This window comes from Spirosoma panaciterrae DSM 21099, from assembly GCF_000374025.1.
Lineage (GTDB): Bacteria > Bacteroidota > Bacteroidia > Cytophagales > Spirosomataceae > Spirosoma > Spirosoma panaciterrae.
This window is the reverse complement of record NZ_KB893184.1, coordinates 1-57,671: the sequence shown is the minus strand read 5'-3', so window position 1 is coordinate 57,671 and position 57,671 is coordinate 1. Positions and strand designations below refer to the sequence as shown.

Annotated in this window: 51 protein-coding genes (1 of these 51 running past the window's edge); 18 read left to right on the top strand and 33 right to left on the bottom strand. The window is 47.6% G+C overall.

All coding sequences use genetic code 11. The features are described from left to right. From B153_RS0114410 to B153_RS0114390, 4 genes are all read left to right on the top strand, one after another. Nucleotides 1-909: the 3' portion of a KpsF/GutQ family sugar-phosphate isomerase gene (locus B153_RS0114410; RefSeq protein WP_026262157.1), read on the top strand. 60 nt of this gene lie to the left of the window's left edge; 909 of the gene's 969 nt are visible here — the last part of the coding sequence; the start codon falls outside the window, past its left edge; it ends in the stop codon at nucleotides 907-909. 276 nt (nucleotides 910-1,185) lie between these two features. Then, nucleotides 1,186-1,701: an RNA polymerase sigma factor gene (locus B153_RS0114405; RefSeq protein WP_020597432.1), complete on the top strand. Its 516-nt coding sequence runs from the start codon at nucleotides 1,186-1,188 to the stop codon at nucleotides 1,699-1,701. 329 nt (nucleotides 1,702-2,030) lie between these two features. Then, a complete protein-coding gene (locus B153_RS0114395; protein WP_020597430.1) occupies nucleotides 2,031-3,503 on the top strand; it encodes a phytoene desaturase family protein in 1,473 nt (490 codons plus the stop codon). A 127-nt stretch (nucleotides 3,504-3,630) separates the two neighbouring features. Further along, the gene (locus B153_RS0114390) at nucleotides 3,631-4,467 is read left to right on the top strand and encodes a phytoene/squalene synthase family protein (RefSeq protein WP_020597429.1); all 837 of its coding nucleotides are present in this window, start codon (nucleotides 3,631-3,633) and stop codon (nucleotides 4,465-4,467) included. An 11-nt stretch (nucleotides 4,468-4,478) separates the two neighbouring features. Here B153_RS0114390 and B153_RS0114385 read toward each other — a convergent pair whose 3' ends face one another. Further along, nucleotides 4,479-5,366, bottom strand: a complete 888-nt coding sequence (locus B153_RS0114385; protein ID WP_020597428.1) for a cupin-like domain-containing protein — start codon at nucleotides 5,364-5,366, stop codon at nucleotides 4,479-4,481. Between the two features lie 184 nt (nucleotides 5,367-5,550). On the opposite strand from B153_RS0114385, the gene gatB reads away from it, so the two are divergent. The 3 genes from gatB (at nucleotide 5,551) to proC (ending at nucleotide 9,064) form a co-directional block, all read left to right on the top strand. Next, nucleotides 5,551-7,041, top strand: a complete 1,491-nt coding sequence (gene gatB, locus B153_RS0114380) for an Asp-tRNA(Asn)/Glu-tRNA(Gln) amidotransferase subunit GatB (protein WP_020597427.1) — start codon at nucleotides 5,551-5,553, stop codon at nucleotides 7,039-7,041. Next, nucleotides 7,038-8,171 carry a TlpA disulfide reductase family protein gene (locus tag B153_RS0114375; protein ID WP_020597426.1) on the top strand — a complete coding sequence of 378 codons (1,134 nt, stop codon included), beginning with the start codon at nucleotides 7,038-7,040 and terminating at the stop codon, nucleotides 8,169-8,171. The genes gatB and B153_RS0114375 overlap by 4 nt, the downstream gene beginning before the upstream one ends. 89 nt (nucleotides 8,172-8,260) lie before the next feature. After that, on the top strand, nucleotides 8,261-9,064 hold the full coding sequence (gene proC / locus B153_RS0114370) for a pyrroline-5-carboxylate reductase (protein ID WP_026262156.1): 804 nt from the start codon (nucleotides 8,261-8,263) through the stop codon (nucleotides 9,062-9,064). A gap of 77 nt (nucleotides 9,065-9,141) precedes the next feature. On the opposite strand, the gene purB is transcribed toward proC, so the two are convergent. The 19 genes from purB to B153_RS0114275 form a co-directional block, all read right to left on the bottom strand. Then, nucleotides 9,142-10,482: an adenylosuccinate lyase gene (gene purB, locus B153_RS0114365; protein ID WP_020597424.1), complete on the bottom strand. Its 1,341-nt coding sequence runs from the start codon at nucleotides 10,480-10,482 to the stop codon at nucleotides 9,142-9,144. A gap of 98 nt (nucleotides 10,483-10,580) precedes the next feature. Then, a complete protein-coding gene (locus tag B153_RS0114360; RefSeq protein WP_020597423.1) occupies nucleotides 10,581-12,062 on the bottom strand; it encodes a DUF1207 domain-containing protein in 1,482 nt (493 codons plus the stop codon). A gap of 49 nt (nucleotides 12,063-12,111) precedes the next feature. Then, the gene (locus tag B153_RS0114355; RefSeq protein WP_020597422.1) at nucleotides 12,112-13,473 is read right to left on the bottom strand and encodes a dipeptidase; all 1,362 of its coding nucleotides are present in this window, start codon (nucleotides 13,471-13,473) and stop codon (nucleotides 12,112-12,114) included. 145 nt (nucleotides 13,474-13,618) lie between these two features. Further along, entirely contained in the window at nucleotides 13,619-14,269 is a 651-nt protein-coding gene (gene plsY / locus B153_RS0114350; protein ID WP_020597421.1) for a glycerol-3-phosphate 1-O-acyltransferase PlsY, read from the bottom strand. 162 nt (nucleotides 14,270-14,431) lie between these two features. Then, nucleotides 14,432-15,712: a M16 family metallopeptidase gene (locus B153_RS0114345; protein WP_020597420.1), complete on the bottom strand. Its 1,281-nt coding sequence runs from the start codon at nucleotides 15,710-15,712 to the stop codon at nucleotides 14,432-14,434. A gap of 94 nt (nucleotides 15,713-15,806) precedes the next feature. Next, nucleotides 15,807-17,000: a type IX secretion system outer membrane channel protein PorV gene (gene porV, locus B153_RS0114340; protein ID WP_020597419.1), complete on the bottom strand. Its 1,194-nt coding sequence runs from the start codon at nucleotides 16,998-17,000 to the stop codon at nucleotides 15,807-15,809. Between the two features lie 115 nt (nucleotides 17,001-17,115). Next, complete coding sequence (gene porU / locus B153_RS0114335) at nucleotides 17,116-20,496, bottom strand: type IX secretion system sortase PorU (protein ID WP_020597418.1); 3,381 nt, start codon at nucleotides 20,494-20,496, stop codon at nucleotides 17,116-17,118. A gap of 77 nt (nucleotides 20,497-20,573) precedes the next feature. Further along, nucleotides 20,574-21,200, bottom strand: coding sequence for a SprT family zinc-dependent metalloprotease (locus B153_RS0114330; protein WP_026262154.1), 627 nt, complete (start codon nucleotides 21,198-21,200; stop codon nucleotides 20,574-20,576). A 62-nt stretch (nucleotides 21,201-21,262) separates the two neighbouring features. After that, a complete protein-coding gene (locus tag B153_RS0114325; protein WP_020597416.1) occupies nucleotides 21,263-21,454 on the bottom strand; it encodes a hypothetical protein in 192 nt (63 codons plus the stop codon). A gap of 144 nt (nucleotides 21,455-21,598) precedes the next feature. Beyond that, a complete protein-coding gene (locus B153_RS0114320; protein ID WP_020597415.1) occupies nucleotides 21,599-22,111 on the bottom strand; it encodes a GtrA family protein in 513 nt (170 codons plus the stop codon). A gap of 222 nt (nucleotides 22,112-22,333) precedes the next feature. Next, nucleotides 22,334-23,740 (bottom strand): NADH-quinone oxidoreductase subunit N, encoded by a 1,407-nt coding sequence (locus B153_RS0114315; protein ID WP_020597414.1) that lies wholly within the window; start codon nucleotides 23,738-23,740, stop codon nucleotides 22,334-22,336. A gap of 82 nt (nucleotides 23,741-23,822) precedes the next feature. After that, a complete protein-coding gene (locus B153_RS0114310; RefSeq protein WP_020597413.1) occupies nucleotides 23,823-25,301 on the bottom strand; it encodes a complex I subunit 4 family protein in 1,479 nt (492 codons plus the stop codon). Between the two features lie 53 nt (nucleotides 25,302-25,354). Beyond that, nucleotides 25,355-27,265: an NADH-quinone oxidoreductase subunit L gene (gene nuoL, locus B153_RS0114305; protein WP_020597412.1), complete on the bottom strand. Its 1,911-nt coding sequence runs from the start codon at nucleotides 27,263-27,265 to the stop codon at nucleotides 25,355-25,357. Nucleotides 27,266-27,373: 108 nt separating this feature from the next. Beyond that, a complete protein-coding gene (nuoK, locus tag B153_RS0114300; RefSeq protein WP_020597411.1) occupies nucleotides 27,374-27,718 on the bottom strand; it encodes an NADH-quinone oxidoreductase subunit NuoK in 345 nt (114 codons plus the stop codon). A gap of 143 nt (nucleotides 27,719-27,861) precedes the next feature. Then, nucleotides 27,862-28,683 (bottom strand): 3'-5' exonuclease, encoded by an 822-nt coding sequence (locus B153_RS0114295; RefSeq protein ID WP_020597410.1) that lies wholly within the window; start codon nucleotides 28,681-28,683, stop codon nucleotides 27,862-27,864. Nucleotides 28,684-28,739: 56 nt separating this feature from the next. Further along, a complete protein-coding gene (locus B153_RS0114290; RefSeq protein ID WP_020597409.1) occupies nucleotides 28,740-30,320 on the bottom strand; it encodes an FAD-dependent oxidoreductase in 1,581 nt (526 codons plus the stop codon). A gap of 124 nt (nucleotides 30,321-30,444) precedes the next feature. Next, nucleotides 30,445-30,837 carry an ExbD/TolR family protein gene (locus tag B153_RS0114285; protein WP_020597408.1) on the bottom strand — a complete coding sequence of 131 codons (393 nt, stop codon included), beginning with the start codon at nucleotides 30,835-30,837 and terminating at the stop codon, nucleotides 30,445-30,447. 67 nt (nucleotides 30,838-30,904) lie between these two features. Beyond that, nucleotides 30,905-31,615 (bottom strand): MotA/TolQ/ExbB proton channel family protein, encoded by a 711-nt coding sequence (locus B153_RS0114280; protein ID WP_020597407.1) that lies wholly within the window; start codon nucleotides 31,613-31,615, stop codon nucleotides 30,905-30,907. Between the two features lie 225 nt (nucleotides 31,616-31,840). Further along, nucleotides 31,841-32,812, bottom strand: a complete 972-nt coding sequence (locus B153_RS0114275; protein WP_020597406.1) for a zinc-dependent alcohol dehydrogenase family protein — start codon at nucleotides 32,810-32,812, stop codon at nucleotides 31,841-31,843. 236 nt (nucleotides 32,813-33,048) lie between these two features. Between B153_RS0114275 and B153_RS0114270 the strand changes: the two genes are divergently transcribed. Continuing rightward, complete coding sequence (locus tag B153_RS0114270) at nucleotides 33,049-33,774, top strand: MIP/aquaporin family protein (protein ID WP_026262153.1); 726 nt, start codon at nucleotides 33,049-33,051, stop codon at nucleotides 33,772-33,774. A gap of 106 nt (nucleotides 33,775-33,880) precedes the next feature. Here the strand turns inward: B153_RS0114270 and B153_RS0114265 are convergent, their stop codons facing one another. Beyond that, nucleotides 33,881-35,227, bottom strand: a complete 1,347-nt coding sequence (locus tag B153_RS0114265; protein WP_040761461.1) for an FAD-binding protein — start codon at nucleotides 35,225-35,227, stop codon at nucleotides 33,881-33,883. A 77-nt stretch (nucleotides 35,228-35,304) separates the two neighbouring features. Between B153_RS0114265 and glpK the strand changes: the two genes are divergently transcribed. Continuing rightward, nucleotides 35,305-36,804, top strand: a complete 1,500-nt coding sequence (gene glpK / locus B153_RS0114260; protein WP_020597403.1) for a glycerol kinase GlpK — start codon at nucleotides 35,305-35,307, stop codon at nucleotides 36,802-36,804. Nucleotides 36,805-36,913: 109 nt separating this feature from the next. Here the strand turns inward: glpK and B153_RS0114255 are convergent, their stop codons facing one another. From B153_RS0114255 to B153_RS0114200, 12 genes are all read right to left on the bottom strand, one after another. Beyond that, nucleotides 36,914-37,321, bottom strand: a complete 408-nt coding sequence (locus B153_RS0114255; protein ID WP_020597402.1) for a Dabb family protein — start codon at nucleotides 37,319-37,321, stop codon at nucleotides 36,914-36,916. A 157-nt stretch (nucleotides 37,322-37,478) separates the two neighbouring features. Beyond that, nucleotides 37,479-38,705, bottom strand: coding sequence for an NADP-dependent isocitrate dehydrogenase (locus B153_RS0114250; RefSeq protein ID WP_020597401.1), 1,227 nt, complete (start codon nucleotides 38,703-38,705; stop codon nucleotides 37,479-37,481). Nucleotides 38,706-38,799: 94 nt separating this feature from the next. Beyond that, nucleotides 38,800-40,047, bottom strand: coding sequence for an AGE family epimerase/isomerase (locus B153_RS0114245; RefSeq protein WP_026262151.1), 1,248 nt, complete (start codon nucleotides 40,045-40,047; stop codon nucleotides 38,800-38,802). 105 nt (nucleotides 40,048-40,152) lie between these two features. Further along, a complete protein-coding gene (gene lon, locus B153_RS0114240; RefSeq protein WP_020597399.1) occupies nucleotides 40,153-42,642 on the bottom strand; it encodes an endopeptidase La in 2,490 nt (829 codons plus the stop codon). Between the two features lie 165 nt (nucleotides 42,643-42,807). Then, on the bottom strand, nucleotides 42,808-43,275 hold the full coding sequence (locus tag B153_RS35215) for a DUF6702 family protein (protein ID WP_245564887.1): 468 nt from the start codon (nucleotides 43,273-43,275) through the stop codon (nucleotides 42,808-42,810). Between the two features lie 88 nt (nucleotides 43,276-43,363). After that, nucleotides 43,364-44,683, bottom strand: coding sequence for an RIP metalloprotease RseP (gene rseP, locus B153_RS0114230; RefSeq protein WP_020597397.1), 1,320 nt, complete (start codon nucleotides 44,681-44,683; stop codon nucleotides 43,364-43,366). 162 nt (nucleotides 44,684-44,845) lie between these two features. Beyond that, nucleotides 44,846-46,018, bottom strand: coding sequence for a 1-deoxy-D-xylulose-5-phosphate reductoisomerase (locus B153_RS0114225; RefSeq protein WP_020597396.1), 1,173 nt, complete (start codon nucleotides 46,016-46,018; stop codon nucleotides 44,846-44,848). Continuing rightward, a complete protein-coding gene (locus B153_RS0114220; protein WP_020597395.1) occupies nucleotides 46,011-46,445 on the bottom strand; it encodes a HepT-like ribonuclease domain-containing protein in 435 nt (144 codons plus the stop codon). The genes B153_RS0114225 and B153_RS0114220 overlap by 8 nt, the downstream gene beginning before the upstream one ends. Then, nucleotides 46,438-46,749, bottom strand: a complete 312-nt coding sequence (locus tag B153_RS35210) for a nucleotidyltransferase family protein (protein ID WP_020597394.1) — start codon at nucleotides 46,747-46,749, stop codon at nucleotides 46,438-46,440. The genes B153_RS0114220 and B153_RS35210 overlap by 8 nt, the downstream gene beginning before the upstream one ends. Nucleotides 46,750-46,774: 25 nt before the next feature. Further along, complete coding sequence (locus B153_RS0114210) at nucleotides 46,775-47,356, bottom strand: HNH endonuclease family protein (protein ID WP_020597393.1); 582 nt, start codon at nucleotides 47,354-47,356, stop codon at nucleotides 46,775-46,777. Between the two features lie 5 nt (nucleotides 47,357-47,361). Further along, the gene (locus tag B153_RS0114205) at nucleotides 47,362-48,717 is read right to left on the bottom strand and encodes an ATP-binding protein (RefSeq protein ID WP_020597392.1); all 1,356 of its coding nucleotides are present in this window, start codon (nucleotides 48,715-48,717) and stop codon (nucleotides 47,362-47,364) included. A 13-nt stretch (nucleotides 48,718-48,730) separates the two neighbouring features. After that, nucleotides 48,731-50,233: a GH3 auxin-responsive promoter family protein gene (locus tag B153_RS0114200; protein ID WP_020597391.1), complete on the bottom strand. Its 1,503-nt coding sequence runs from the start codon at nucleotides 50,231-50,233 to the stop codon at nucleotides 48,731-48,733. Nucleotides 50,234-50,433: 200 nt separating this feature from the next. Between B153_RS0114200 and B153_RS0114190 the strand changes: the two genes are divergently transcribed. From B153_RS0114190 to B153_RS0114150, 9 genes are all read left to right on the top strand, one after another. Then, complete coding sequence (locus B153_RS0114190; RefSeq protein WP_020597390.1) at nucleotides 50,434-50,835, top strand: hypothetical protein; 402 nt, start codon at nucleotides 50,434-50,436, stop codon at nucleotides 50,833-50,835. Between the two features lie 176 nt (nucleotides 50,836-51,011). Continuing rightward, nucleotides 51,012-52,037, top strand: a complete 1,026-nt coding sequence (locus B153_RS0114185; protein ID WP_020597389.1) for a rod shape-determining protein — start codon at nucleotides 51,012-51,014, stop codon at nucleotides 52,035-52,037. Nucleotides 52,038-52,148: 111 nt separating this feature from the next. Then, nucleotides 52,149-52,985, top strand: a complete 837-nt coding sequence (mreC, locus tag B153_RS0114180) for a rod shape-determining protein MreC (RefSeq protein ID WP_020597388.1) — start codon at nucleotides 52,149-52,151, stop codon at nucleotides 52,983-52,985. A gap of 74 nt (nucleotides 52,986-53,059) precedes the next feature. Then, nucleotides 53,060-53,566: a hypothetical protein gene (locus B153_RS0114175; protein ID WP_020597387.1), complete on the top strand. Its 507-nt coding sequence runs from the start codon at nucleotides 53,060-53,062 to the stop codon at nucleotides 53,564-53,566. 17 nt (nucleotides 53,567-53,583) lie between these two features. Next, entirely contained in the window at nucleotides 53,584-54,075 is a 492-nt protein-coding gene (locus B153_RS0114170; protein WP_020597386.1) for a GAF domain-containing protein, read from the top strand. Nucleotides 54,076-54,203: 128 nt separating this feature from the next. Then, nucleotides 54,204-54,659, top strand: coding sequence for a hypothetical protein (locus tag B153_RS35205; RefSeq protein ID WP_040761456.1), 456 nt, complete (start codon nucleotides 54,204-54,206; stop codon nucleotides 54,657-54,659). Between the two features lie 128 nt (nucleotides 54,660-54,787). Next, the gene (locus B153_RS0114160; protein WP_020597384.1) at nucleotides 54,788-55,858 is read left to right on the top strand and encodes a 6-bladed beta-propeller; all 1,071 of its coding nucleotides are present in this window, start codon (nucleotides 54,788-54,790) and stop codon (nucleotides 55,856-55,858) included. Nucleotides 55,859-55,870: 12 nt separating this feature from the next. Then, the gene (locus B153_RS0114155; protein WP_020597383.1) at nucleotides 55,871-57,379 is read left to right on the top strand and encodes a leucine-rich repeat domain-containing protein; all 1,509 of its coding nucleotides are present in this window, start codon (nucleotides 55,871-55,873) and stop codon (nucleotides 57,377-57,379) included. 55 nt (nucleotides 57,380-57,434) lie between these two features. Continuing rightward, on the top strand, nucleotides 57,435-57,671 hold a 237-nt coding region (locus B153_RS0114150), incomplete at its 3' end, for a transposase (RefSeq protein ID WP_020597382.1).

Sequence of the window (57,671 nt, the reverse complement as noted above, 5' to 3'; positions counted from 1 at the left end):
GCTATTCGTAACGTCGTTGATTTACTTGACGATCAATTCGATGCTACTGTCGATATGTTGCTCAACACGACTGGCCGACTGGTCGTAACGGGCGTAGGGAAAAGTGCTCTGATCGGGCAGAAAATTGTAGCGACTCTGAATTCCACGGGTACACCTGCTCTGTTTATGCACGCGGCCGATGCCATTCATGGCGACCTGGGTATGATTCAGGATACTGACGCTGTCCTGATAATTTCCAAAAGTGGCAATACGGCTGAGATTAAAGTATTGATGCCGTTATTGAAGCGAACCAACGTCCGGCTGATTGCACTGGTTAGCGATCGGGACTCCTATCTGGCTCGCCATGCGCATTACGTGCTTCATGCTTATGCCGAAACTGAGGCCGACCCGCTGAATCTGGCTCCAACAACGAGCACTACGGTAGCCCTGGCCTTAGGCGATGCCCTGGCTGTGAGTTTATTAGAACTACGTGGATTTACCCGGCAGGACTTTGCCCGGTATCATCCAGGTGGTTCACTGGGTAAAAAGTTGTATTTAAAAGTAGCGGATATTTTTCCACACAATCAGTGTCCGAAAGTTCAATCCCATACGCCCGTACGCGAAGTTATCTTTACGATTTCGGCCAATCGGCTGGGGGCTACTGCTGTTGTTGATGAGGCAGGGGCATTAACTGGGATTGTAACGGATGGCGATATTCGCCGGATGGCTTACGATCATGTTTCGTTCTGGAACCTTTGCGCCCAGGACGTAATGACCCAAAACCCCGTTTGCGTTGCTCCTGATGAATATGCTGTGGCAGCTTTGCAACTAATGCAGGAGCGAGATATTACACAGCTAATTGTTGCCGAAGCGGGTCAGGTATACGGGTTTATTCACTTACATGATCTTCTAAAAGAAGGTTTGGTCTAGTTGGCCAGCCTTCTTTTCAAAACTTGTTCAAACATTTTCCACAAAGTCTAAACAAAATCCACACTTCAGATTCCCCATAATGGGGGAATTATTCCACACTTACTGCCACAACTTGTTTGCTGTTCTTTTGTTGGCAATAATTTTACAAATTTACAATACGCTGATATACAGATATTTACACTCAATAAATACGCTATCTAATTAATTTCTGACGAGACTGGTTGTTTTTTTGTCTTAAACAGGGCAGATGTGATTCAACAGAAAAACTAAACAGCCATGACAGCTCTCGAATTTACTAACCATATTGGCAAAGTGTCTAAATCCCTACGCCCATTTGCGCTGCGTTTAACAAAAGATGTTGAAGATGCCAACGACCTGTTGCAAGACACCCTGCTGAAAGCGTTTACCAATCGTGATAAATACACGGACGGGACAAATCTGAAAGCCTGGTTGTACACGATCATGAAAAACACATTCATTACGAACTATCAGCGTATGGTGCGTAAAAACACATTCATAGATACTACCGACAACCTGCATTATATCAATTCCATAGAGAGCAGCACCGATAACCTGGCGTACTCATCGTTTGCACAGGACGACATCAATCGGGCTGTAAATGGACTTGACGATACCTATAAAACCCCATTTATGATGCATTTCCGTGGCTTCAAGTACCACGAGATTGCAGCCAAACTCAATATTCCTATCGGCACGGTAAAGAACCGGATACACATTGCCCGGAAAGAGTTGAAGGATCAGCTAAAAGTTTACGCATATTTTAATTCCTAATGCGATACTTTTTTGCAGACCCTCCGTCTAAGAGATATTGATTGAGTAGTTTTTGGTTAAAAAAGAGGAAGGTTCGAAAAAGTTGGGTGGCGTCCGCCCAACTTTTTTTGTTTTTATCCATTGTAAATCAATCGTTTGAACTGATTTTCAAAGCGATTAGATACTTTCCAGAAGGTTTAGGAAAACCTACCTGCCGCTTATTCTTTTCGACATAGTCCTACATTTATTGCTACGCCTGACTACTTTTTCGTCATTTTTCGAGTAGGTTCACAAAAAAAAATAGCTTCCTCAGCTAGCTAGTATCACCTCAATCAACAATTTTCTGTCTAATGCCCCAACGCGTACTTGTCATTGGAGCCGGATTCGCGGGTCTGGCTGCCGCAACCAGCCTTGCCGACAAAGGCTATGATGTTACAATTCTTGAGAAAAATGATAGGCCAGGTGGCCGGGCACGGGTGTTTCAGGCAAATGGGTTCACATTCGATATGGGCCCAAGCTGGTACTGGATGCCCGATGTTTTTGACACCTATTTTGAACGATTCGGCAAGAAAACCTCCGATTACTACGATCTTGTTCGGCTCGACCCATCGTATTCCGTAATTTTTAACCCTACTGAAGTTATTGATCTGCCCGCTGGTATTCAAAATCTGGAAACACTTTTCAACCAGATCGAGCCAGGAAGTGGGGCGAAACTTCAGCAGTTTCTTAAGCAGGCGTCCTACAAATACGATGTCGGTATGAATAAATTTGTCTGGAAGCCCAGTCGGTCTATCAGCGAATTTTTGAGCCTGAAACTGCTGTACGATGTAACGCGTCTGGATGTCTTTCAATCATTTGCCACCCACGCCCGTAAATTCTTCAAGAACCCACGCTTACTTGAGATTATTGAATTTCCGATACTTTTTTTGGGAGCTACCCCCGAAAATACCCCCGCCATGTATAGTCTTATGAACTATGCCGAAATGGCATTGGGTACCTGGTATCCAATGGGTGGTATGTACGAAATTGTAAAAGCCATGGTTAGCCTGGCCGAAGAAAAAGGGGTCAAACTACTGCTGAATCAGTCCGTAAAGTCAATTGAAATCACGAATAATAATGCCAAGCGGGTACTAACCGAAAATGGGATTTTCGAAACGGATGTCGTTGTAGCCGGAGCCGATTATCACCATGTCGATACGCAGCTCATTGCGCCATCCTACCGCAATTATGACGACGCTTATTGGCAAAAACGTATAATGGCCCCGTCGTCTTTACTCTTCTATCTGGGTGTGAACAAGCGAATTCCCCGTTTGCAACACCACAATCTTTTTTTCGACGAGGATTTCAAGTTGCATGCAAAGGAGATTTATGAAACCCCGCGCTGGCCGAGCAAACCATTATTTTACGCATCGGCCCCCTCAAAAACAGATCCGGGCGTAGCGCCTGAAGGGTGTGAAAATTTATTTTTGCTCATCCCTGTCGCTCCCGATCTTACTGACGATTCGGAAACGCGTGAACATTACTTCTCTATGATTATGGATCGGTTGGAAGCGTATGTAGGGGAAGACATTCGTAATCATATTGTTTTTAAACGTAGCTATGCCCACAGCGACTTTAAGGCTGATTACCATGCGTTTAGAGGTAATGCATACGGCCTGGCCAATACACTGCGGCAAACGGCCATTTTGAAACCCTCCTTAAAGAACAAACGGGTAAATAACCTCTTCTACACGGGTCAGCTTACCGTACCCGGACCGGGCGTTCCCCCTTCGCTGATATCGGGTTTAGTAGTTGCGGATGAAGTTGCTAAAGAATTTGTTTAACTTTATCGGGCAAATAACTAAACAAAATGACATAAAATCGAATTTACTAAGAAAGTATCACCCTTTACACGTAGGATTCGTATCTTTTTGCGCGTTTACTCAATAAACCCTTCCTGCTCTAAACTCTATGATGGCGTTGTTCAATAAAACCGCACTGGAATGTAGTAAGCTGATTACGGAACGTTACAGTACGTCATTTACGCTTGGTATTAAAACCCTTGATCGTAAATTTCATTTCCCGATCTACGCTATCTATGGGTTCGTTCGATATGCCGACGAAATTGTGGATACGTTTCACGAATACGACAAAAAGACGCTGCTGGATCGCTTCAAATTTGATACCTATCAGGCCATTGAAGAAGGCATCAGCCTGAATCCAGTACTTCAATCGTTCCAATTAGTAGTCAGGCAATATCAAATTGAGCAGGAGTTGATCGAGTCATTCCTGAAGAGTATGGAAATGGATCTGTATCACCAGAACTATACGTCTGAAGGCTATCAGCAATACATTTATGGCTCAGCAGAAGTAGTTGGTCTGATGTGTCTTCGGGTCTTTTGTGAGGGCAATCCAGCAGAATTTAACCGCCTGCGCGAACCGGCCTGCAAACTGGGAGCCGCCTTTCAGAAAGTGAATTTTCTGCGGGATATGAAAAGCGATTATGTAGAGCGAGGGCGAACGTACTTTCCGGGCATTGATTTCAGCAATTTTGACCTGGATGTCAAACAATGCATCGAATCCGACATTCAGCGTGATTTCGACGAAGCCTACATCGGGATCATGAACCTACCCCGTGGTGCACGAATGGGTGTTTATCTGGCTTATATGTATTACCAGACGCTGTTCAATAAAATTAAACAGCTTCCGGCTTCCCGGATTCAGAATGAGCGAATCCGGGTGCCTAATCCACAAAAAATCGCCTTGCTGGCCCAGACTTATCTTAAGTATCGACTCAATGTAATCTGATACCGCAAGTCTTACGCCATTTTTTCCACTGTACCCAGCACCGAACCAACTACAGAAAGATAGGTCTGAACAGCCCCGGCTAGTTTAGGCCGACGTTGCTGCATATTCACATCGACCTCGCTCATAAAATTTTTCCAGTTGGAATCATTCAGGCAATCGAGCGCAACCGAAATTGTAGGCGTCAATGAACGGGCTGTGTGCCACCAGCCACAGGGAATAAACAGGGTTTCGCCAGGGCCAACCACAAATTTTATAGGTGTAGTTTTGGCAAATAAGGGGTATTTTTCCAGATCTGGATTCCACACATCATCTACCTGCGATACCCAAAGATTATCGGGCCGTGGGTATACATAGGGGGTTTGATCTGGCGGAATCACGGTAAACTCTTTCTCTCCATACAGCTGCGTTATGTAGGCATGCAGACTCATGTAATCGTAATGCACATAGGGAAACTGAGCACCTGGACTACCAAAAAATATTTCCAGTGTATTCGCTCCCGACAAAAACCGCTTGGGCAATAATTTACTCTGGATTCGATCGGGAAGCGCGTATTTGAACCGGGGCAAAACATCATTGAGCAGCTCGGGGTAATCGCGCTCAATCTGAAGTGTACAGGGGTAAGGAGCAGGATTCTCCTCAGTGCCGGTCAGCATCCAGTCGATGTATTCGCCTAGTGTATATTTCTTTCCCGCAATTTCGACTTCCCGGTCACTATAATGTTCTTTAAAAAACTCAGGGGTAAACTTATTCTTCGCCGACCAGGCAGCGCAGGCATCACCAATAACCACCGGATAATTGCCGAAAAGATGCTTTTCGGCAAACTCTTCGTAACTTAAATTGTATTTTTTCTCAACAACCAGGGCTCCTTTACGAACCAGTTCAACTGTTTGGGTATCCATCTTATGGGTTGGTCAGTAGACAAAAAAGTCATTTACTATTTAGACTTTAAGTTTACCGACATGGACAACTCTCATCCAGCGTATTTATTGTTCGGTGGTTTCGTTTAGCAATTGATACTCTGCCAACCATTACTCCCACTGTTTGATTTCTAGCTATCTTTGCGTAAAATCATTATATCTACCTATGGTAGCCGAAGCAGCCCTCTCGCCAGATATTCTTTCCCGATACGAAGCGGTCGTCGGACTGGAAGTGCACTGTCAGTTACTTACAGAAAGCAAAATTTTTGCAGCCGATGCCAATTCATTTGGGGCAGAACCCAATACCAACATTAGTGTCATTACGCTGGCGCATCCGGGCACGTTACCTAAACTGAACCGGAAAGCCGTTGAGTATGCTGTTCGGATAGGCATAGCCTGTGGAAGCGAGATCACACGCCGAAACATCTTTGCCCGTAAAAATTATTTTTATCCCGATCTGCCTAAAGGCTATCAGCTTTCCCAGGATAAAGGCCCTATCTGTGTAGGCGGAGGGGTTTTAGTGAAAGCCAAAGACCCTGCAACGGGAGAAACCTACCAAACGACCATTCAGCTTCATCATATTCACCTCGAAGAAGATGCGGGAAAAAGCATCCACGATGGCGACGAGTGGGCCACTCAACTGGACTACAACCGGGCTGGTACTCCCCTGATCGAGATGGTCACTGAACCCTGCATCCGCACGGCCGATGAAGCCGGCCAGTACCTGACTGAAGTACGACGGCTGGTGCGGTATCTGGACATTTGCGATGGGAATATGGAAGAGGGGTCACTCCGTTGCGATGTAAATGTTTCGATCCGTCCTAAAGGGTCCACAAAACTCGGCACGAAGGTTGAAGTAAAAAATCTGAACTCCATACGGAACGTCATGCGGGCTGTTGATGGTGAGTTTCGACGGCAGGTCGAATTAGTAGAAACGGGCGGAAAAATTACCCAGGAAACCCGCACCTTCGATGCAGCCACGGGACTCAGCTACGCCATGCGGGAGAAAGAAACGATGAATGATTATCGCTACTTTCCTGACCCCGACCTCACCCCCGTAGTTATTTCGGACGAGTGGCTGGCCGACATCCAGACCCGGATGCCCATGTTGCCAGCGGCTTTTTTCCAAAAATTGACCACTACGTACGGATTGCCTGAGTACGATGCCGCTATATTGACCGATGCCAAAGAACTGGCTGATTACTTCGAAGCCGTTTGTCAGCATACGACCCAGTACAAAGCGGTATCGAACTGGATTATGGGGCCTGTAAAAGGTCAGCTTACTGAAAAAACGTTACGCGAACGCCAATTTCCCGTTACGGTTAGCCAGTTAGCCGCCTTAATTGAGCTGGTAGCCAGCGGAACGGTTAGTCAGACGGCAGCGCAACAGGTCTTTGGTTTGCTCGTTGATCAGCCCGAGGCATCGCCGGAAGAGCTGGCTCGAGCCAACGGACTGATTCAGAATCGCAATACCGATGCATTACAAACGTTGGTAGAAGAAGTACTGGCGGCCTGGCCCGATAAAGTAGACCAGTTTCACAAAGGCAAAAAGAATTTAATGGGCTTGTTTGTCGGCGAGGTCATGAAAAAATCGAAAGGCTCGGCCGACCCCAAACTGGTAAATGAGTTGTTAGCGAAGACCCTACAAAAAAAATGAAACAGTTAGTATGCTGCCTGGCAAGCCTTCTGGCCTTAAGCCTGACAACCAATGCGCAAACCACAAAGCCTTTTACCGTAACCGGTAAAATAGCTAAAGCAACCCCGGGCAGTTACGTCTACCTGGAAGCGAACTCCCAGCCAACACGTAAAATCGACTCTACAAAAGTGGGAGCGGATAATACGTTTACACTTAATGAAAAAGTTGCTGATGGTGGAGAAGTGTTCATTCTCAACGTGGGTGGCGGCCAGAAAATGGCCCTCCTGGTTGAAGGGGGCGAAACCCTGAAAGTAACTGCCGACGGCTTCCGGATGGACCCCAAAACCGGCCAGATGGGAAAGGCTACGGTTACAGGCTCCAAAAACATGGAGTATTACGAGAAGCTGAATACGCTCCGTACCGATATGGAAGCCAAAGTGCAGACGTGGAACAAACAGGTCGCGGCTGCTACGGAAAAGAAAGACAATAAACGGATTGCTCAGATTGAACAGGAATACCAGACCGCCGAGCAGGATGTTGTAAATAAAGTAAAAGCCATGCTACCCGAAATGGGCACCTCGCTGGTATCGTTGTTTGCTCTGAACTTCATCAATATCGATACTGATTTCGCTATTTATGACCAACTCGCTCAAAAATTCGAGAAAGAGAACCCTAATAGTCCGCACGCGAAATCCTTAATTGGTCGGGTATCCCGCATTAAAGGTGTAGCGATCGGTGCTCCTGCGCCCGAGATTGCCCTAAGCGACACCACCGGAAACCCTGTTCCTCTCTCGTCTTTGCGCGGCAAATATGTTCTGATCGACTTTTGGGCATCGTGGTGCGGGCCCTGCCGCGCCGAAAACCCAAACGTAGTCCGAATGTATAATAAGTTCAAGGATCGCGGTTTTGCCATCTACAGCGTATCGCTCGACCAGACAAAAGACAAGTGGGTAAAAGCCATTCGCAACGACAACCTGACCTGGACGCACGTTTCGGACCTGAAATTCTGGCAATCGGCAGCCGCCCAGCAATACGGTGTGCAAGCCATTCCGGCTACTTTCCTGCTCGATAAAGATGGTAAGATCATTGCCAAAAACCTGCGCGGTGAGGCTCTCGAACAAAAACTGGAAGAAGTGTTACAAGTAAAATAAACGAAAGAAGAACGTAGAAAAGGGACGAAGGGGAGAAAGAGTGTCTCACCTGTTCGTCCCTTTTCTACGTTCTCCATTTTCCCTTCACTATGAAAATTGCTATTGTTGGTTGCGGTAACATGGGTATGGCATTTGCCAAATCGTTTTTACAGTACGATCTGGTAAAAAAAGAGAACCTGCTCTTAATCGAAAAAAGTGCAGACCGGTCGGAAGCGCTGAAAGCCGAAAAGGCGGGTGTTGTTGTAGAAACCATCGGGCCGCACGTTGGCGAAACGGATCTGATTATTCTATCCGTCAAACCGCAGGATTTCAACAGCGTACATGAATCGCTCCGGGCCATTATCCAGCCCAATCAGATGATTTTATCGATTATGGCAGGGATTCCAATCGCGCAGATTCAGGAAAAACTCGGCCACCCGCTAGTGGTGCGGGCTATGCCTAATACACCCGCCATGCTGGGTATGGGCATTACGGGCTTTACAGCCGCCAAAGAGGTCGATCTGGCCAACCTCCGTCGCGTCGAAAACCTGATCAATGCCACCGGCCGATCTATTTTTCTGGAAGACGAAGCTATGCTCGACGCCGTTACTGCCTTAAGCGGTAGCGGCCCGGCCTACTTTTACTACGTAGTAAAGGCAATGGTCGACGCAGGAAAGCAAATGGGTTTCGATGATGCCGTTTCCGCCTTACTGGTCAAACAAACCATGCTTGGTGCCTATCACCTGATCAACAATGCCGACAAGTCGCTGGACGACCTCATCAAAGCCGTAGCGTCAAAAGGGGGCACAACCGAAGCAGCCCTCCGAACCTTTGAAGCAGGTGCTTTGGCTGATACATTAGTTGCGGGCATTAAAGCGGCCCAGCTACGAGCCACCGAACTTTCGAAAGGCTAGGAACAGGCTGGAAGCCCGCTTTGACTAACTTGTACTAAAGCAAAGTATAAGGCTAGGCAAGCGGGCTTCCAACAACATTACATGCCTGTGTAACTGAAGGGCGTAATAGCTCTAAGTTCCGTTTTCACGGCATCCGATACGTCCAGCCCGCCAATAAATTGCTGAATCGCCTGCTCCGTAATTTTCTCGTTCGTGCGCGTAAGGGCCTTCAACGCTTCATAAGGTTGTGGATACCCTTCCCGCCGGAGTACGGTTTGGATGCCTTCGGCTACAACGGCCCAATTCTCTTCCAGATCGGCATGAATCGCGGCCTGGTTCAGCTCCAGTTTGTTTAGCCCCTTCAGAAGCGATTTCAGCGCAATGGCTGAATGGGCGAAAGGGACGCCAATGCTCCGCAAAACAGTCGAATCGGTCAAGTCACGCTGTAGCCGGGAAATAGGTAGTTTGGCCGACAGATGCTCAAACAACGCATTAGCAATACCTAAATTTCCTTCTGAGTTTTCGAAATCAATCGGATTCACCTTATGCGGCATAGCAGATGAGCCTACTTCACCTGCTTTCAGCTTCTGTTTGAAGTAATTCATCGACACATACGTCCAGATGTCGCGGTCCAGGTCGATCAGGATCGTATTCAGCCGTTTGTACGCATCGAGCGTAGCCGCCAGCATATCGTAATGCTCAATCTGGGTCGTAAACTGGCTACGCACCATACCCAGGCTTTCGACAAACGTATCCCCGAATTTCTTCCAGTCTTCGTGTGGATAAGCGACAAAATGGGCGTTGAAGTTGCCCGTTGCTCCGCCGAATTTGGCCGCCACAGGTATATCGGACAGTAAGTGTAGCTGTTTTTCGATGCGCTCTATAAAGACCTGAATTTCCTTACCAAGCCGGGTTGGCGATGCAGGTTGCCCGTGCGTTCGCGCCAGCATAGGGACGTCTTTCCATTGCTCAGCCAGTTCCTGCAACCGGACAAAGATCTGCTGGTATAACGGTTTGATTTCGGTTTCGCAGGCATCACGTAACAAGAGCGGAATAGCCGTATTATTGATATCCTGTGAGGTCAGCCCAAAGTGGACAAATTCGAGATAAGGCTCTACGGGCGATCCTTTTAATTTCTCTTTAATAAAGTACTCGACCGCCTTTACGTCGTGATTGGTGGTCTTTTCGATCTCCTTGATTCGCAGGGCATCAGCCTCCGAGAAGTTCTCATATAGTGCACGTAAGGCAGGAAATTGCGCGGGGGCCACACCCGATAGTTGGGGGATCGGCCATTCGCAAAGTGCTATAAAGTACTCGATTTCGATACGAACTCGGTAATGAATAAGGCCAAGTTCAGAAAAATAAGGAGCCAGAGCCTCAACCTGAGACCGATACCGCCCATCGACCGGCGAAATGGCTGTCAATGCAGATAAACTCATAAAATGATGTATGATATGTGCTATAGGATGTAGGATGTATGCTATAAGGCTTAGTATAATGTCACCTACATCTTATAACATACATCCTACATCCTAAATCAGAATGGGTTCAGGTATAGACCTAAGCCAATCCAGGCCGTTTGCTGATCTTCGTATTGGCTATATGGTCTGAACCCTGAATAGCCTTCCAGAAGAAACGTTAAATTGTTTTGTGTACGACCCAGCTCGAAACCAATACCGCCATGAATGCCCGGCCGGAAATTGGTTTGCTGCCAGAATTTAACATCCACGCCCCCCACCAACCGGGTTGCCCTGGTCGATGGCTTTTTATAAAATGTACCAAACTGGGCGCTCAGTGGCTTCCGCTCTTCGGTTTTACGAAGCACTACCCCAGCTCCACCATACAATCGCCAATGGTTTACAGTGCGGCTGTAGGTAAAATCCAGCAGTTCGTAGTTAACCGCATTGGGTGAAGGAGCCGTTATCTGATTCCGGAAGATATAATCATCGCCCAGATGCGACGATAGATGGTAAACCCGAATTCGGTAATTGTTCTCGGCTCGTCGGATATTGTAGATGATACTGATTTTGTAATCTGTATTCATGATTCGCCGACGTGCTTTATTGGCCACCGCATCATGGTAGGCTTCAAACTGGGTAAATGAAGCTAAATCCAGAACCCATTCTTCGGCTCGGTCAGGAGCGCTGGTATGTCGGTAAAAAGGCTTGGCAAAACCAAACGCAAAGGGCACTATACTACCTTTGTACTTTTCGCCTTCAGTCCAGTAAGCGGGGAAAACACTACCATAGGTTTGCGCTTCCAGAGGGTCCAGTAAAATGGGTTCAAACAAATGCCCTTTCGGTAAAAACTCCTTTGTGACGCGAACAACCGAGGGTGATACAGAGCTAGCTGGTGCCGTAGCGACCGAGTCCGGTTTAGTGGCAACCGTTTTACGTTCCCGCTTGGGCCGCTGCGCTTTTTCGGTTTGCGGAACCGCTACGGGTTCCGCCGGAGCGGGTGTTGCTGGAGCTGGCGTTGCAAATGAACGTGGGGAAGCTGAACCCGATTCCGCTTTTTTAGCCTCGCGTTCGGCCTTTTCCTGCGCAGCCTTTGCGGCTTTCGATTCCCGGTCTGCTTTTTCCTGTGCGGCTTTTGCAGCCTTCGCTTCCTGTTCTTCCTGCTTACGCTTTTCCCGTAATTCCTTTCGCGAAGGTTCAACTACAGCCGGAGTTGTTTCCACAGGCGGATTAGCCACCGCCGGTGGCGTAGATGGAGCTGCGGACGGCGTTACAACAGCCGGAGCCGATTTGACCGTTTCCTGTGGAGGATTCTCTTTTGCCGCTTTTTTGGCCTGCTTCTGCCGCTCTTTCTCAGCCTGTTTGGCTTCGTATTCACGCTGTTTCTGTAACCACTCGGCCCGAATTTGGCGTTCTCGCTGAATTTCGCGCTCAATTTTCTCTTTCTGACGTTGCTCAGCAGGGGTTAAGACACGAGTCGGCTGCGATGTAGGGGTTTGCTGAGCTAAAGCCCAGTTGACAGCAAAAAAACTTACTGAAAGAGCCAACAGCGTTTTTTTCATACAGGACAAGGCGGATTTAGTCTTAAGTGGGTTTGCGGTATACAAATGATTACTGCTTAAGAGCTGCGTAATGCGTATAAAAATAGGGAATGGTTTCGATGCCTTTGTAGAAATTAAACAGGCCGTAACTCTCGTTGGGCGAATGAAGTGCATCGGCATCCAGTCCAAAACCCATCAGAATCGATTTTACACCAAGTTCTTTTTCAAACAACGCAGTAATGGGTATGCTCCCTCCCCCTCGGGTGGGAATCGGTTTCTTCCCCCAGGCATCTTCAAATGCTTTACTGGCCGCTTCAAATTCCACCGAATCGACGGGCGTAACGTAGGGCATACCGCCATGATGAGGTGTGACCGTAACCGTAACCCCCGGTGGAGCAATAGACCGGAAATGGTTGGTAAACAAGTCGGTAATTTCATCGGGTGTCTGATTAGGCACCAAACGCATACTGATTTTGGCCGACGCTTTAGAAGGAAGAACTGTTTTTGCCCCTTCGCCAATATAGCCGCCCCAGATCCCGTTTACATCCAGTGTGGGCCGAATCGATGTACGCTCATTAGTCGAATAACCTGCCTCGCCCATTACTTCCTTGATACCCAGGTCGCGCTTGTACTCTTCCAGATCAAATGGGGCTTTCGCTAGTTCAGCTCGTTCAGCATCGCTCAGCTCTACAACGTTATCATAGAAACCGGGCATCGTAATCCGGCCACTTTCGTCATGAAGCGATGCAATCATCTGGGCCAGCACATTGATCGGATTGGCTACGGCCCCACCATAAACTCCTGAATGCAGATCGCGGTTGGCACCCGTAACCTGTACTTCTACATAAGACAGGCCACGCAGCCCCATTTCCAGCGAAGGTGTTTCGTTTGATATAATACTGGTATCCGAAATCAGAATCACGTCGGCTTTAAGCAACTCCCGATTTTGGGTTACAAACATGCCCAGATGGTCTGAGCCAACCTCTTCTTCGCCTTCAATCATCACTTTCACATTGCAGGGCAGCCCACTGGTAGCTACCATGGCCTCAATAGCCTTGATGTGCATATAAAATTGCCCTTTATCGTCGCAGGCACCCCGAGCATACACTCGTTCGTTACGGATCGTTGGCTCAAACGGAGGAGATTCCCAAAGTTCGTAAGGATCGGCAGGCTGTACGTCGTAATGCCCATAAACCAATACCGTCGGTTTGGCTGGATCAACTATTTTTTCAGCATAAACAATCGGATGGCCTGGGGTTTCATACAACGTAGCCTTATCGAGTCCGGCAGCCGTTAGCTTATCCCGCACAAACTCTGCCGCCCGACGTACATCTGCTTTGAACGCCGAGTCGGCCGAAACCGATGGAATGCGCAGTAAATCAAACAATTCATCCAGGAATCGCTGTTTGTTGGCTTCAAGGTAGGTAGTCATATCTGGAGGTATGAGGTATGATATAGGATATAGCCCAGTCTTTAATGCATCAAACTTCCCATATCATACATCCAAAAAAGTTTGCCCCGAAGTTACGTACTTTTCGCGCAACCACGGGGCTAAACTGAGTGTATAGAAAAAAGGCTTAATGCTTTTTACGAAACCGAATCAGAACGGTTCGATTTTCTTCGCCCCGTAGCAGACGGCCAATGTTTTTATGATGGGTGAACACGACCAGTAGAAAAACCACAAAGCCGAATACAATCAATATTGGGTTTTCTTTCTGGCCAAATATCTGCAACAGGAGTAGCACCGGAAAAGCCAATGCTGCCAGGATGGAGCCAAGCGATACGTACTGTGAGGCAATTACGACAAGCAGGAAGATTCCGATACACACCAGAGCCATTTCAGGATGAGTCGCCAATACCATTCCGAGCAACGTTGCTACCCCTTTACCCCCTTTAAAATTAGCAAAAACCGGGTATAGGTGTCCGATCACGGCAACCAGACCAAAAACGATCTTGAAGGTAAGAATTTCGGTTTCGGTGATTACATCCGCATACCAAAGTAGAGTCGACAAAATTGCGGCTGTGTATCCTTTCATCACATCAACCAGCATAACGATAGTTCCTGCCCGTTTTCCCAATACCCGAAACGTATTGGTTGCACCAGCGTTACCGCTTCCGAATTTTCGAATATCAATTCCAAAAAATCCCTGACCATACCAAACGGCTGTTGGGATGGAACCTAGCAAATAAGCTACTACGGTGGTGATGCAAATTAACAGAACGTTCATCAAGTCAACTAAAGTAGGTACTTATTGGATAAAGAAACTGACCGCCAAAAACAGCAGGTTCTGTAAAAGGAATGTAACTCCAAAATTAAGGGATTGTTACTAAACGGCCAATTTTTTCGTTTACAAACGAAGTGGCCCCAACAAATAAGTTAAAAAATTAACCTACTTACCTCCAACAATTATCTCCTTTAAAACACTTTTCTCAAAATACTTCTTAGAAGTTTCCATAATACCCAATGAAGTAACAGATCGAATATTCTGAATATACGTCGTCAGGAAATTGGCAGGCATTCCATCCAATAAAATCACCTTGTAGCGGTCGGCAATCTCGAATGGCGTATTGAGCGAGCCAACAAATTCACCCGCCATGTAATTTTTTACAATCTCCAGTTCATCGTCGGACACCAATTCTGTTTGCAACGTATGAATTTCTTTCTGTACCTCGTCTAAGGTCTGTTGTGTATTTTCTTTGTTAACATCCGTACCGATCATAAAATACCCATCGTGCCGGAACGAAGGCATATTTGACGAAATGCCATACGTAAAGCCTTTTTCCTCCCGGATATTCTTCATCAGCCTCGACCCAAAGTAGCCCCCCAAAACTTCATTGGTAACCAGCATTTTGAAAAAATCGGGATGAGATCGTGTAAACAGCCGACGCCCTACGCGTATTGACGACTGAATACTATCAGGTTTTTCGGCTACGACAACCGGCTCAGTTGCCGTAACTGGATTCTCCGAAAAAGAAGGCAGGCTGTCCGTTCGGATAAGCGATTGGCCTAATACCTGATTGATGAGTATGACTTCGGTTTCAGTAGCCTGCCCAGCCAGTATGATCTGGAACGGCCTATTTTGAATAACTCGTTCGTAAAAGGCGACAACCTGGTCACGACTCAACTGTTCGATGGCCGCAGGTCGCTGGCTACGACCGTATGGGTGGTTGGCCCCAAATAGGGTTTCGCGCAGCAGAATTCCGGCCAGATAAGCGTTCTTTTCAAAATTGACCCGAAGATTTTGCAGCGTAATATTTCGTAAGTCTTCCAACTCCTTTTGTGGGAAAGTTGGTTCGTTGAGCACTTCGCTCAACAAGGGTAAAACCTTCGGAAGAAACTTGGTGAGGCAGTAGATGACAATGCTCGCCCGATCGGGTCCGCTATTCAGCTCCAGAAAGGCACCATACCGATCAATGTATTCACTGATTTGGGCTGATGAGCGCGACGCTGTTCCTTCGGCAAGCATCTTTACAGCAAAAAAAGCACTGCCTGGCACTTGCTCATACCAGGTTCCAGCTTCGAAAACGCATTCCAGCCGAAGTACAGGCTGTTGCGCTACAGAAATTACATGAAGCGGAATCCCATTATCTAAACGATGCGACTGAACCGGCGGTAAATTTACTTCATAAATGGCCTGAAAGGCGGGAGATTGCGTTCTATCGAGTGTCATATACAAGCAAAGAGTGAAAGAGCGAAAGAGTGAATGAGTGAGAAAAGCTGATGAAAGCTGATTTCACTTATTCACTCTTTCGCTCTTTCACTCTCTAATTTTCGTCGTTTAAAGCTTCGTCGTCACCACCAATGCCACTTCCTTTAGCAAAGTTGAAAACCAGTGAAATACGGAACGTATCGGCCAGTGGGCTGCCTTGTTTGATGGGAACCAGGTACGAAAAATCGACGCCAAAGCGCTGTTGAAGCCGAAGGCCAATACCTGTGGTTACGTATTTGCGTCCGCCTTTTTCGTTCGATTCGTTAAAATAGCCAATCCGGGCAGCAAACTGGTCATTATACCAGTATTCAACCCCTGTCGACAAGGTGATTTCTTTCAGTTCCTCGCTGAATCCACCTGGCGCATCAGCAAACGAGCCAAAAATCGAATCAAAATAATTTTTATTGGCATTCACATTGACCATGGTACCGTTCACATTCTGGTAATTTGGTGTTGGCACCATCAGTTTGTTGGCATCCAATACGAAGTTGAACTTGTTGTACTGGTCAGCAAACAGCGTCAGGCAGGTTCCTAAGCGAAGATTTGTCGGGATAAAGTAGCTCTGTGTACCCCCATAGTTGAGCCGACCACCCAGATTGGAAATCATGCCGCCAAATGCCCAGCCGACACCTTTGCCGGTAGCGTTATCACGCGCTTCGTCATGATAGTAGGCACTGATCTCGGCAGCGGCTGTAGAACCCGGTTTCAGGCCAGGGTTGCTACTTCCTGCTGCCAGGTTCGAGTTAAGGTATTTGAAGCTGGCTGCCAACGAAAACGTTTCGGATAGCCGTTGCGATACCGAAGCTGTAATGGCATATTCCCGTGAATTGAAGGTGCCGGCAGCTACCCCGTTGGCAGTCGTAAAATCAACCGTTCCCAGATCGAAATAGAGCAATGACCCCGATATGGCCGTGTTTCTCCCCACTTTCGAATAACCGCTCAAATAACTATAGTACATATCGCCGATAAGGTTCCGCAACCAGGGCGTATATGAAAGCGCTAATCCCTTACTCTCCTTGGCAAAAACCAGCTTCGACGGGTTCCAGAACACCGAGTTCGCATCAGCATCACCTAACGCTACCCCTGCATCACCTAATGCACCCGAACGAGCATCAGGCGTAAAATTTAGAAACGGGACAGAAGAGGTTGGAACATTAAGAGGCTGGCCGTTAAGATTATTTTGAGCAGATACGACGAGAGGAAAGAAACTGCAGACGCCGAGTAAAACACGGAAAAAAGTGCGCTTCATACAAAGAGTGTTGGTCAACGACAGCCACTGGTTGTGGTAAGTTCGGCAGGGCTGTGCGGTCAAAATTACAATGAATCCTTGGATTAGAAAAAACGAGTGACTTTAAGGCGTTAATTCATTTAGTTAATACAATTCGACTGGTGCCAGTTGCCGCTGTATCGTCTACTGCTGAGCGGATTTCAAGCCGAACGATATATAATCCATTTGGCATCAACTGACCTTCATCGGTTCTACCGTTCCATGAACCCACATCTACTGCGGCATCACAGTTTGTACACTGCCCTGTCTTTCGGCTCAGCAACCGACTGGAAAGGTCATATACACTCAGTACCCAATCCAGAGGCTCTCCCGAGCGATTCAGGTCGGCGGTTAGCGTTGTCAGGTCAGACATTGGATTCGGGCTAACCCGAAATGCCCGCAAAGCTAAACCAGGACGGTCAGAAACTACTATGGTCAACGTGCCCTCACTTGAATTATTGTTAATATCCCAGGCTTTGACCCGTACTGTATATTTTCCGGTCGATAAATTCCGGAATGTGTACTGTGCTTCTCCCTGTCGCCCATCGGCCCCATTGGCTACATAGTTATCATTCAGAATAACCGCTGGCTGCGAGGCCAGTTGAGCCGTTAATTCATGCCCTAAGCCCGATCGGGCAATATTTATTCCTCGGTTATCGCTGAGCAAAACACGCAGGGTCACGTCTGGCCCAGCAATACGCACGGCTTCGCCTTCTGGTAGTCCACCAACTACCGCAAGCGTCATAGAAGGCGGCTGGGTATCAATACTATCCACCAAAACGCTGCCACCAATGCGTAAGCTATCGTAACTGCCACTCGCGTCGAGCAAACTATCTGCCCGCACCGCGTATACGTACAACTTCCCTTTCCCAACGGTATAGTCTATATCTTTAGGTATCGTAAACCGAGCCGTAAACTGGCCTTGCTGAACGGGAATCTGTCCAGTAAAAATTGGATTGCTAAATGCCTGATAAGTCATTTTAGGCGCTCCAGCTTCGGAGCCCAGCGTGGTGTGAGTGGTCGCTTTATCGTACAATGACAAGCGGACGGTTCCTGTAAAGGTAGAAATTCGCTGACCCGACTGCTGAATTTGGCCCGTAAGTTCAACCGTTTGTAACGCATGAAGGGTATCGATCCGGTTTTGAGAAACAGCCTTACCATTTACCTGCGTCAGTACCGCCTGAGCCTGCGGATAGGCTAGCCGCATAGATGGGTCGCCCAATAAGGCAAAATTACGATTGACCGGACCTGTTAAACTATTGTTTTTTGTCAGCCTCATCACATCGCCGAGCCGGGGCATCTGGCCGTTGATGGGCGTAAAAACGGCATTATAGAACGCTTCGTTCAGAAGTAGATTGGTATTGGCATACACAGGCCGGGTTGTGGTCAGGAGTCCAATTCCACCACCCGTTCGGCTCAGCACGGTAAGTTCGGCTCCTGATGTAACGCTTGGGTCGTCGTATCGGCCAAACTGACAGGTTGCTGTAACGAATAACGGCAGCCGGCTGTTACGCCAACCCAGTATATCCTGAAGGGTTACGACCTGCTCATCGGCCAAACCCACTACCCCACCATGACCGCTGTAATTAATGATTAACCGTCCGTTCGTAACGGCCTGATCGATAACCTGATTAACGAGTGGCGCTTTCTGTCCACCCGATGTAGTTTCCTGCGGAAAATCATCCAGAAATATGCGTTCGGCCCGGTAGGCCGGAGAGATTCGCTCCACAATTTTAGCCATCTGATCGGCATCCTGCTGGTGGATATTGTAGTCACCATCATCGGCAACAAACATCACCCGGGTTTGCCAATCACCTGCAATCGAAGGGTCTGAACTGTATCGAATGAGTTTGTCCACAACCGTTTGGGCTTCATCCACCGATTTCACAGGAAGGCGCCCTACTCCAATATCCATCTGATAATCGCCCTGGGAGTTCTCAGGCCACTCGCCCTCATTAGGATCCATAAAGCCAAAATAATCGTCGGACGAATAGCTTAAAACAGGATGGAGAGACTCGCGGCTTTCATAAACAGGAACCATATTGGCCAATTGTGACGCATTGACCTGTCCGGCTATGTTCCGATAATCGTAGGTAGCATCGCCAAACAGCAGCAGGTAGTGGAGCTTCGCAGGCTGCTTCTGATAAAAATACCGGGCCATATCCCGAATAGCAGTAGGATCAGATAAACCGGACCCAAATTCGTTATACACTTGCTGAGTCGTTACAACCAGCACATCTAGCCGATCGTGGTCCCGGCGAAATTGAGCCAATCGGTCAGCCTGAGCTTTCCACGACGCTGGCGTAACAAGGAGTAAATCGGGGGTATTCTGGCTCTGAATACTCTGATTGTTAATCGCCGTCAGTAGAACAGGCGACATGATCTGAGCATCGGTGAACAGGAAATAATCACTTCTTTGGGTAGCTACCCAGCCCGCTTCTTGGCTGGTCGACAGGACATATGCCTGCGAAACGGGCACCAGTGATTTGGTAATATCCCATACACGCAGACGGCTACTGGCCTGACTGACTTTGTACTGTCCTGCTGGAGTTCGACGCACCCATGTTGGCCGATCGAATTGCCGTAGTTCGCGCTGCGTTTGTATACTCAGGTAATTCAAATAGCCTTGCGCTGAATACAAGCCGTTTTTTCGGTAGGTTACAGCCAACCGAACCGGGCTATCACTCGTAGCGGCCTTGGCCAGGAACGTATCGACCCGGGCAATACCCTGATAATCATACTCATATCCGGATATTGGGGCTATTGGCATTATACCAACCTGTTGGTCATTGAATTGCACCCGAAATTGCGTAGCTACTGTAGCCCCTGCCACTACAGAAGCCGTCAACCGTATAGGTGTATTGGCCACAAGACCCGGTACATCAAACGCAACGCTCTTTGTAGTGTCGGTGGTCAGGTATTCTCCTAACCATTCACGTCCTGAATGAACAGCCGGTACTTTCGTCAGATCCTGTTCATGAAATTGATAATCGTTGAAGGTTGTTACGGTAGCTGAACTACCTACTGCTCCTGCCGGGCGCTCAGCAATCCGCAGTCCCGACGACGTACCTATGGTCAGGAAGTAAAAGGTGGTATCGGAGTAAGGGTTGATTTGATGCGTAAATCGTTGCGCTACCGAATCAAACCGAATTACGTGTGGGCTCTGTCCAAAAAACAGAACCGCATCTTCCGCGTCGAATCGACCATCGGCCTCTCCGACCACCTGAATGGCATTTTCAGTGAGGTCGGATGGTCTGGCTACTGCATTTGATTGTGGTAAAACAGCCCCTCCATTTCCATATAATCGCAGTTTACGAGGGTCAGCCGTCGAAAAAGCAGGATTCAATTTAGCCAGTTGTGTCTGCGTTAGTCGATATACGCCTGATTCGGTAACTGCCACCTTCACCCAAACCCCTTCCCGCAATACTGATTGGGCCTGAACGCCATGAAAAATAATCGGCAAAGAACCATAAACCATGCGAATCAATAGCCAACCTATCCACTGAAAGTGTAGGGGCCTTGTTCCGTTGTTCATTGTACCGCGTTCAGTATACATTATTCAATCACCTCTACCCATGCATGCGCCAGAATGGCATATGATTTACCGGATGTTATTTCCTTACAAACGACTCGAGTCCGTCGTAGCGTACCCCGAACGTACGTCTTTTGCGCCAATCGAAACGAATTTCCCTCTGGCACATCCCGAAGTAAAACCCGATTCGTGGGTACAGGCTCGTTAATCTTTTTGTCAAATTGCCGCAAGGCCAGCATCAACTGTGAATTTGTGTAAGTCGTAGCACCCGGATTCGACATGTATTGCTTCAGCGGCTCCAGGACAATTGGCGGGAAAATGGCGTCTGTCAGCAAAGGGTGCATCAGTCGCTGGAATGCATTTTGCCAGGCCCGGCCGTGCGGCTTTACCCGTCTGATTCTCCGTTGCGATCTGTATTGGTGATGAACATCGGCATGGGCTACTTCATGCACATATGTGATCAGAAAAGCATACGGGTTCAGATTTGTATTGACGGTGATCTGCGTCTGGTTCTGTGGCAAAACCCGAAAATCGCCCAGCCTGGTCCGGCGAGGTTTTACGATTCGAAACCCAAATTGGTAAGATTGCCAGAGCTGATGGCAGTACTCGACAGCTCCTGATGGCACATGTGTGGAAAATACGTCTGTCAAGGTCTAAAAAACAAAAAAGCCTTATAAAAATAAGGCTTTTTTGCATGCTGTGGAGAAGAAACTTATTTCTTCGTAGTGTCAGCAGCAGCCGAATCCGTAGCCATGGTAGAAGCCGAATCCGTAGCCATCGTGGTGGTGTCGGTCGACATCGTAGCGGTCGAATCAGTGGTGGTTTCTTCCGTCTTAGGTTTGCTTTGGCAAGCAGCGAAGGTCAGCATGCTGCCAACGAACAATAGAGCGAATACTTTTTTCATTTGACTGAAAATGCTATTTTAGGTTTCCGGTGGCAAATATAGTTTTTTTACAGTAAATCCAATATTCCTCTTAATAAATTTGTGGAAATCTGGACTTTGTATCCAAAAAGTTATATTCGTAATTGAATTTATCAGTGATAGGGCTTAGATCTGCTCCTCTTTTTCCTTCGATGATCGGGACAGAATTTTGTCGTACATTCCTGTACTACGGAAGGTCAGAAGCTTATGCCCAAAATAGTTTGCCAGAAAACTCATACCCATACCAACCACATGCGAGCCCGTTTCGCGCCATATTTTTTGACCTGGGTCGGGTAGCAATGGAGTAGCGATCCATTCCAATACATATTTGGAGACATAAACCTGCACAATGAGTGCAAGGAGGGCTATAGCCAGGAATTTAACAGCTTCCCGCCCTGTATTACCTGTTTTTCCGGCCGAAAATGCATACCTCTTCGTCGGTATGAAAGTCAATACCGTAGCGGTGAGGTAGCCGCAGAAAACACTTACATCAAAATCAAAGAATTGCCGATAGAAAATCCGGCTGATGAAATTTATTGACGCACCTAACAAAGCCGTCAGAAAGAACGAAAAAAAGTCCTTATATTCTTTAGGCTTTGGCTGTTCGATGCTGCTCACGTTCACAAGTTGACCGGACAAAAGTATACTGAATAAACTAGACTTGATTCGTTATCAAACCCAAAAATACAAACTCAAATGCAAACGTGTATGTTCTGGCGATAGGTTACTTAGGCTACGGTCATTCAGTATCACTAAAAGCTATGAGTAGCTCCGGGGCTTTTAATTACCCTACAGTAAGCTGGTATCTAGCCTTTTTTCCAAAAAACGCTCCATCCTTTAGCTTATAGAGAGAAGCAACGTTTAAAATAAACCTTCCAACAAACCAGGAGCAATGCCTAGCCCTAACGTCAATATAGTAGCGGCTACCAATACATATCGATAAAAAGGAGCCACCTGAATGGGATCATTGCCCCCATCCCGGAAATACATGGCGATAATTACCCGGAAGTAATAATAAATACCAACCGCCGACATCAACACCGCAACAACCAATAGCCAGATTTGGCCCCGCTCAACGGCAGTTGAAAACATATAAAACTTTCCCCAGAACCCAGCGGTCAACGGAATTCCGGCCAGGGAAAGCATGGATACCGTCATAGCCACGCCCAGCAGTGGGTTTTGGCGGGCTAAGCCATTGAACGAATCAAAATTCTCAGTAATTACGCCTTCGCTGGTAATCGTCTGTGAACTTCTTTGCTGGGCTACCAGAAGCAATACCCCAAACGCAGCAATGGTGGCTATTGAATAAGCCAACGAATAAAAGACAATAGCCTGTTTCGTATTGGTTCCTAATGAAGCCAGCCCAATAAGCAGATAACCAGCATGCGAAATACTGGAGTAAGCCATCATCCGCTTAAAACTGTTCTGATAAACGGCTGTGATGTTTCCAGCTACCAGCGTCAGGGCGGTTATGATAGCCAGGATCGTCCACCAGAACGTGTAAACTCCACCAAATGAAACGGATAACAGCCGAAACAGAGCCGCAAAGCCTGCCGTTTTCACGACTGTCGACATAAACGCAGTGAAAATAGTAGGGGCACCATCATACACATCCGGAGTCCAGAAATGGAATGGTGCCGCTGAAACTTTGAACAGGAGCCCGATCAGGAGCATCAACAAGCCAACATACAACAACAGCGAAAGGCCTACCTGTGGGTGTGCCGCATAGGAACCAATGCCAGCGATCGTAAACGATCCGGTAGCTCCATATAGCAAGGCCATCCCAAACAACATAATACCCGTTGCAAAGGAACCCATCAGAAAATACTTCATGGCCGCTTCGTTCGAACGCAGATTCCGCTTGTCGCTCCCGGTCAGAACGTACATGGATATAGACAGGATTTCGACCCCAACGAAAAGCATAATCAGGTTCTCAAAGCCCACCATCATAATGGCCCCTACCAGCGAGAACAGAATAATAGCGTAGTATTCAGCGGGCTGTGCCGACTCGTCGTTTAGAAAATTACTCGACAACGCCACCACCATAAAAGCCGATAGAAGTATGATGGCCGTAAAAACCATCGCCAGATTATTGGTTCGCAGCATATCATTAAAATACAGATAGGATTTGTTCCAGTCTATGAAATTAACAGCCAATGCAACAACCAGGAATAATAACGTGGCGGGCAATAAGATAGCTCTCGACTTCATAAAGCCAAGAAACAATAGCCCAATACCAAAAACCGATAACAAAACGATGGGAAGCATATTTTTTTAGCTTTCGGTTTACACTTTCGGTTGACGGATATACAATCCTACTGAAACTCGTAAACTGTAAACACTTTAAACATTATTTCATGGACACTGCCGTCGTACCAATGTATTTCATCAGATTGACGACTGCCGGTTGTGTTAGTTCTAAAAATGTATTTGGGTAAACGCCAATCCAGAATACCATAACGACCAGCGGAATAAATACCCAGCTTTCAGAACTGGTCAGATCAGCAAAGGTCTCCGTACGTGATGTGGTCGAGCCAAACATACTTTTCTGGAATAAGCGCAACATGTATACGGCCCCAAAAATAATGGTAAATCCAGCCGCCAGACCCAGATAGTGGTTGGACGTAAAGACGCCATGCAGCAGCAGGAACTCGCCAACGAATCCATTGGTCAGCGGAAGCGCCACACTACCCAGGAGCATAATCATGAAAAATACGGTCAGTTTAGGTGTCGATTGCGTAATGCCACCAAGCTGATCGAGCTGCCGGGTATTCGTACGCGAGAAGATGACATCGGCAACGAAGAACATTCCTACAACGTTGATCCCGTGTGCCAGCATTTGTACCAGCGCTCCCTGCATACCCGTTTCCGTTTGCGAGAACACCCCGGCCGCCATCAAACCAACGTGCGAAAATGACGAATAGGCGATCAGCCGCTTCATGTCGCGCTGGCGAATGGCAATAATTGATCCATATACAATCCCAATCACCGAAAGGATAATCGCTGTTTTGCCCCATGCTTCGACCCCTAATGGAACGATTGGCAAAATAAACCGGATCAGCCCATAAACGCCCATTTTAAGCATGATACCCGCCAGCAGCATGGTAGCTGGTGTAGGCGATTCAACGTAGGTATCGGGTTGCCAGGTATGGAAGGGGAATACCGGCATCTTGATGGCAAAGGCAATAAAGAACGCCCAGAACAGCCAGTTTTGAGCTTCGGGCGTCAGTTTCAGTTTATAAAAATCAGCGATGGCAGCCGAATGAGGAGCGGTTAGCGTAGCGGGAGTCTGGTAGTATAGATAGACTAATGCAACCAGCATGAACAGACTTCCGAAGATGGTGTAAACAAAAAATTTGAAGGTAACCGGGATTCGATTTTCGCCACCCCACATAGCTGCGAGGAAATAAATGGGAATCAATGCGGCTTCAAAGAACAGATAGAATAAAAACCCATCACGCGCTGTAAAGACGCCCATCAGAGCCGCCTGCATGTACAGCATTAGGGCATAAAAGGTGGCTGGTTGCTTATAAGACCGATTGAAGGTAGACAGGATGATGAATGGAACCAGCAGGCCCGTCAGTAACACCAGCAAAATACTGATACCGTCGATACCCGCACTGAACCGAATGCCCAATGAGCCAATCCAGGCATAGTCGAAACCGAATTGCGAGCTTGCATCGGGCTTGAAGCTCACTAAAGCCGCTCCAGCAATGGCCAACTCAACCAATGCAGCTACTAAAGCAGCCTGTTTTATCCGTTCTCCCCGAATCAGAAGAATCAGGGTAGCCGCTACAACGGGGTAAAAAATCAGGAATAATGTAAGCATATACTGATTTACAAAGTACGATGTTCGATTGGCGAACTATTCTACCGTATGAATTAAAGTCGAATGAAAAACCGAAAGGCGAAGATGAGTACAATGCTGACAACCATAGCCAGCACGTAGAATCCAATGGAGCCATTCTGCAATAACCGTAACTGAGCTGAACCCTGACGAACCAGCCAGGCAACCCCATTTACGACACCATCGACCAGCCCTTCGCCAAAGCTGTACAAGGCATCGCCAAGCCCACGAATAGGCCGAACAATAATCGTATCGTACAGTTCGTCGACATAGTATTTGTTGTACACTACCTGTTCAGGCAAAGACCGCTCAGCCGAATCGGATGCCGGAACAGCCCCCCGGCTAATGTACATAACATAGGCAATAATGAGCGATACGATAGCTACTCCCGACGAAATGGCCATCAGCATATATTCTGTACTGTGATCAATGGCTCCTTCGGCAAATGCTTCAGGATTGACCTGACGAGACCCTTCGAACAGCGGCTCCATAAAGTGACTCAGCCAACCCCCACCCGGTAAGTTGAGCGCTCCACCAACAACTGACAGAACCGCCAGAATCATCAAGGGAAGCGTCATGGTGAGCGGAGATTCGTGCAGATGATGCTTTTGTTCGTCCGTGCCACGGAATTCGCCAAAGAACGTCAGAAACAACAGCCGGAACATGTAGAACGATGTCAGACCCGACCCCAGAACGCCTAACGCCCAAAGCAGTTTACTATGCTCATACACATGAGCCAGAATCTCGTCTTTTGAGAAGAAACCTGCCAGGGGCGGTATACCCGAAATAGCCCAGGTGCCTAGCAAAAAGGTGAAGAACGTAATCGGTAAGGCTTTCCGCAGACCGCCCATCTTCCGAATATCCTGCTCGTCAGACATGGCGTGAATAACGCTACCCGCACCGAGAAACAACAGGGCTTTAAAGAAAGCGTGAGTAATAACGTGAAACATTCCCGCCGTATACGCCGTTGCGCTCAGGCCCAGGAACATGTATCCCAACTGCGAAACTGTCGAGTACGCCAGCACTTTCTTGATATCATTCTGCAACAGACCAATCGATGCGGCAAGTAATGCTGTTGCGATGGCGATTCCACCGATGATTTCGAGCGTAAGTGGCGACAAGGTATACAGCACATTCGACCGAACGACCATATAAATACCGGCCGTAACCATGGTAGCTGCGTGAATCAGGGCCGATACAGGCGTAGGGCCCGCCATAGCGTCGGGAAGCCAGGTGTAGAGCGGAATCTGAGCCGATTTACCCATAGCCCCAACAAACAGAAGCAGGGTGATTGCCAGAATAGTTTTATCGCCCATTCCCAAACTGGTTGCCTGTTTGAAAACATCCAGGTATTCGACCGTACCAAAAGTGTTGATGATTAAGAATATGCCCAGGAGAAAACCAAGGTCGCCAATACGGTTCATGACGAAGGCTTTGCGGGCGGCATTATTGTAGCTGGTATTCTTGTTCCAGAAACCAATGAGCAGGTACGAACACAACCCTACGCCTTCCCAGCCAATGAACATGATGACGTAGTTGGAACCCATCACCAATAGCAGCATGAAGAAAATGAACAGGTTCAGGAACGCCATGAACTTGCCAAATCCTTCGTCGTGATGCATATAGCCGATACTATACAGGTGAATCAGCGAACCAACGCCCGTTACTACCAGCAACATCAGCAACGACAACTGATCGATCTGGAACGAGAAATTAATGTGCAGGTCACCCACGCTAATCCAATCGAAGAGGGTAGCGATTTGTGGGCCAGCTTCGGCCTGGAAGCCAAGAAATAACGAAATGGAGATTAAAAAAGAGGCCAGTACGGCGGCCGTAGCAATAAATCCGACCAAACCCGTTGGCACTCGGCGAAAGCCAAGGCCATTAATCAGGAAGCCAACAAGCGGAAAGAGCGGGATTAACGCACAGAGTAATTCTATTTTCATTAGTCGATAGTCAATAATCGTCAGCTAATAGTTACGGTCTGCTAAAGCAATCAGTCAATAGATTAAAATACTGTTAACAACCATTGACTACCAACTGACAACTCTTTTTTACCATTTCAATTTATTAAGCAAGCCCACATCAATAGAGCGGGTATTGCGGTAAATCATGACAATAATAGCCAGCCCCACCGATACTTCGGCAGCTGCCACGGCCATAATGAAAAAGACAAATACCTGCCCGGCCGAATCGGATCGATAGGACGAAAAGGCGATAAGTAGTAGGTTGACCGCATTGAGCATCAACTCAATGGACATAAAAATAATGATCGCGTTACGCCGGGTCAGTACGCCAATGATGCCAATCACAAAGAGGGCGGTACTGAGAATCAGATAATACGTAAGCGGTATTTGCTGAATGACTTCCGGAATGAGGACGTCCTGCGTGGGTTGCATGGCTTGCCGGTTAATAGAAAGTACCGCAAATGTAAAGATTATTCGTTTATGTAGTGCAGTGGGTGCAATAAGTCAAAGCGGTGCTATACGGGTACCGATGTATGACCTGGCCAAACCTCGCCACTACTCTACATTCCTGCGTTTCACCGTTTGCCATTTACGTGGCTGAACATACGGAGTCGAATTTCGGTCAATCGCCGTTTGGTGTCCAGCGGGAATTCCCCTTTCAGCATCCAGTCGTAAAACGAGGGTTCTTTTTTCAACACCTCCATCACCGACATGCCTTTGTGCTTGCCAAAATTGAACACTTCTTCGCCTTTGTCATTGAGAACCATGCGGCCAGCCAGATCGACATTGGTATTGGCGGTCAGGCTGTGAAGCATATCGATATCATTCTCAAATACGACATCCTGCCCACCGTCGGTTCGGGCGACCCTGCCATGGTAACGCTGTACCTGTGCATTTAAGACTTCCAGGCTCGCCAGCGTATCTGCTTCAGCGCCGTGTGCGCCGATCAACTCTTTATCGCAGTAGAATTTGTAAGCAGCCGACAGATTGCGTGGTTCCATCAAATGAAAGATACGCTGCGCATCGACCAATCGGCGGTTTTTCACGTCGAAATCCACATTTGCCCGCAGAAATTCCTCGACAAGCAGTGGCACATCGAACCGATTGCAGTTGAAACCCGCCAAATCACATCCTTCCAGAAACTGCGACAAGGTTCGGGCAACCGATTTAAACGGAGGAGCGTCTTTCACATCGTCGTCGTAAATGCCATGAATCATGCTCGACTCCAGCGGAATAGGCATGCCCGGATGCACTCGCTGGGTTTTGCTGACCACTTCACCACCCGGCATCGCTTTCATGATACAGATGTCGATAATGCGGTCTTTGGCAATATTTATGCCCGTAGTCTCAAGATCAAAAAAAGCGAGGGGCTTTTTGAGTATAAGTTGATGCGTCATAACCAAACCAGAATTTCACCCGGTCAGGTTGCAAAGGTAAACAGGTTTCGGAGGAATCAGGCTTTTTTCAGTGTCTTAACCCAGTCAATGCCGTTCCGAACCTCATCGACGGTTGGCATGCGGCCTTCTTCCATCAGCTCACGAATGGCAATAATATCCTGATCGCGCTGAAGTCCTGCCGCAGCCCGGATCTGGTTTTGCTGAATGTACAACGCCAGAAAAGAATCGTCTTTTTCGGGATCACCATCGTAAATAATATCGTCAATAGCTGTCGTATGGCCAACATAAGCAAGTTGATGCCCCTGCTGATCGGTCCAGAAAAAAGGGGCCGACAGGTAAGGCGTTTGCTGCCCAGCCATATTTAATCCAGCCACATGTCCTTGCTGGCAGGCCACTCGCCAGTGCTCAATGCGTTGGGAGCCATCGGCAGTTGGGTAATGGACAATATCGCCAGCCGCATAGAGTCCCTCCATGCTGTTCAAATTACCATCCGTGCTGATTCCACCATCCGTTTCGAGTGATATTCCCAACAAAAAATCGGTTCGTGGTTTTACGCCCAACCCGAGTAAGACAACATCGGCAGGCAGGCGGTCGCCATTGTCCAGCACAACGGTCTGAACCGTGTCCTCTCCTTCCAGATGGTCTACTTTCCGACCCAGATGAAACCTTATTCCTGCATCTTCATGCCATTTCTGAACCACACGACCAATTTTTTCGCCCAGAATTTTTCGGAATGGAACAGAGTCTGGCCCAACTACATCGATTTCACTGCCAAGTTTTCGCAGACTCATGGCTCCTTCAAGTCCAATAAACGAGCTCCCTACGATAACGAACCGCTTCCCTTGCTTTCCTAAGTCGCGCAAATGCTGGCTATCGTACATACTACGGAGTGTGTAGACTCCCTTCAGATTAGGGTTTAGGCCAGGCAGTGTATTGGGCTGGCCTCCGGGACAAACGAGTACCTTGTCGTAGGTTAGTGTTTCGCCAGAAGCTAACTCAATCCTCTTTTCGATTGGATCAAGTACTGTAACCCGCTGGTTGGTACGGATTTCAATACCAAAATCAGCATAAAAATCCTCAGGCCGAAGGGGCATCCACTCATCAGGAGCCGCATCCTGCAAGTATTCTTTGGAGCAATTGGGACGGTCATAGGGAAACTGATCACTTTCAGTCAGCATGATAATTTTGCCAGTAAACCCACCTTCCCGCATGGCTTCGGCCGCAAAAGCACCAGCCGCTCCGCCCCCAACAATCACATAGGTTTCTGTATTGGCTTCGTCGGGGGTAGCCATCGGATTTTCCAGACTCTCTTTATTGGTCGTTACCCGAACAAACACCTGGTCCTGCTCGATACGAACCTCATGCGTAGGCAGGCCATTCAGAGCAGGAGCTTCGAGTCGATGCCCATTCCGAACATCAAAACAGGCATTGTGCCACGGACAAATCAGCCGATGCCCATTCAGAACCCCCTCAACTAGTGGCCCGTGGTAATGGGTACACTGCGGATGTAGCGCGTAAAACTGTCCGTCGGTGCGGGCGAGCAGTACATCCGTATCGCCTACGCGAACTAATTTCAATTCACCATCAACGAGGTCATTCACATGACAAACAGGGGATTCGGTGTAGTCGGCTATCATAATCGATTCGTTTACCCTATTAACTGGAAAGTAAGCCAATTTGATTGACTATAAAAAAAGCCGATGCGGCAACGGCATCGGCTTACGATAAGTAATGAAGGCCAAAACGACCTGGCGAATTGGTTTATTTCGAGGTTGCCATCACCATCTTGATATTGAGCTTGGCGCCCGTTTGCAGTACATCGACCAAATCCTGAACCGTCAGACTTTTGTCAAAACGTACCACAACGGTCGGCTCGGCAATACCAGCCATGATGGTTTTCAACTCGTTTTCCAGATTTGCCGGATCGACGGGTTTCTTATCAATAAAATATTGTTTCTTGTCATCGACCGACAACGTCACCTGCTTCTTGCTCAACTGCTGCGACGAAGCGGCTTTGGGCAACATGAGTTTTATGACGTTGGGGTTGGCTACCGTAGAAATAATGAGGAAGAACAACAACAGGAAAAACATGATGTCGTTCAGCGACGAGGTCGCCACTTCGGCAGCAAACTTATTTTTTCGACGGAGTTTCATAATTGCAATGGATAATGAACAATGAAAAATGGACTGGCTTTTAGCCCCATGTCACATTATTCATTGGTTACCGCACCCGCGCAGGTTCGTTGGTCGGTTTTTGAAGCACCTCGATAAATTCGAATGCATTGATTTCGAGGGCTAGGGTAAACCGTTCGATCATCATGTTGAGCAGGTGATAGCCTGTATAGGCAATAACCCCGACGATCAAACCGGCTCCTGAGGTGATCATTTTTTCGTACAAACCACCCGCAATGATCCCGACACTGATATTATCAGACAACGAGATGTCGTAAAAGATGCGGATAATCCCGGAGATGGTTCCGATAAAACCCATCATTGGTGCAATACCGGCAATGATCCCCAGATAGCCCATATTCCGTTCCAGCCGCGATAGCTCGATCTGGCCAACCGTTTCGATGGTGCTTTCGATTTCCCGAATGGGTGACCCGATTCGGCCGATAGCCTTTTCAAACACACGGCCCATAGCGGTACGCTGATTTTTGGCGAATGATTCGGCCGACCGAATATTACCCTGCGCCACCATATCCCGGATGTTGTCGATAAAGTTGGCGTCGGTCTTCGATTGGGAGCGAATGACAAAGTAGCGCTCAAAAATCAGATAAAGCGCGGCAAAAAATAAAATGGCGATGGGAATCATGACCCAACCCCCTTTGGCTACCAGGTCGAATAACTGGAGCGATTGGGTTTGGGTGCCCGCTGTGGCAGACAGCGAAGCGGCTGTAGTATCGACAGCCGGAACCTGAAGCAAAAGCATACGAACGAGTCGGGTAAGTGGATGAGGTAAGACCAACAGAGTCGTTACAGGAACAAACGTGCGGGTTTCACCGGATATTGTTTCAAAGATAATGAAGTAACACAGACATCCTGTCCGATGTTAACAAATACCGCCCAGATGGTCATTTTACTTAGCAAATACTTGTCGGACAGCCGCAAGCGATTCTGCCAGATTAAACGACCAGCAATCGTATACACTAAACCGTCAGGGCTTTACTAGGATCTTACCCCATCGGCCATGCCGTTCGGCATGATCAACAGCTTCGGTAATTTGGTCGAGATTATACGAGGCTTCAACGGGTAACTGTATCTGACCCGATGCGAGCAGACTAATTACTTGCTGGGCAACATCCTGCCGGGTTTGACTATCGACCCGATGCATCCAGTCCGTCAGCCAGAAACCTTTCACCGTCAATCCTCTGAATATCATCAGTCCCGCATTGATCTGTGGATCTTGCAGGCTCAATACGCCATAGATGAGCATGGTCCCTCCTTTACCTAAACATTTCAGGGCTTCAGTTGCGGTATGTCCGCCAACGGCATCCAGCACACAGGTTACACCAGCACCTTCCGTTATCTCTTTGACGCGGTCGGTCAGATTTTCCGTTTCGACATTAACGACTTCGGTAAGACCAAGCGCTTTCAGTTCCTGGTTCAGGTCGTCGCGCCGAACGGTACCAATCGTTTTGATACCCCTCATTTTGCACAATTGGATAACCATTTTGCCAAAGGCCGAACCAGCAGCCGTGAGCATAAGCCAACCTCCTTCCGGCACTTTCGAATCCTGTACCATCGCATAGGCCGTAAACGGATTAACGAATAATTGAGCCGCTACATCATCAGACATGGCATCGGGCACCGGAATCAAACTCCGATGATGCGCTATGGCATATTCGGCCCAGGTGCCTATACCTGTAAAGCTAACCCGCACACCTGTTCGCATCTGAACGCCCTCGCCCAGCGCATCCACAATGCCTACACCTTCAAAACCGGCTCCCGACGGTAGTTTTGGACGAATTCCGTACAGATTCTGCACGAACATGATATCGGACGGATTGATGGGTGCCGCAATTACCTTTATCCGAACCTCATTTGGTCCGGGTTCGGGCATGGGGGTATCAGCGGTTTTCAGAATATCGGTGGGTTTGCCAGTTTGGTCAAAAACAATGCGTTTCATTTGCTACGAAGCGAGTTAAAGAATACTAAATTTGTTGAGTAACAGATAATCCAGGGACTTTTATAGCTCGGATTTGGATTCGGGCCAAAAATATAATTTAATTTGCATAAACTATTCCTAAACCTCGAAATCAAGTCATTAGCCAATGGTCGTCAGTCGATAGGTCAGTAGGGACTTACCCGTGTCTTTTTCTGACCATTGCCTGACGACTTTGGCTATCGACGATTGTCTTCATCATGCACACCTCTCCATTTTTAGGTGAATTAATTGGCACAATGGTGCTGCTGTTATTAGGTAACGGCGTAGTCGCCAACGTAGTTTTAAAACAAACCAAAGGTGAATCGGCGGGTTGGATCGTTATTACAGCAGGCTGGGCGTTTGCGGTTACGATGGGGGTTTTCGTGGCTAAAGCGTTCGGCAGCACCGACGCGCATCTGAACCCGGCCGTTACGATCGCATTTGCTGTCGCCACCAACGATTTCAGCCATGTTGTGCCCTATATTACGGCTCAAATGATCGGTGCTTTTCTGGGCACTACCCTCGTCTGGTTACATTATCTCCCCCATTGGGCAGCCACACCCAACCCCGGCGATAAACTGGCTTGTTTTTCGACTGGGCCAGCCATTCGTTCAACAGGGGCTAATTTCCTAAGCGAAGCTTTAGGCACCCTGGTTCTCATTCTGGGCTTAGCGGGTATTTCATCAAAAAATCTTGGCGAACTAGCTATAGGGGTTGGTCCTTATCTGGTTGGTATTCTGGTCTGGAGTATTGGTCTTTCGCTGGGAGGTACAACGGGGTACGCGATTAACCCCGCCCGTGATTTAAGCCCACGACTGGCCCATGCTATTCTACCAATTTCAGGTAAAGGCTCATCCGACTGGAGCTACGCCTGGATACCCGTTGTTGGTCCAATCGTTGGTGCGATTGTGGGGGGCCTGCTGATTCGTGGATTCGCGCTATAAAGGCTATACCACAAACAAAAATGAGATCCACAGAGCGCTCTGTGGATCTCATTTTTGTTTGTGTAGCTCTGTGTTATAGTTCTCAAAGTTTATGTCCTCAACAACCTCAGCTTCCGAAAATATTGGTATCCAGAAAGGCGTTGCGGAATTTTCCCTGAGGGTCGTAGTCGGTCAGCATTTTCTTAAACTCCGGCATTTTCTCGTAACGCGCCTGTAGCTGTTTAGGCGCGATGGTAAACAGCTTGCCCCAATGTGGCCGGGTATTGAACGGAGCCAATTCTTTCTCGATCATAGGTAATACCTTTTTGACCGAAGGCCAATCCTGTTTCCAGGTAAAGTGAATGGCCAGGCTCGGACGTTTGTAGCAGGGACTCATCCACAGATTATCGGCATCGATGGTACGCAGTTCGGTGATCATCAGGTGAGGACTTACAAACTTATTCAGTCGCTCAACGGCGAGGATTGCCTCAACGGCATTTTTCCGGTCTACAAAATATTCCGATTGCAATTCTTTTCCACTGCTCGGCGTAAAACCCATTCGGAAGTGTGGTAACCGCTCGTACCAGGGTCCCGGAACGCCCATCTGCTCGGTGCAATTTACCGCCGACAGCTCGGCAATGGGGTGCAGGTTCTTCGTAGCCCGTTTGGCCCCGTAAAACTCCGGCTTGGCCTCCAGCGTTTTTCCTGCTTCAATCTTCCGCTTAATCCAGACCTCATTTACGCGCTTTTTCTGCCAGTCGGTAAACAGACTTACGCTATAGCCGCTCGACATAATGGCGTCAAAATGCTCCTGAAGCTGCGCCAGTGGAAGGTTTTCGTACACATCCTGCCGCATCTGGAACGTTGGCTGAATATCAAGAGTGATTTTGGTCACGGCTCCTAAACCGCCCAGGTGTACTACAGCCGCTTTGAAAGCGTCGCCATCTTTAGCGCGAGAGAGCGTCCGTATTTCCCCTTTGGCCGTCACGATTTCCATAGCCGCAACGGCCGTAGACAGATTTCCATTTTTCACTCCGGATCCATGAGTAGCCGTAGCACAGGCACCCGCTATGGATATATGCGGCAACGAGGCCAGGTTATGAAGCGCAAACCCTTTTTTGTCCAGATACGGAGCCAGTTGACCATACTTCATACTGGCATCGACGGTTACGGTTTTGGCTTTGGTATCCAGTGAAATCACATCGTCCATCTCCGTCAGCGAAATGAACTGGTTTTTGCTATCAGCTATCCCATTGAAACAGTGGCGCGTACCCAGTACTTTTAGTTTATTCTGTTTTTTGATAAAGTCCTGTACTTCCTGAATTGACCTGGCTTTGGTGAGTTTGGTAGTGCTATACTCGTAATTACCAGCCCAGTTTCTGATTTTTTCGTCGGCCACCCAGCTAACCAGTGGCGACAATAACGGAGTAGCCATTAGTGTAGACGACAACTTGAGAAAGGTTCTTTTTTGCATGGTTATAGGGTTTTTCGCTAAACTAATTGGATATTTCGACAATATTACAAGCCTAAACGAATATCCCTATACTCTTTATGCCCTCCTATATAGCCGCCATCGACCAGGGAACAACCAGTACCCGTTGCATCGTATTCGACCGGCAAGGTCAGATTGTTTCGCTGGCCCAGAAAGAACACAAACAAATCTATCCACAACCAGGCTGGGTCGAACACGATCCCGAAGAAATCTGGAAAAATACGCTCGAAGTGATTGCTTTAGCGCGAATAAAAGCAAAGCTATCAGTACAGGATATTGCTGCCGTCGGTATTACGAACCAACGCGAAACGACGGTCGTCTGGAACCGCCGAACGGGCAAACCGTATTATAATGCGATTGTCTGGCAGGATATGAGAACAGCCGATCTGGTTAATCAATATTCTGCGGATGGCGGCCAGGATCGGTTTCGATCGCAGACGGGTTTGCCCTTAGCGACCTACTTCAGTGGGCTGAAACTTAAATGGCTGCTGGATCATGTGCCCGGTTTGCGGGAAGATGCCGAACGGGGCGATGCTTTGTTTGGCAATATGGATACGTTTGTCGTCTGGAACCTGACGGGGGGCTCACAAGGTGGGCTGCACCTGACCGACGTAACCAACGCCAGCCGAACCCAGCTTATGAATCTCCAAACCCTGAACTGGGATGATGACTTACTACGCGACTTTACGGTTCCTCGTACTATGCTTCCTCAGATTCGCCCAAGCAGTGAGGTATACGGCAATGTAGTTTCGGAAGTTCTGCCGGGGGTTCCGGTGGCGGGTATTCTGGGCGATCAACAGGCCGCGCTGGTTGGTCAAACCTGTTATGAGCCCGGTCAGGCAAAGAACACCTACGGAACGGGTTGTTTCCTACTCATGAACACGGGGACAGAACTACGTACATCAACCTGTGGATTGCTTACTACGGTAGCCTATCAATTTCAAAATGAGCCCGTTCACTACGCACTCGAAGGCAGTGTAGCCATTACGGGAGCGCTGGTACAATGGCTACGTGATAACCTGGGTATCATTAAGAAAAGTACGGACATCGAAACGCTGGCCCGATCCGTTGACGATAACGGCGGAGCTTACTTCGTTCCGGCGTTTTCGGGCCTCTATGCTCCCCACTGGAAAGCCGATGCGCGGGGGGTTATTGCCGGGTTAACGCGTTTTGTCAACAAAGGGCATTTGGCAAGAGCGGTTCTGGAAGCAACCGCCTATCAGACGGTCGATGTCGTCCGGGCTATGGAGCAGGATGCAGGTGTATCGCTCAGTTCGCTCCGGGTCGATGGAGGTATGGTGGTCAATTCGTTGCTGATGCAATTTCAGGCCGACGTACTCGACCGTCCCGTTATTTGCCCCCGCATGACCGAAACCACAGCGTTGGGAGCCGCTTATGCTGCCGGGTTGGCCGTCGGTTATTGGCAAAACCTCGACGATTTACGGCAGAACTGGGGCATTGCTAAAACCTATGAACCCGCTATGGAAGAATCCCAACGAGCCAAACTCATGCGCGGTTGGCAAAAAGCCATCGAACGCTCATTCGGTTGGGAAGAATAACTTTTGTCATGCCAACGGAGGAGGGATCTTAAAGTGTCCTTACTCACATTCAGGATACATTAAGATCCCACCTCTGTCGGGATGACAAAAGCAAGTATATAGCCTTATTCTATTTCGCCTGATTCGTAAAGTCAACGACTGTCAGATCACCAATCCAGGGACCCACTACTTTACCAAACTCTTTATGAGCTGGGTGAGGCAGGTAGGCATCGCGGTCTTTTTCTGAATCGAATGTCAGGATAAATGCATGGGTTAAACCATGGGCATGGTTTTCAGGGCTATTGTTGGTTCCCCACTGAAACCCTTTGATTTCCTTAATTTTTGAGGGCAGCGCTTCAAAAGCCGCTACGATTTCCTTCACTTTTTCGGGCGTCGTTTCAGGCTTAAATTTGAAGAGCACAATATGCTGAACGGAATTACTTTTCATCGTTTTTACGGGCGGATCGCCATTAAGTGTATGCGCGTTTGTAGTAACCGAAAAGAGCGCTAATGCCGCAAGTATAAGCAGTTGTTTCATGATTAAACGAGTTTAGTCTATCAAAGAAAAGAAAAGTGCCGCCCTACTTGAGAGCGGCACCGTCTGAACCGGGATTTAGCTGATTTTGGGATTTTCAGGATTTTGTTTTCGCTTCAAAGAAGCGCTCTAGCAAAATCCTGAAAATCCCAAAATCAGTTTAATCCCGGTTCAGTTTCGCTTTCAGGTTGGTATCCAGCGCTTCGAGGAAGTCTTCAGTATACAGGTAGTGTTCACCAGCCACCAGATTCTTCACATCAGGGAATGCCGACAGAGCCAGGTCTTTGGTCATTTTTCCGCTTTCAACAGTCTCAACGCAAACGTCTTCGAGTGCATTAGCGAAATCGATCAATTCCTGATTGCCATCCAGTTTACCACGGAACGCCAGTCCACGGGTCCAGGCGTAGATCGATGCAATCGGGTTGGTCGAGGTTTTATTTCCTTTCTGGTATTCGCGATAGTGACGGGTTACGGTACCGTGAGCCGCTTCAGCTTCCATCGTATTGCCATCGGGTGTCAGCAGAACAGACGTCATCAGACCCAGCGAACCAAAGCCCTGAGCAACCGTATCCGACTGAACATCACCATCATAGTTCTTACAAGCCCATACAAAGTTTCCTTCCCATTTCAGGGCCGAAGCTACCATGTCGTCGATCAGGCGATGTTCGTAATGTACGCCTGTGCTTTTGAACTCGGTTTCGTAGATTTCCTGGAAGATATCTTTGAAACGACCGTCGTATTTTTTCAGGATGGTATTTTTGGTCGACAGGTACAGCGGCCAGCCTTTCTGAACGGCCACGTTGAAGCACGAACGGGCAAACCCTTTGATCGATTCATCGACGTTGTACATGCCCATGGCTACACCCGGACCTTTGAAGTTGAATACGTCATACTCTTGTACAGTACCGTCTTCGCCTTCAAATTTCATGGTCAGTTTACCTTTACCAGGTACCACGAAATCCGTAGCCCGATACTGATCGCCAAACGCGTGACGACCTACGATGATCGGTGCTTTCCAGTTTACGACCAGACGGGGAACGTTGCTCATCACAATCGGCTCACGGAACACCGTACCATCCAGAATGTTCCGAATGGTACCGTTCGGCGATTTCCACATCTGCTTCAGATTGAATTCTTTCACACGGTCTTCGTCGGGCGTGATGGTAGCACATTTGATACCGACACCGTATTCTTTAATGGCATTGGCCGCATCAATCGTTACCTGGTCGTTGGTTTCGTCGCGGTATTCGATGCCGAGGTCGTAATATTTAATATCAACGTCAACGTAGGGCAGAATCAGCTTATCTTTAATGAATTTCCAGATGATACGGGTCATTTCGTCGCCATCCAGTTCGACAACCGGATTCGCTACCTTAATTTTCTCCATTGGACTTGGTTCTATAAACGATTGAAAACGATACAAAAACTTGGTCGCAAAAGTAGTGAATATCGCCCAAATCAGTATAGATCGTCGCGCACACTTATGAATTAAGCGAGATACGAGAGCGCCCAGGTTGCGGGCTGGTTTTTAGTTGCTCACAGGCAGGCAGAAGCTGGGCCGTTTCGGTCAGGCAACGAATGAGCGAATAGCAGCCGACGGTCGGAATTACTTTGGCCCTTAACAGAGGTTGTCCCTGTGTATCGATGACCAGATGCCAGCCTATAGTTTTGGGGTCAGGGAAATGCTGGAACGTATAATCGTGAATACGCTTAAACCACTTCAGACAATCGGCATTGGTAGTATGGTAATAGGATTTTAAAAGGGCTGAAAGGGCCTCCACATGCACCCAGGCCCATTTTTGCTGCAAATCAGGAAAGGTAATCGACTGCCCTTTAAAATCAATAGAGGGACTCAGCCCCGTCGTAGCTTCATCCCATCCCTGCTCGCACATCTGCTGACACCAGGCCACAACCTGCGAAACCACTTTACGAGTAACCAGGCCAGTTAATCCATTTTTTGACCGGGTGGCTTCGGCATACAGATCGAGCAGGTAGTTAGCCGCCTGAAACGTCAGACCGACGTTCAATCGACGACCTTCGGGAGTATTCAGAAAGCCACCATCAGGCAGGATGCATTCACGAAGGATGTCTGTCCGCCGATCAACAAACTCATGCATAATTTCCTGAACGATGGACTCAATCGCTTGCTTCCAGGATTCTTCGTCCAGAAGTGGCTGCATGGCTACCGTAGCTTTCAGTACGGCCAACGCTTCGGCCAAGTGACGAGTTAGGCGGTATTGTTCCGAATTCGTTGAAATGGCTTGTCGGGCAATTTCCCGGCGTTGAAAGATACCTGAAAACGTTTGCCTGGCCAGCATTGCCCATTCATCTTCAGCCGTAGCCTGGAACATCTGCGCATAGGCCATCACAACATAAGCATCAGGGGAGCAATCGCTGGAAGGAGCAACCGGGCGTCCACGTCGGTCAAGTTGCGCATAACAGCTTAGTAATTCATCATGCGCAAACTGACTCAGAAACGTAGCCCCCTGCCGGGCCTGATCGAGCCAGATGGTCTGGCCGTCGAATGTTGTATAGAGCCAGGCAAATGCCCATGTCTGCTGGGCCTGCAGCACAACGGATTTGTCTCCTTCAATGACTTCACCTGTTGTGGTCAATGCATCGAAATACCCTCCGCACTGCGCATCCTGGCTATGTTTAAGCCAAAACGGCACTACCTGACGCAGTAGCGCCTGCTGATACTGAGCAGAAAGTTTCTGAAAATCAAGCACCAACTGGATGTATGATGTAGACTGTATGGTGTATGATATAGGACGTATAAGGCATTCTAATCAGAAACCAATCACTACTTCATCTATCATACACCATACACCCGTTTAGTATACTTTCTCTACTTCCCGTTGTTCTTTTTCTTCGGGAAGGATGAACTTCATGGGCTTACCAACCTTACCGGGAAGCAAAGCCGTACTCAGCACCTGATCGACCGTATCGACGTAATGGAATTTCAGGTCTTTGATGTAGGTCTGATTGACTTCTTCAATATCCTTCCGATTTTTCGAGCAGAGAATAATTTCTTTAACCCCTGCCCGATTGGCAGCCAGAATTTTCTCTTTGATCCCTCCTACCGGCAACACTTTACCACGCAGAGTTACCTCGCCCGTCATGGCTATATAAGGCTTCACCTTTCGCTGCGTATAGATTGAAGCCATCGACGTCAGCATGGTAATACCAGCCGATGGGCCATCTTTTGGAACGGCTCCAGCCGGAATGTGAATATGCAGATCGTAGTGATTGAAAATCCGGTAATCGATATCCAGATCGTCGGCATGCGCTTTCAGATACGAGAGTGCCGTAATGGCCGACTCTTTCATGACATCGCCCAACTGGCCCGATAAAGTCAGTACACCTTTGCCTCGACTTAAGCTGGATTCGATCAGCAGGATTTCACCACCCACCTGTGTCCAGGCAAGGCCAGTTACAACGCCTGCAATATCGTCGTCGGCATAAAGCTCTTTGTCGAAAATCTCAGCCCCCAGCAGTTTCGGAATGTCGGCCGCTTTGATGGTGTGGCTATATTCTTCCTCCATCGCGATGGATTTAGCCACTTTTCGCACCAAGGCACCAATTTTCTGTTCCAGATTCCGAACACCCGACTCACGTGTGTAACCTTCGATAATACGTAGAATCGCTTTATCGTCAATAACCAGATCTTTAGGCTTCAGGCCGTGGTCTTTACGCTGTTTGGGAATCAGGTATTTCTTTGCAATTTGTACTTTCTCCTCAACGGTATATCCTGCAATATCAATCACCTCCATCCGGTCGCGAAGGGCTGGGTGAATGGTATCGAGCGAGTTGGCCGTTGCAATGAACAATACCCGCGACAAATCGAATTCCGTTTCGAGGTAGTTGTCCATAAACGTCGAGTTCTGTTCAGGATCAAGCACTTCGAGCAGGGCCGATGATGGGTCACCCCGGAAGTCGGAACTTACCTTGTCGATTTCGTCCAGAATAAACACCGGATTGGCCGTACCGCATTTCCGAATGTTCTGAATGATTTTGCCCGGCATAGCCCCGATGTAGGTTTTCCGGTGGCCCCGAATTTCGGCTTCGTCGTGTACACCACCCAGCGCCATCCGGCTGTATTTGCGGCCAAGCGCTTTGGCTACCGATTTACCCAGCGAGGTTTTACCCACACCCGGAGGGCCATACAGGCACAAAATCGGGGCCTTCATATCGTTTTTCAGCTTCAGAACGGCAAGGTATTCAATAATCCGCTCCTTCACTTTCTCCAGCCCGAAGTGGTCGGTATCCAGAATTTTCTGCGCCCGTTTCAGGTCGAAATTGTCCTTGGTGTATTCGTTCCAGGGCAGATCGACCATTAGCTCGACGTAGTTCATGGTTACCGGGTACTCCGGTGCCATCGGGTTGATCCGCTGCAGCTTGTTAAGCTCCTTATCAAAATGACCACGTACTTCGGTCGACCATTTTTTACGGTCGGCTTTCATGCGCAACTCGTCAATATCCCGGTCGGGATTATCCATACCCAGCTCGTCCTGCAATACTTTCATCTGCTGGCGCAGGTAGTAGTCGCGCTGTTGCTGGTCGAGGTCCGACGAAGCTTTCGACTGGATTTCCCGTTTCAGTTCGAGCAACTGTACCTCCCGAAGCATGAATTCGAGCAGCAAACTAGCCTGCTGGCTGCCATCGATCAGTTCAAGAAGGCGCTGTTTATCCGCTACATCGGCATTCAGGTTCGACGACAGGAAGTGGAGTAGAAACGTTGAGCTTTCGATGTTATCCAGCGCAATACGAGCTTCCTGAGGAATTTCGGGATTCAGCCGCAGAATTTTATAAGCCGCGTCTTTCAGCGACTGCAGCAATGCTTTCCCTTCTTTCTTATTTACGTTCGGGAAGGAATCATCGATTTGCTTGACCTGAGCTGTCATAAACGGTTCTTCCTGCGTAATCTGCTGGATCTCAAACCGCTTTTTACCCTGAATAATAATCGTAATATTACCATCAGGCAGCGTAATCATTTTGATGATGTAGGCTACCGTTCCAAATCGATACAAATCATCGACCGTTGGCTCGTCTTTCTGTTGATTGAGTTGAGCCACTACGCCAATAATCCGATTGCCTTTATAGGCACGTTTCACCAATCGAATCGACTTGGCACGACCGACCGTAACGGGTATAACCATACCCGGAAACAATACCGTATTACGAACCGGCAGAATGGGGAGATTGGCCGGTAACTCATAGTCTTCATCTAACCCCTCCGGTGATCCGAGCGGAACAATCTCTAAATTATCCGAATCAAAATCGGTCATCAATAAACGGGTTGTTAATTCTTTATCAAATATCATATGTACACTGCCAGTGTGGCAGCTTCACTAATGGGTTAGCTACGGCAAGGTACGTATCAACCTAATACAATCCGTGTGCCAATCGTATTGTTATGACGAATTGACCAGGAAAGTGTTATTACTACAATATTAACGGATTATGAACCTTACTAACTCAGAAATTTATTAACCGAACGATATGTCCTGAACCGGCTGATTTTTGCGAAAAACGAATGTTTTCTTCTGGCCCTGATACTGTATATTGACCATATTAACCTGATCGTCAAATAACTCCATCAAAACATTCTGTTTCAGCAGTCCTCCCCGAAACGGTTCAGCGTAGGGCATTTCAAGATAAATCCAGTTTGCGTCCGCTTCTACTTCATGCCCAACATATTTTAATGGCTTGTTCTGCTTTTGCGGATTTACGTAGCTAATATGCGACAGAATGTATTTCTCAATGATCTCATCGGCTTTAGCATTCGTTTCCAGATTGATCCGGCTATGGGATGCTTCAGAAAGAGCCTTTTCGAAGTCGTCCGTAAAAATACGGATACTAATCTCAAATGATCGCTCTTTCGGATTATACTGCATCTGGGTGACACTGGCATGAAAGTCATGAGCCGGTCGGCTGGCAGTACACAGTATGAGCAAAAGACAAAGGTGCAACAAAGACACAAAGAACGCAGGGTATGGCCTGGCGTTCTTTGCATTGTTTCTTAGAGCGTTGCGTTTAAGCTTCTTAAAAAACGGCTTTAAATACATCGTTGAAAATAGCAAAAGCCATCAGGCCAAGCAGGATAACCATACCTACACGCTGAGCGCCTTCTAAAAACTTATCGGATGGTTTACGCCCTGAGATAATCTCATACCCCAAAATGGTAGCATGACCACCATCGAGGGCAGGTATGGGCAGGGCGTTCATAAACGCAAGCGCCATCGACAAAAGCCCCGTAACGGCCCAGAATCGGTTCCAGTCCCAGATGCCGCCAAACAGGTTCTGGGCAATCCCAATCGGCCCACTCAGCGCTTTTGAGGCCGACACTTCGCCCCGGAAGATTTTGCCAAATCCTTTAATGTTATCGAAAACAACCTGGAAGGCCTTATTGGTCCCCACTGCCAGTGCTTGTCCAAAGGTATATTCTTCGGTAGTCAGTTTCAAAAGAGACTCCCGGTAAAAACCAATCGTACCATCGGGCGTAGTCGTCATATGCAATGTGAGCGGGGAGCCGTTTCGGTTAATACCCAGATCGATAGGCTTGTTCTTTAAAGGTTTGATGGCTTCAACAAACTCATGGTAAAACTGGATGGGTTTGCCATTGATACTGGTGATAACATCACCCGTTTTAAGGCCAGCTTTCTGGGCAGGTTGTCCTGGTGCCAACTCGCCAACTTTAAACGGTTCAATCGGAGCAATGAATGGCTCAGTATCCCCTTTTTTCCCGATCAGCTTGTCGGCAAAATTATTCGGGATGTAAATATCAAGTTGCTTACCACCCCGCTCTACGGTATAGTAACTGTTGTCGCCTAACAATACATCCGAACTACGGATTTCATTGAAGTCCACAATGTATTTTCCATTGACCTTTACGATTTTATCGCCCGTCTGTAAGCCAATACTTTTGGCCAGATCGTAGGCAACAATTCCGTACTTTGCATCTTTCGTTGCCAGATAGGTATTCCCATTTTTATAGGCCAGGATCACAAAAATCAAGATGCCAACAATAACGTTCACAATGATCCCTCCCAGCATAACGATCAATCGCTGCCAGGCTGGTTTCGAGCGGAACTCGTAAGGCTGTGGTTCGGCATTGGTGTGGGCTGTATCAAGCGATTCGTCGATCATTCCCGAAATCTTCACAAAACCACCCAGCGGGATTGCTCCCAACCCATATTCGGTTTCGCCCCGTTTTATGCTCCATACTTTCGGAGGGAATCCGATAAAATATTGTTCAACCCGCATACCAAAAGCTTTGGCAGCCAGCAGGTGTCCTAATTCGTGTAATCCAACTAAGATGGACAGGCCCAGAATGAGCTGTCCGGCCATCACTAAAATTTCCATGTATTCAAAAACCGCTTTGGCGGGCCTTTATGAGAGGTTTCTTTTTAAGATTATTTAACGACTTAGCTTAGGATTGGTTGACAGATAAAAGCACTCAGGCAACCTAAATATAGTGGGTTATGACCGTTAAAACGTTATGTTCAGGTCATATAATGCAAACAGCTAAACCAAACTTTTAATTCGTTCGGTGGCTAACCGGCGCGTCTCTTCATCCGTCCGAACGTAATCGTCATAAGTTGGGCGCTGCACGAATGACGATTTACTCAGACAGGTTTCAATGATTTCCGAAATTTCCAGAAAGCCGATCTGATCGTTCAGAAAGGCATCGACAGCCACCTCGTTGGCAGCATTGATGATGCAGGGCGCATTCCCGCCCTTATCGAGTGCATCAAAGGCTAGTTGTAAATTTCGGAACGTATCGCGGTCGGGCTGCTCAAACGTTAAGGACGGATAATCCAGGAAGTTGAACCGGGGGAAATCGGACTTGATGCGGTTCGGATACCCCAATGCAAACTGGATCGGCAAGCGCATATCGGGCAATCCCATCTGCGCTTTCAGACTCCCATCCTCAAACTGAACCAGCGAGTGGATAATACTCTGCGGATGAACCACTACTTCAATCTGACTCGACTGAAGGCCAAACAACCACTTGGCCTCGATCACCTCAAGCCCTTTATTCATCAACGTAGCCGAATCGATGGTAATCTTGGCCCCCATCGCCCAGTTGGGATGCTTAAGCGCCTGTGCCTTCGTAACCGTCGACAGGAACTCCCGCGTTTTGCCCCGAAACGGCCCTCCCGAGGCTGTCAGGATAATTTTCTCGATGGGGTTATGAAACTCGCCAACCAGGCATTGAAAAATAGCCGAATGTTCCGAATCGACCGGATAGATATTAACCCCTTTCTGAGCCGCCAGTTGGGTAATGAGTTCACCCGCTACCACGAGTGTTTCTTTGTTGGCCAGAGCGATCGACTTTCCGGCTTCAATGGCTTTAATGGTTGGCAACAGACCAGCATACCCAACCATAGCCGTCAACACCATGTCGATGCTATCCATCTGAACTACCGAAGCAATGGCTTTGGCACCCGCATACACCTTGATGCCCAGCGGGTCAAGTGCCGAAAAAACCTGATCGTAGCGATCTTCATTGCAGATAACCACTACATTAGGCTGTAACTCAATAGCCTGCTCAATAAGTAGATGGGCGTTATTATTGGTGGTTAACACTTCCACCTGAAACTGGTCGGGATGTGCTTTCACAACCTCAACTGCCTGCGTACCGATAGAGCCAGTAGAGCCCAGAATGGCAATATGTCGTTTTTTTATGTCAGTCATTTAGTTTGCTACGGAGGTATTGGATATGCCGGTAGTAGGGTGATTCCAAAGCTTCAACAAGTGCGCCATCCTCGAAATCAACTTTATCGAGCATGTCAATCAGCACAGTTTTGACATTGATAAGATCTACACGGGCTGTTTGATAAACTAATTCCTTATCGACTCCTCTATAATCATGCGCCAAGTAATTTCTCATGCCTGCTATTTGCTGCCATGGAATCGTAGAGTAAAGATTTTTGAGACCTACATCAATCTTTTTCGATTCTTCACCTACAACCAGAAGTAATCCCCAAGTAGCGTTGAAATTTAATTGGTCATTTGCCCATTCAAATTCTGAAGCCTTCGAGAATCCACCAACATATATGAAGATCTTTTCTATGCATTCGAGAATGGTACATATATACACTAAGTTACGGCTACTAAACATAAATAACGTCTTTACGCATATAATACTTGATAATTGGGTTCATCAGGCGACTATCAACTAAATCCATTTTCCGATGCAATTTTCGACGAAGAATACGGTATAATCGTTCTTTCTCAGCCCAGGCCAATTTAAAATCTGGCTTTAAATCGTAGACTAAATCAATATCGCTTTTCCCCGTTTGCTCATTCCGGGCGAAGCTGCCATACAGCCCCATACGCTCAATGCCAAACTCATTTCTCAATCGCTCCCGATTGGCCCTAAGCGTTTCAAGGATAAATTCCTGTGTAACAGCTAAAGCTTCCATGATCTAATCTGTTAACTATTAGCCCTTATGGCTTTTTCATTAAGTCAAAATTGACTTTAACATTCAATTCTTCTTCGATGGCGCGGATGAAGTAGACTCCCTCAGGGTATTCAACTATCAGTTCGTCAAAGTATTGCTGCGCTGATTGATTCAGATTGTCAATCTGCTGCTTTTTTGATTTAATGTATCGTTTTCGTTGATCAGCTAGCCTGGCATTGTCCAAATCTAGTAACCGTATAAGGTTTTGAGCTTCTACATCATTCGGATCAGCGGCAGCATAGTTGCCATCAAAATAGAGGATCCGTTGTTCTAAGTCTTCTGCCGTAGGATGAAGGATAGGCTCAGTCCATTTCGTTGATTTTCTGACGTTCCATAAACTTTTGACCAGAAACCAGTTCGTGTAGCTGTCATTAGCTGTGTTTTTTAGTGTCGGATTAAAGTGTTCAATATGTGCGTCATCCGATGAAGCCAGATAGGTTTCTGTATAAGCGCAGATACTATATTGTTCTTCGGCCAGAAGTTGTCGTAATTCATCATTATTTCCGTCTTTGTAAGCTAACTGTCGGTCAATAATTTTCGACTGAGCCGATTTTATAACACGTCGCATGCCGATTAAAAATTGTATTGATCGCCCAGCTTAGCCTGCTCGACTATTAACTCTTTTTGACGCATAGGGTCTTTTTCGTTTTTTATTTCTACAAATAGATTCCGGTATCGCTCGTAAGCATCCAGACCTGGTTGTAACATTAATTCATTCATGCCAAAATCGGCACTCAAAATATCATTCGGATCATCACCAATAGGTGCTACTCCATTCCGGCGTTTTACTTCGCCATTTTCGTCAAAATATAAAATGAATCGTTCGCAAGGTTCGAAGGCAGATGCAATAATAGGGGAATGAGTCGCAAAGAAAAATTGGGCTTCAGGTGCTAAGTTAGTATAGTACTTGACTAACTCACGTTGAATATCAGGGAATAGAGAACGTTCCGGTTCGTCGAAAAGAATTACTGTATCTTTTGTATCAAACTTGTAAATAGGGATAGCAGTGGCCAAGATTTGACGAGTACCAGTACTTAGATATGAACTATCTATTTTAATACCTCCCTTTGTTCGGATTGCAATAGGTACTTTCCCTTTTTCACTATCATCTACTTCCAAAATAAACTTACTCAAAATAGGATTTAAACATTTTTGAGCTAGTTCAATTCTAGGATCAGCATCTATCCACCTTTGAAGCTCTTCAGTTACTTTTTCTTTAGGAGTATTCTGTACAATATTTGTAATATACTTTACAGTTTCTTCATCGTACTTATCAATGTCTCTTAGTAGATATTGCCAAGTAGATAACGATTGCATATCTCCCAAAGAAATCACTTTTCTTGAGCCTACTTTATTAAGCCGACTTTCACGAGCAACCCTTTCTTCTTCTATTTGTGTATCTGTCTTTATAAAATCAGAAAATACATTTTGCTGGTCTTTTTGGTCAAATAGAAAAGCATTGGCTTCACGAGCTATAGATTCTGTAATGAATAAACAGATTGGATTTCTCAGAGTTGCTAACTCAAGCAATTCTTCATTATTTATCCATCTTAAGATATCATCTCCGCGTTCAGTCGTGTATGCATTATTGTATCTATCAAATTCAATATATCTATCATTAAACAAAGCCTTTATCCTAATATTTAATATATAATTATAAAACATCATTCCAGTATCATCTCTATGGCGATTTTCATTATTTTTAAGTTTATTATCAATATACTTTTGCCTATCTAAACCAAAATCTATGGCTTTAAAATACTCTTCTATAATTCTCAACAAAGTCGTCTTCCCCGTTCCGCTCTGGCCAATAAAGCAGACCTTCTCCAAAGGCTGGCCTGCTTTTGGATGGCCTTCGGGATACGTAAAATCAAACTTAATATTTTTAAACTGACGGTATTCGCCAATATCTATACCCGTTATCTTCATTGTTCATTAACCATTATACATTTTGCATTACCTGTACTAATCCCTCGGCAATTTTGCGATCGTTGCTTAAGCGCGGGACTTTGTTTTGTCCGCCCAGTTTTCCCTGTGACTTCATGTAGCGCTGAAAGGCACCCCGTGGCAAGCTCGTTAATTTTAAGGGTTGCAAAATAGACCCCGTAATCAGGTCATCGTAATAAACGTTCAGTTCGATCAGACGATTGTCTATGTCCTTTGCGAACGTAACCGGGTCATGCGGAGGTGTGGCAAATTCGATGAACCATTCATGATAAGGTAAACCTTCTTTCGGGCTAACCATAGGCGCCACCGTAAACTCGACCACTTCAGTTTCCGGATGTTTCTGCATGGCAAATTGCAAAGCCTTCTCTACTTCTTCGCCGATAACATGCTCACCAAATGCCGAAATAAAATGCTTGATCCGGCCTGTTACCAATAAACGGTAAGGTTCCCGCGACACGAACTTAACCGTATCGCCAAGAGAATACCCCCAAAGGCCCGCATTGTTGTTGATAATGACCGCATAGTTTTTGCCTAATTCCACTTCATCAATGGTCAATCGGCGCGGATTCTCGCTAAAAAACTCGTCGGCAGCAATGAATTCGAAGAAGATACCGCTGTTTAACAGCATCAACAGCCCTTCTTCAGTTTGCGAGTCCTGAAACGCAATGAAGCCCTCTGAAGCAGGGTAGGTTTCGATGGAGTCAATGCGCTTGCCAATACTCTCGAACAGTTTGGCGCGGTAAGGCTCAAAATTTACGCCACCGTACACAAACAGCGAAAAATCAGGAAAAACGTCTTTGATTAGCTTGCCTGTCCGTTCCTGAATCCGGTCGAAGTACATCTGCACCCAGGGCGGAATTCCGGAAATCAGGGACATCGGTTCCGGCAACGTTTCATCAATGATTTTCTCCAGTTTCGTTTCCCAGTCTTCGATGGTATTCGTTTCGTAACTGGGCATCTGGTTGGTGCGCAGATAGGCCGGAACATGGTGATTCACAATGCCCGACAACCGCCCAATGTTAATGCCTGCTTTCTGGGTCAGTTCAGGACTCCCCGACAGAAAGATGAGTTTCTTATCCAGAAAGCCACTGTTACCTGTTTCGTTGACATAGTTCAGCAGGGCATCACGAGCCGAATTGATGTGATTCGGAATTGAATCGCTCGAGATCGGAATGTATTTAGTACCCGATGTTGTGCCCGATGTTTTGGCAAAATATATGGGTTTACCCTTCCAGAGCACATCCGAATCGCCATGCAAAATCTGCTCGATGTATGGTTTCAGGTCTTCGTAGTCACGAACGGGAACAGCCTGCCGAAACTCCTCAACCGTTTGTACGTCTTTCAGCCGGTGGTCGCGTCCAAACACCGTATCTTTTCCGCCTTCAACTAATTTCTGAAACCAGTTTTGCTGAGCCTGAGCAGGTCGATACATCCAGTCTTGCTGACGTTCTACTACCCACTTAGCCAATGGCTTACTCACAACCGAACGAATTCCCATAATACTGCAAAGGTAATGGAGATTATACTTTGTATACTATGCCCATGATTGGGTTGGACAGAATGGCCCTTTAAACGCTCGTATCGATCTACTCATACAGTCGTTTATGGCCCCTGTCGTTGATCATTTTATGGATCAGAACACGGGCATGCAACCTCTCCGGCGTCTGTGCGCATCTGGTCATAAAATAAACAATCTTTATGAAAAAAATCATCTTCACTCTTTTTGTCGTTTTCCTTGGCGCCGGATCCTGTTTAGCTCAGGAACGAATTCATACCACGGTAGCTGATTTGCAAACGCTTCTTCAGCAAACAAGCCTCTCCCCTTCGACAACGGTAATCAAACCACTTACAAAAACGTATGCGATTCAAATTAACAACCATATTTTTCCGTTACTAGAAACAACTCATCTGAATTGGAGTAAAAGCGGGAAGGATACTTATCAGGTAGAGTTCTTTTTACAAAAAGGAACGGCTATTACTGACGCAACAGACCCTGATTTCCGCCGGGCCTATTGGAAAATCCCGATGGCATCGAAGCAAGCTTGTCAGAAGTTTATAGCGCTATTTGACAGCCTTCGCGCCGAGATGCGGGAAGGATAAGGTAGCGTCGCTGCCTCGGATTTGTCTTATTATCGTGGAGAACCAATTATTTGAGTGCCGGAAAAACTATTTATTCAGACGTACGATTGGAACGGGAATTTTGTCAGATTCTCCCTATTTTTGTACACTTTTCAAAAAATCAGTACTCGTAATAAGGCGTTCTGCGTCAACCTATAATGGGACTTTTTAATTTTCTAACCAGCGACATTGCAATTGACCTGGGCACAGCGAATACCTTGATTATTCACAAGGACAGGATTGTGGTGGATGAGCCTTCGATTATTGCAATGGACAAAGTCAGCGGAAAAGTGCTGGCGATTGGCCATAAGGCCATGCAGATGCATGAAAAGACGAACGAAAATATCAAAACCATTCGCCCCCTGAAAGATGGTGTCATTGCCGATTTTACGGCAGCCGAACTCATGATTCGGGGCATGATTAAGATGATCGATACGGGCAGCAAGCTTTTTTCGCCCTCGCACCGAATGGTCATCTGTATTCCATCGGGGATTACCGAAGTGGAGAAACGGGCCGTTAAAGACTCTGCCGAGCATGCCGGGGCAAAAGAAGTGTATATGGTGCACGAGCCTATTGCCGCAGCCATCGGGATCGGGATCGATATTACCCAGCCTAACGGTACGATGATTGTCGACATTGGCGGTGGTACTACTGAAATTGCCGTGATTGCCCTGTCGGGTATCGTCTGCGAACAGTCGATCCGGATTGCGGGCGACGTCTTTACACGGGACATTGTCGACTACATGCGTCGGGAACACAACCTGCTCATCGGCGAACGGTCGGCTGAGCAGATAAAGATGGAAGTGGGTTCAGCCCTGCCCGAACTCGATAATCCGCCTGCCGATTATGAAATCCGGGGCCGCGACCTGATGACGGGGATTCCGAAAGAAATCAAGGTTACCTACAGCGAAATTGCCTACTCGCTCGACAAGTCGATCTCGAAAATTGAAGAGGCTACCATGAAAGCCCTTGAAATTTCGCCACCGGAGCTGTCGGCCGATATTTACACGAACGGCATTCACCTGACAGGTGGGGGAGCGTTGCTGCATGGTCTCGACAAGCGGCTGGGCGCCAAAACGAAACTGCCGATCCACGTAGCCGACGACCCGCTCAAAGCGGTTGTAAAAGGCACGGGTGAAGTAATTAAGAACCTGGATTTGTACAAATCTGTTCTGATTAGTTAAAGTAACGTGGTCGGACTGGCGCACCAGCGTCTGGTCCGCATAGTCGAAAGCCAATATTTGACTGTGCGAGCCAGACGCTGGTGCACCAGTCCGACCACGTTACTTATATATATGGGAGAGTTAGTTGATTTTTTCTTACGAAGCCGAAACTTCATTCTGTTTGTGTTGCTGGAAGTACTTTGTTTTTACTTCATCATCAACACCAGCAACTATTGGGGTGTAACGTACTTCAACACCTCGAATCGGTATGCGGCTCAGATACTGGCCTGGTCGAACGCTGCCAATCAGTACGCCAGCCTCCGGCAAGTCAATGCCGATCTAGCCCTCGAAAACCAACAACTTCACGCCAGGCTAACCAAACTACTCCAGAGCAAACCAGCGGCTCCTGCTGAATATCAGGCCGACTCGGCTTTTGCCGATCGGTTCAAATTTACGGTAGCCAAGGTCGTGAATAACACCACGCAGTTTGCCAACAATTACATCACCATCGACAAAGGCACCGACGACGGTATTCGTCCGGGCATGGGAGTTATTTCGCCAACAGGTGTGGTAGGAAAAGTAAAAGTTTGTAACCAGCATTTTTCGGTAATCACATCCATTCTACATTCCGAGTTTCTGGTATCATCGAAGCTGGTGAAAGCGGGCGAAATTGGCTCGGCCAAATGGGATGGCGTCGACCCTCACCTGATTAAGTTAGATGCCATTCCTCGCTACAAGCCTGTTGCCAAAGGTGATTCGGTCGTTACATCTGAATTTAATTCAACGTTTCCTCCCGGTATTCTAGTCGGCCGCGTTCGTACTGTAGGTGTCCAGCCGAATCAGACCTTCCACGACCTGACCTTGAATCTGGCTACTAATTTCAGTAACCTGTCTTTTGTCTACGTAGTCGAAAATCGGCTGAGAGCGGAGCAGGACCAGTTAGAGAAACAAGTTGAAACTGAAAAATAAAAGTCAAAATCGGTGGTCAATAGGCATTCGGATAAGCTGTTGACCAACGACTTTTGCCTGACAACTTTTGCCCAATGACTTTTCGCGAAATCGTATCGACCGTACTGCTATTTTTGCTCTATCTCGTATTGCAGATCGTGCTTGTACGGAACCTGGTACTCTTCGATTATGCATTTTGCTTTGTTTACATTGCCTGCATCCTGCTCCTGCCCAATGAAACAAGCCTGACCTGGCTGTTGCTCATTGCTTTCGTGACGGGCATCGTCGTCGATACGTTTTATAATACGTTAGGTATGCACGCGGCCGCTACTGTACTGATGGCATACAGTCGACCGTTCATTGTGCGGGCACAGATCGATGTACCGGGGATTGAATCCCGTATCGAATTTTCGTTAAAAGAATTAGGAACAGGTGCTTTCTTCCGATATGTAGCCATATTGGCACTTATTCACCATACGGCGCTGTTCTTTATCGAAGCAAGTAGCCTGTCGTTGATTATTCCAACGCTCATCCGGGTCATTGCCAGCACGTTTTTTACTACATTGAGCATCGTGCTTATCCAGTTCTTTACAAGAAACTAAATGATGTATGCTATAGGATGGCAGAAACACTGATTCTTCCTCAAACTACTGATCGGCAAGCCGTTTACCAGAGTTTGCTTCCACAGCTAACAGCCCTGGTCGAAGGAGAGCCCGATTTGGTAGCCAACCTGGCCAATATTGCCGCAGCTCTGAAAGAAGCATTCGATTTCTTCTGGGTTGGTTTTTATCTCAAAAAGAATGACCAGTTGGTGCTAGGTCCTTTTCAGGGTCCGATTGCCTGTACACGTATCGCTTTCAACAAGGGCGTTTGTGGGGCGGCCTATACCCGCAAAGAGACAATTCTGGTACCCGATGTTGAGCAGTTTCCGGGCCACATCGCCTGTAGCTCGGCCTCCAAATCCGAAATTGTTGTACCCGTGCTCGACCAGTCTGGCGAGGTAACGATGGTGCTGGATGTAGACAGCGATCGACTCAATGACTTTAGCCCAGCCGATGCAGACGGTTTGGAAAAAATTGCCCACTTAATCAGTTCATTGCAAACGGCCTGATTCCATTAAACACAACCTAGTGAACGTTTTCTGTCATTCCTTATCGGTTAAGATGTAATTAAAATCATGGTGCTCATTAAACCGAAGCGCCTGTTGTCCGTCTCATAATCGGATTAACGACAAAAACCATGATTAAGAAACTTATGCTGAGCGGGCTGATGCTTTCGCTCTTATCTCTCCCCTTACTTGCTCAAACAACCACCCCTGACGCGCCAGCACAAACGACGTCCAGAATGGGCCGTGGCCGGGGGATGCAGCAATATCAGGCAGCAGACCCAGCTACACGTGCTCAGCGGATGACCGACCGAATGAAACAACAGCTTGGCCTGGACGACGCAACTACCAAAAAAGTGTATGATGTGACACTGGCGAGAGCCCAAAAGGTTGATGCCATTCAGAAAGGGTCGGACGACAATCGGACTAAATCACAGGCGCTAAAAGCGAACGCCGACGACTATAAAGCCAAGCTGAAAGCCATTCTGACACCCGATCAGTTTGCAAAACTGGAATCCATGCGGGGGCAGATGCGGAAGGGCCATCGCGGGCCAGGCGATGCCGACAATGAGCAGGACAACAACAAATAACCATTGGGCAAGTTCATTGACAATCGGCCAGTTGAGTATCTTTCTCAACTGGCCGATTTTTCTATTGGGCAGGGTAGCAGTAAAGTTTATTCTTTCGTTACTTTTTCAGAAAAACGATAGAGTACGCTATGGCTCCTTTCCTTTCCCGCCGATCATTTGCCAGACAGGCAGCGCTGGCAACCGCAACCAGTCTGGTAGCGCCAACCGTTCTTTCTGCTAATCCCTACAAACGCAAAGTGGATTCTGTGGTATTGGGCCATAATGGATTTAAGTATCGGGTAGTACCGGGCTGGGGCGTTTTAGATGCCTCCAAAAACCCCGTCAACGACTGCCACGAAATGGTTCAGGATGCCAAGGGCCGGATCATTCTGTTAACCAATGAGACCAAAAATAACATACTCATCTACGATAAATCGGGCAAACTACTCGATACGTGGGGGCATGATTACCCAGGCGGTCATGGCCTGACGATTGCTGGCGAAGGGTCTGATCAATACCTGCTCATTGCCGATCCTGACCGCCATCAGGTTATCAAAACCGATTTGACCGGACGGGAGCTGTTGAAAATCGACTATCCCCGAGAAACCGGCAAGTATGATTACCCGACGCTGTTCAAACCCACCGAAACCGCCGTCAATCCAGCCAACGGCGACATTTATGTTGTCGATGGGTATGGGCTTAATTATGTCATGCAATACGACAAAAACGGCAAGCTGATTCGGTCCTGGGGTGGTAAAGGCGAAACGACCGACACCTTCGACTGCTGCCACGGCATTGTTGTTGATCGGCGTAATGCCACTAATCCAACCCTTTTAATTACCGACCGACGGCACAATGCCTTAAAACGGTTCTCGCTGGATGGCAAGTACCTCTCTACCATCGCTTTGCCCGGCTCATACATTTGTCGCCCGGTCATCCATGGCAATAGCCTATATGGCGCTGTCTTTCGTAGTACGTCCGATTCCTATCCTGATTCAGGTTACATCACGATCCTTGACAAAAACGACCGGGTTGTGTCTACACCGGGCGGCACAGAGCCTGTATACCAGGACGGAAAACTAGGCGAGCAGCGTAAAGACCGTACAAACTCGCCTTTTCTGCATCCACATGATGTGCTGGTCGATGAAGACGAAAATGTTTATGTAGCTCAGTGGGCTTCTAAAAAAACATATCCAATCAAATTGGAGCGGGTTGCCTGACCTTATTCCTATATGAATCAATTTATTCTGGCGCAAGCCACGGTTTCACCACCCGCCGACTGGGTATTGTTTTGGGGACACTTTCACCCGCTTATTGTCCATTTACCCATCGGCTTTCTGTTGATCGCGGGTCTACTTGAACTTGATCGGCTGACCCGTCGCAATACGGTCAGCCAGCATACAATAACCCTTATTTTGTTCTGGTCGGCCGTGAGCGCCACACTGGCCTGTTTGTTTGGCTACATGCTTTCGCTGGGAGGAGGCTACGAAGCCGAAACGCTGGACTCTCACAAATGGGAAGGGATTGGCGTAGCCGTGTTTGCGTGGCTGGCTTGGTCTGTCAAGTCCGAAAACCTGGGCCGTATCGTTCCTGTAGCGCAGTTAGCTTACTTGCCCGCGCTCGGTGTTGCCCTCCTGCTACTACTGGTTGCGGGGCATAACGGGGGCAATTTGACCCACGGCTCCGATTACCTCACCCAATATGCTCCAGGCCCGATTCGGTCACTGGCCGGGCTTCCACCCAAACAGCCAACGTTTAAGGCCGAACCCATCAAGGACGTTAATCAGGCGATGGTGTACCAGCAGATCGTCAACCCCATTCTGCAAACCCGCTGCGTACAATGTCATAATGCGGATAAATCGAAAGCAAAACTCCGGCTCGACAGCCCAGAGATGATTAAAAAGGGGTATGAAGATGGGCCCGTCTTTGTTTCTGGCAAAAGTGCAAATAGTGAGCTAATTAAGGTCTGTTTACTCCCAGTAGAAGACGATCATCACATGCCGCCCAAGGGTAAAAATCAGTTGACCGAAGGCCAGATTGCGCTATTGACCTGGTGGATTGATCAGGGGGCTCCGTTCGACAAAAAAGTGTCGGATCTGGCCGTCAACGATGCCATTCGCCCAGTGCTGGCTTCGCTGAGCGGAGGTGGGCCTATTGAAACTGGCGGTTCTACGATAGCCACTGGCCCGGCACCAGAATCCCCCGTATTGACCATGAAAATGGAAGCCGCCAATCCAAAAGCAGTTGAGGAATTGAAAAAGGCGGGCTTGCTGGTATTACCGCTTTCGAAAGAGCAAAACCAATTGGAAGTCAGCGCAGTAAACGCCCGCACATTCAACGATGCCCAGGCGGCTTTACTGCCTAAGGTAAGTAAACAACTGGTCTGGTTAAAACTAGGAGACACCCAAATTTCGGATGCCGCGCTGGCCCAGGTAGCCAAACTCGAAAATCTGCAAAAACTGCATCTGGAACAAACCAAAATTACCGATGCGGGCCTGAAACAACTTAAAAATCTACCCAACCTCGAATACCTGAACCTATACGGCACACATGTTACGGATGCGGGTCTGACTGAGCTAACCAGTCTGAAAAACCTTAAAACGGTTTATCTCTGGCAAACCAAGGTTACCGATCAGGGCGTCGCTAACTTGAAAAAAGCAATGCCGAAACTGGACGTAATCGGCGGCCTCAGTGAGCAGGCCATTGCTGAACTGGCCAAGCCCGCAGAGCCTGCCAAATAAGCCAACTGATATGGTCCTAAAAATCCGGACACGAAACTTTTTAACTTCGTGTACCATGAACCAATCCCAACGCCCCAAACGAAAGTATACCGCCGAGTTTAAAGCCGATGTGCTGCGGCTAGTTGCCAATGGTGAACCCATCATGGCCGTGGCCCGTAAAATGGGCATTAGCGATAGCCTAATTCATGCCTGGCGGAAGACTAATGACAAAGGGGAAAAGAAAACCGATCAAAGTCTTCAACAAGAAGTCGATTCACTCCGTAAGCAACTGCGGCAAAGCGAGATGGAGCGC

Bases quoted from the DNA above. Each gene is read 5' to 3' on its own strand.
- B153_RS0114405 (WP_020597432.1), top strand. From the start codon at position 1,186: ATGACAGCTCTCGAATTTACTAACCATATTGGCAAAGTGTCTAAATCC.
- B153_RS0114395 (WP_020597430.1), top strand. From the start codon at position 2,031: ATGCCCCAACGCGTACTTGTCATTGGAGCCGGATTCGCGGGTCTGGCT.
- B153_RS0114390 (WP_020597429.1), top strand. From the start codon at position 3,631: ATGATGGCGTTGTTCAATAAAACCGCACTGGAATGTAGTAAGCTGATT.
- B153_RS0114385 (WP_020597428.1), bottom strand. From the start codon at position 5,366: ATGGATACCCAAACAGTTGAACTGGTTCGTAAAGGAGCCCTGGTTGTT.
- gatB (WP_020597427.1), top strand. From the start codon at position 5,551: ATGGTAGCCGAAGCAGCCCTCTCGCCAGATATTCTTTCCCGATACGAA.
- B153_RS0114375 (WP_020597426.1), top strand. From the start codon at position 7,038: ATGAAACAGTTAGTATGCTGCCTGGCAAGCCTTCTGGCCTTAAGCCTG.
- proC (WP_026262156.1), top strand. From the start codon at position 8,261: ATGAAAATTGCTATTGTTGGTTGCGGTAACATGGGTATGGCATTTGCC.
- purB (WP_020597424.1), bottom strand. From the start codon at position 10,482: ATGAGTTTATCTGCATTGACAGCCATTTCGCCGGTCGATGGGCGGTAT.
- B153_RS0114360 (WP_020597423.1), bottom strand. From the start codon at position 12,062: ATGAAAAAAACGCTGTTGGCTCTTTCAGTAAGTTTTTTTGCTGTCAAC.
- B153_RS0114355 (WP_020597422.1), bottom strand. From the start codon at position 13,473: ATGACTACCTACCTTGAAGCCAACAAACAGCGATTCCTGGATGAATTG.
- plsY (WP_020597421.1), bottom strand. From the start codon at position 14,269: ATGAACGTTCTGTTAATTTGCATCACCACCGTAGTAGCTTATTTGCTA.
- B153_RS0114345 (WP_020597420.1), bottom strand. From the start codon at position 15,712: ATGACACTCGATAGAACGCAATCTCCCGCCTTTCAGGCCATTTATGAA.
- porV (WP_020597419.1), bottom strand. From the start codon at position 17,000: ATGAAGCGCACTTTTTTCCGTGTTTTACTCGGCGTCTGCAGTTTCTTT.
- porU (WP_020597418.1), bottom strand. From the start codon at position 20,496: ATGGTTTATGGTTCTTTGCCGATTATTTTTCATGGCGTTCAGGCCCAA.
- B153_RS0114325 (WP_020597416.1), bottom strand. From the start codon at position 21,454: ATGAAAAAAGTATTCGCTCTATTGTTCGTTGGCAGCATGCTGACCTTC.
- B153_RS0114315 (WP_020597414.1), bottom strand. From the start codon at position 23,740: ATGCTTCCCATCGTTTTGTTATCGGTTTTTGGTATTGGGCTATTGTTT.
- B153_RS0114310 (WP_020597413.1), bottom strand. From the start codon at position 25,301: ATGCTTACATTATTCCTGATTTTTTACCCCGTTGTAGCGGCTACCCTG.
- nuoL (WP_020597412.1), bottom strand. From the start codon at position 27,265: ATGAAAATAGAATTACTCTGTGCGTTAATCCCGCTCTTTCCGCTTGTT.
- nuoK (WP_020597411.1), bottom strand. From the start codon at position 27,718: ATGCAACCCACGCAGGACGTCCTCATTCCGGAAGTCATTCAGCAAATA.
- B153_RS0114295 (WP_020597410.1), bottom strand. From the start codon at position 28,683: ATGACGCATCAACTTATACTCAAAAAGCCCCTCGCTTTTTTTGATCTT.
- B153_RS0114290 (WP_020597409.1), bottom strand. From the start codon at position 30,320: ATGATAGCCGACTACACCGAATCCCCTGTTTGTCATGTGAATGACCTC.
- B153_RS0114285 (WP_020597408.1), bottom strand. From the start codon at position 30,837: ATGAAACTCCGTCGAAAAAATAAGTTTGCTGCCGAAGTGGCGACCTCG.
- B153_RS0114280 (WP_020597407.1), bottom strand. From the start codon at position 31,615: ATGCTTTTGCTTCAGGTTCCGGCTGTCGATACTACAGCCGCTTCGCTG.
- B153_RS0114275 (WP_020597406.1), bottom strand. From the start codon at position 32,812: ATGAAACGCATTGTTTTTGACCAAACTGGCAAACCCACCGATATTCTG.
- B153_RS0114270 (WP_026262153.1), top strand. From the start codon at position 33,049: ATGCACACCTCTCCATTTTTAGGTGAATTAATTGGCACAATGGTGCTG.
- B153_RS0114265 (WP_040761461.1), bottom strand. From the start codon at position 35,227: ATGCAAAAAAGAACCTTTCTCAAGTTGTCGTCTACACTAATGGCTACT.
- glpK (WP_020597403.1), top strand. From the start codon at position 35,305: ATGCCCTCCTATATAGCCGCCATCGACCAGGGAACAACCAGTACCCGT.
- B153_RS0114255 (WP_020597402.1), bottom strand. From the start codon at position 37,321: ATGAAACAACTGCTTATACTTGCGGCATTAGCGCTCTTTTCGGTTACT.
- B153_RS0114250 (WP_020597401.1), bottom strand. From the start codon at position 38,705: ATGGAGAAAATTAAGGTAGCGAATCCGGTTGTCGAACTGGATGGCGAC.
- lon (WP_020597399.1), bottom strand. From the start codon at position 42,642: ATGATATTTGATAAAGAATTAACAACCCGTTTATTGATGACCGATTTT.
- rseP (WP_020597397.1), bottom strand. From the start codon at position 44,683: ATGGAAATTTTAGTGATGGCCGGACAGCTCATTCTGGGCCTGTCCATC.
- B153_RS0114225 (WP_020597396.1), bottom strand. From the start codon at position 46,018: ATGACTGACATAAAAAAACGACATATTGCCATTCTGGGCTCTACTGGC.
- B153_RS0114220 (WP_020597395.1), bottom strand. From the start codon at position 46,445: ATGTTTAGTAGCCGTAACTTAGTGTATATATGTACCATTCTCGAATGC.
- B153_RS35210 (WP_020597394.1), bottom strand. From the start codon at position 46,749: ATGGAAGCTTTAGCTGTTACACAGGAATTTATCCTTGAAACGCTTAGG.
- B153_RS0114210 (WP_020597393.1), bottom strand. From the start codon at position 47,356: ATGCGACGTGTTATAAAATCGGCTCAGTCGAAAATTATTGACCGACAG.
- B153_RS0114205 (WP_020597392.1), bottom strand. From the start codon at position 48,717: ATGAAGATAACGGGTATAGATATTGGCGAATACCGTCAGTTTAAAAAT.
- B153_RS0114200 (WP_020597391.1), bottom strand. From the start codon at position 50,233: ATGGGAATTCGTTCGGTTGTGAGTAAGCCATTGGCTAAGTGGGTAGTA.
- B153_RS0114190 (WP_020597390.1), top strand. From the start codon at position 50,434: ATGAAAAAAATCATCTTCACTCTTTTTGTCGTTTTCCTTGGCGCCGGA.
- B153_RS0114185 (WP_020597389.1), top strand. From the start codon at position 51,012: ATGGGACTTTTTAATTTTCTAACCAGCGACATTGCAATTGACCTGGGC.
- mreC (WP_020597388.1), top strand. From the start codon at position 52,149: ATGGGAGAGTTAGTTGATTTTTTCTTACGAAGCCGAAACTTCATTCTG.
- B153_RS0114175 (WP_020597387.1), top strand. From the start codon at position 53,060: ATGACTTTTCGCGAAATCGTATCGACCGTACTGCTATTTTTGCTCTAT.
- B153_RS0114170 (WP_020597386.1), top strand. From the start codon at position 53,584: ATGGCAGAAACACTGATTCTTCCTCAAACTACTGATCGGCAAGCCGTT.
- B153_RS35205 (WP_040761456.1), top strand. From the start codon at position 54,204: ATGATTAAGAAACTTATGCTGAGCGGGCTGATGCTTTCGCTCTTATCT.
- B153_RS0114160 (WP_020597384.1), top strand. From the start codon at position 54,788: ATGGCTCCTTTCCTTTCCCGCCGATCATTTGCCAGACAGGCAGCGCTG.
- B153_RS0114155 (WP_020597383.1), top strand. From the start codon at position 55,871: ATGAATCAATTTATTCTGGCGCAAGCCACGGTTTCACCACCCGCCGAC.